The sequence below is a fragment of the Nocardioides sp. Soil796 genome (genome assembly GCF_001429525.1).
Taxonomy (GTDB): Bacteria; Actinomycetota; Actinomycetes; order Propionibacteriales; family Nocardioidaceae; genus Nocardioides.
This window is the reverse complement of sequence record NZ_LMSQ01000016.1, coordinates 87183-142256: the sequence shown is the minus strand read 5'-3', so window position 1 is coordinate 142256 and position 55074 is coordinate 87183. Positions and strand designations below refer to the sequence as shown.

Annotated in this window: 56 protein-coding genes (1 of these 56 cut by a window edge); 18 read left to right on the top strand and 38 right to left on the bottom strand. The window is 70.3% G+C overall.

Features of this window, described 5'->3' with window-relative positions; translation table 11 throughout:
• From ASH02_RS06865 to ASH02_RS06825, 9 genes are all read right to left on the bottom strand, one after another.
• Nucleotides 1-138, bottom strand: partial view of a hypothetical protein gene (locus ASH02_RS06865; RefSeq protein ID WP_200950037.1) — the 5' portion only. It extends 321 nt beyond the left edge of the window; the window shows 138 of its 459 coding nt (coding positions 1-138); its start codon is at nt 136-138; its stop codon lies beyond the left edge, outside the window.
• Nucleotides 138-1571, bottom strand: a complete 1434-nt coding sequence (locus ASH02_RS06860; protein WP_057294504.1) for an MFS transporter — start codon at nt 1569-1571, stop codon at nt 138-140. Before ASH02_RS06860 ends, ASH02_RS06865 begins: the two co-directional genes overlap by 1 nt.
• 96 nt (nt 1572-1667) lie before the next feature.
• Nucleotides 1668-2810, bottom strand: a complete 1143-nt coding sequence (locus ASH02_RS06855) for a sensor histidine kinase (protein ID WP_057294503.1) — start codon at nt 2808-2810, stop codon at nt 1668-1670.
• On the bottom strand, nt 2807-3499 hold the full coding sequence (locus tag ASH02_RS06850) for a response regulator transcription factor (protein WP_056680318.1): 693 nt from the start codon (nt 3497-3499) through the stop codon (nt 2807-2809). Before ASH02_RS06850 ends, ASH02_RS06855 begins: the two co-directional genes overlap by 4 nt.
• Entirely contained in the window at nt 3474-3971 is a 498-nt protein-coding gene (locus ASH02_RS06845; protein WP_156409723.1) for a hypothetical protein, read from the bottom strand. The genes ASH02_RS06850 and ASH02_RS06845 overlap by 26 nt, the downstream gene beginning before the upstream one ends.
• On the bottom strand, nt 3968-5119 hold the full coding sequence (locus tag ASH02_RS06840) for a molybdopterin-dependent oxidoreductase (protein ID WP_057294501.1): 1152 nt from the start codon (nt 5117-5119) through the stop codon (nt 3968-3970). Before ASH02_RS06840 ends, ASH02_RS06845 begins: the two co-directional genes overlap by 4 nt.
• The gene (locus tag ASH02_RS26610) at nt 5116-5769 is read right to left on the bottom strand and encodes a class I SAM-dependent methyltransferase (RefSeq protein ID WP_056891211.1); all 654 of its coding nucleotides are present in this window, start codon (nt 5767-5769) and stop codon (nt 5116-5118) included. Before ASH02_RS26610 ends, ASH02_RS06840 begins: the two co-directional genes overlap by 4 nt.
• Nucleotides 5766-6422, bottom strand: coding sequence for a TIGR04282 family arsenosugar biosynthesis glycosyltransferase (locus tag ASH02_RS06830; protein WP_057294500.1), 657 nt, complete (start codon nt 6420-6422; stop codon nt 5766-5768). Before ASH02_RS06830 ends, ASH02_RS26610 begins: the two co-directional genes overlap by 4 nt.
• Nucleotides 6419-7165 (bottom strand): glycosyltransferase family 2 protein, encoded by a 747-nt coding sequence (locus tag ASH02_RS06825; protein WP_082620829.1) that lies wholly within the window; start codon nt 7163-7165, stop codon nt 6419-6421. Before ASH02_RS06825 ends, ASH02_RS06830 begins: the two co-directional genes overlap by 4 nt.
• A 180-nt stretch (nt 7166-7345) precedes the next feature.
• Here ASH02_RS06825 and ASH02_RS06820 point away from each other — a divergent pair, with 180 nt between their 5' ends.
• Entirely contained in the window at nt 7346-8644 is a 1299-nt protein-coding gene (locus tag ASH02_RS06820; protein WP_057294499.1) for a hypothetical protein, read from the top strand.
• A 38-nt stretch (nt 8645-8682) separates the two neighbouring features.
• Here the strand turns inward: ASH02_RS06820 and ASH02_RS06815 are convergent, their stop codons facing one another.
• The 4 genes from ASH02_RS06815 to ASH02_RS06800 form a co-directional block, all read right to left on the bottom strand.
• Nucleotides 8683-9717, bottom strand: a complete 1035-nt coding sequence (locus tag ASH02_RS06815; protein ID WP_057294498.1) for an NAD-dependent epimerase/dehydratase family protein — start codon at nt 9715-9717, stop codon at nt 8683-8685.
• A complete protein-coding gene (locus tag ASH02_RS06810; protein ID WP_057294497.1) occupies nt 9714-10523 on the bottom strand; it encodes an S-methyl-5'-thioadenosine phosphorylase in 810 nt (269 codons plus the stop codon). The genes ASH02_RS06815 and ASH02_RS06810 overlap by 4 nt, the downstream gene beginning before the upstream one ends.
• 78 nt (nt 10524-10601) lie before the next feature.
• Nucleotides 10602-11072: an anthrone oxygenase family protein gene (locus ASH02_RS06805; RefSeq protein WP_057294496.1), complete on the bottom strand. Its 471-nt coding sequence runs from the start codon at nt 11070-11072 to the stop codon at nt 10602-10604.
• Nucleotides 11069-11905: a hypothetical protein gene (locus ASH02_RS06800; protein WP_056891217.1), complete on the bottom strand. Its 837-nt coding sequence runs from the start codon at nt 11903-11905 to the stop codon at nt 11069-11071. Before ASH02_RS06800 ends, ASH02_RS06805 begins: the two co-directional genes overlap by 4 nt.
• 83 nt (nt 11906-11988) lie before the next feature.
• On the opposite strand from ASH02_RS06800, the gene ASH02_RS06795 reads away from it, so the two are divergent.
• From ASH02_RS06795 to ASH02_RS06785, 3 genes are all read left to right on the top strand, one after another.
• The gene (locus ASH02_RS06795; RefSeq protein ID WP_057294495.1) at nt 11989-12954 is read left to right on the top strand and encodes an AraC family transcriptional regulator; all 966 of its coding nucleotides are present in this window, start codon (nt 11989-11991) and stop codon (nt 12952-12954) included.
• Nucleotides 12955-13056: 102 nt separating this feature from the next.
• Nucleotides 13057-14181, top strand: a complete 1125-nt coding sequence (gene ald, locus ASH02_RS06790) for an alanine dehydrogenase (RefSeq protein ID WP_056891218.1) — start codon at nt 13057-13059, stop codon at nt 14179-14181.
• Nucleotides 14182-14261: 80 nt separating this feature from the next.
• Nucleotides 14262-14708 carry a DUF1801 domain-containing protein gene (locus ASH02_RS06785; RefSeq protein ID WP_056680285.1) on the top strand — a complete coding sequence of 149 codons (447 nt, stop codon included), beginning with the start codon at nt 14262-14264 and terminating at the stop codon, nt 14706-14708.
• Between the two features lie 57 nt (nt 14709-14765).
• Here the strand turns inward: ASH02_RS06785 and fdhD are convergent, their stop codons facing one another.
• From fdhD to ASH02_RS06720, 13 genes are all read right to left on the bottom strand, one after another.
• A complete protein-coding gene (fdhD, locus tag ASH02_RS06780; protein ID WP_057294494.1) occupies nt 14766-15590 on the bottom strand; it encodes a formate dehydrogenase accessory sulfurtransferase FdhD in 825 nt (274 codons plus the stop codon).
• A gap of 2 nt (nt 15591-15592) precedes the next feature.
• Nucleotides 15593-17869 carry an FdhF/YdeP family oxidoreductase gene (locus tag ASH02_RS06775; RefSeq protein WP_057294493.1) on the bottom strand — a complete coding sequence of 759 codons (2277 nt, stop codon included), beginning with the start codon at nt 17867-17869 and terminating at the stop codon, nt 15593-15595.
• A gap of 14 nt (nt 17870-17883) precedes the next feature.
• Nucleotides 17884-18225: a DUF1801 domain-containing protein gene (locus tag ASH02_RS06770; protein ID WP_056680275.1), complete on the bottom strand. Its 342-nt coding sequence runs from the start codon at nt 18223-18225 to the stop codon at nt 17884-17886.
• 70 nt (nt 18226-18295) lie between these two features.
• A complete protein-coding gene (locus tag ASH02_RS06765) occupies nt 18296-19297 on the bottom strand; it encodes a glycine betaine ABC transporter substrate-binding protein (RefSeq protein WP_057294492.1) in 1002 nt (333 codons plus the stop codon).
• Between the two features lies 1 nt (nt 19298).
• A complete protein-coding gene (locus tag ASH02_RS06760; protein ID WP_235530088.1) occupies nt 19299-20213 on the bottom strand; it encodes an ABC transporter permease in 915 nt (304 codons plus the stop codon).
• A complete protein-coding gene (locus ASH02_RS06755; protein WP_057294491.1) occupies nt 20206-21438 on the bottom strand; it encodes an ABC transporter ATP-binding protein in 1233 nt (410 codons plus the stop codon). The genes ASH02_RS06760 and ASH02_RS06755 overlap by 8 nt, the downstream gene beginning before the upstream one ends.
• Complete coding sequence (locus ASH02_RS06750; protein ID WP_056891221.1) at nt 21435-22076, bottom strand: ABC transporter permease; 642 nt, start codon at nt 22074-22076, stop codon at nt 21435-21437. Before ASH02_RS06750 ends, ASH02_RS06755 begins: the two co-directional genes overlap by 4 nt.
• A 157-nt stretch (nt 22077-22233) precedes the next feature.
• Nucleotides 22234-22614: a hypothetical protein gene (locus tag ASH02_RS06745; protein WP_056891222.1), complete on the bottom strand. Its 381-nt coding sequence runs from the start codon at nt 22612-22614 to the stop codon at nt 22234-22236.
• Between the two features lie 109 nt (nt 22615-22723).
• The gene (locus ASH02_RS06740) at nt 22724-26206 is read right to left on the bottom strand and encodes an ATP-binding protein (protein ID WP_235539003.1); all 3483 of its coding nucleotides are present in this window, start codon (nt 26204-26206) and stop codon (nt 22724-22726) included.
• On the bottom strand, nt 26203-26991 hold the full coding sequence (locus ASH02_RS06735) for a DUF4194 domain-containing protein (protein ID WP_057294490.1): 789 nt from the start codon (nt 26989-26991) through the stop codon (nt 26203-26205). The genes ASH02_RS06740 and ASH02_RS06735 overlap by 4 nt, the downstream gene beginning before the upstream one ends.
• The gene (locus ASH02_RS06730) at nt 26988-28511 is read right to left on the bottom strand and encodes a DUF3375 domain-containing protein (protein WP_057294489.1); all 1524 of its coding nucleotides are present in this window, start codon (nt 28509-28511) and stop codon (nt 26988-26990) included. The genes ASH02_RS06735 and ASH02_RS06730 overlap by 4 nt, the downstream gene beginning before the upstream one ends.
• 115 nt (nt 28512-28626) lie before the next feature.
• Nucleotides 28627-28917: a DUF1330 domain-containing protein gene (locus ASH02_RS06725; RefSeq protein ID WP_056680505.1), complete on the bottom strand. Its 291-nt coding sequence runs from the start codon at nt 28915-28917 to the stop codon at nt 28627-28629.
• Nucleotides 28918-28967: 50 nt separating this feature from the next.
• The gene (locus ASH02_RS06720) at nt 28968-29858 is read right to left on the bottom strand and encodes a LysR family transcriptional regulator (protein WP_057294514.1); all 891 of its coding nucleotides are present in this window, start codon (nt 29856-29858) and stop codon (nt 28968-28970) included.
• An 84-nt stretch (nt 29859-29942) separates the two neighbouring features.
• On the opposite strand from ASH02_RS06720, the gene ASH02_RS06715 reads away from it, so the two are divergent.
• On the top strand, nt 29943-31247 hold the full coding sequence (locus tag ASH02_RS06715) for an MFS transporter (RefSeq protein WP_235539002.1): 1305 nt from the start codon (nt 29943-29945) through the stop codon (nt 31245-31247).
• 167 nt (nt 31248-31414) lie between these two features.
• Here the strand turns inward: ASH02_RS06715 and ASH02_RS06710 are convergent, their stop codons facing one another.
• Nucleotides 31415-32791 carry a dicarboxylate/amino acid:cation symporter gene (locus tag ASH02_RS06710; RefSeq protein ID WP_057294488.1) on the bottom strand — a complete coding sequence of 459 codons (1377 nt, stop codon included), beginning with the start codon at nt 32789-32791 and terminating at the stop codon, nt 31415-31417.
• 360 nt (nt 32792-33151) lie between these two features.
• Between ASH02_RS06710 and ASH02_RS06705 the strand changes: the two genes are divergently transcribed.
• The 4 genes from ASH02_RS06705 to ASH02_RS06690 all read left to right on the top strand — a co-directional run bounded on the left by ASH02_RS06705 (nt 33152) and on the right by ASH02_RS06690 (nt 35354).
• Nucleotides 33152-33526, top strand: a complete 375-nt coding sequence (locus ASH02_RS06705) for an ArsR/SmtB family transcription factor (RefSeq protein ID WP_057294487.1) — start codon at nt 33152-33154, stop codon at nt 33524-33526.
• Nucleotides 33523-33999, top strand: a complete 477-nt coding sequence (locus ASH02_RS06700; protein WP_056891227.1) for an SRPBCC family protein — start codon at nt 33523-33525, stop codon at nt 33997-33999. Before ASH02_RS06705 ends, ASH02_RS06700 begins: the two co-directional genes overlap by 4 nt.
• 84 nt (nt 34000-34083) lie before the next feature.
• Entirely contained in the window at nt 34084-34512 is a 429-nt protein-coding gene (gene dtd, locus ASH02_RS06695; RefSeq protein WP_056891228.1) for a D-aminoacyl-tRNA deacylase, read from the top strand.
• 14 nt (nt 34513-34526) lie between these two features.
• Nucleotides 34527-35354 carry an ankyrin repeat domain-containing protein gene (locus ASH02_RS06690; RefSeq protein WP_200950039.1) on the top strand — a complete coding sequence of 276 codons (828 nt, stop codon included), beginning with the start codon at nt 34527-34529 and terminating at the stop codon, nt 35352-35354.
• Between the two features lie 37 nt (nt 35355-35391).
• Here the strand turns inward: ASH02_RS06690 and ASH02_RS06685 are convergent, their stop codons facing one another.
• Entirely contained in the window at nt 35392-38829 is a 3438-nt protein-coding gene (locus tag ASH02_RS06685; RefSeq protein WP_056891229.1) for a TM0106 family RecB-like putative nuclease, read from the bottom strand.
• Between the two features lie 143 nt (nt 38830-38972).
• Between ASH02_RS06685 and ASH02_RS06680 the strand changes: the two genes are divergently transcribed.
• From ASH02_RS06680 to ASH02_RS06670, 3 genes are all read left to right on the top strand, one after another.
• Nucleotides 38973-39290 carry a WHG domain-containing protein gene (locus ASH02_RS06680; RefSeq protein WP_056891230.1) on the top strand — a complete coding sequence of 106 codons (318 nt, stop codon included), beginning with the start codon at nt 38973-38975 and terminating at the stop codon, nt 39288-39290.
• Nucleotides 39291-39314: 24 nt separating this feature from the next.
• The gene (locus ASH02_RS06675) at nt 39315-39944 is read left to right on the top strand and encodes a class I SAM-dependent methyltransferase (protein ID WP_082620828.1); all 630 of its coding nucleotides are present in this window, start codon (nt 39315-39317) and stop codon (nt 39942-39944) included.
• 70 nt (nt 39945-40014) lie between these two features.
• Nucleotides 40015-40569: a DUF2231 domain-containing protein gene (locus tag ASH02_RS06670; RefSeq protein ID WP_056680496.1), complete on the top strand. Its 555-nt coding sequence runs from the start codon at nt 40015-40017 to the stop codon at nt 40567-40569.
• Nucleotides 40570-40607: 38 nt separating this feature from the next.
• Here the strand turns inward: ASH02_RS06670 and ASH02_RS06665 are convergent, their stop codons facing one another.
• The 4 genes from ASH02_RS06665 to ASH02_RS06650 form a co-directional block, all read right to left on the bottom strand.
• Entirely contained in the window at nt 40608-41132 is a 525-nt protein-coding gene (locus ASH02_RS06665; RefSeq protein WP_156409722.1) for a hypothetical protein, read from the bottom strand.
• Between the two features lie 61 nt (nt 41133-41193).
• Nucleotides 41194-41877, bottom strand: a complete 684-nt coding sequence (locus ASH02_RS06660) for a response regulator (RefSeq protein WP_056680226.1) — start codon at nt 41875-41877, stop codon at nt 41194-41196.
• Nucleotides 41874-42986, bottom strand: a complete 1113-nt coding sequence (locus ASH02_RS06655; RefSeq protein WP_057294484.1) for a sensor histidine kinase — start codon at nt 42984-42986, stop codon at nt 41874-41876. Before ASH02_RS06655 ends, ASH02_RS06660 begins: the two co-directional genes overlap by 4 nt.
• A gap of 59 nt (nt 42987-43045) precedes the next feature.
• Nucleotides 43046-43369, bottom strand: coding sequence for a hypothetical protein (locus ASH02_RS06650; protein WP_056680220.1), 324 nt, complete (start codon nt 43367-43369; stop codon nt 43046-43048).
• 210 nt (nt 43370-43579) lie between these two features.
• Between ASH02_RS06650 and ASH02_RS06645 the strand changes: the two genes are divergently transcribed.
• Nucleotides 43580-45535: an amino acid transporter gene (locus ASH02_RS06645; RefSeq protein ID WP_082620826.1), complete on the top strand. Its 1956-nt coding sequence runs from the start codon at nt 43580-43582 to the stop codon at nt 45533-45535.
• A 90-nt stretch (nt 45536-45625) separates the two neighbouring features.
• On the opposite strand, the gene ASH02_RS06640 is transcribed toward ASH02_RS06645, so the two are convergent.
• Entirely contained in the window at nt 45626-46648 is a 1023-nt protein-coding gene (locus tag ASH02_RS06640) for an LLM class flavin-dependent oxidoreductase (protein ID WP_057294483.1), read from the bottom strand.
• Nucleotides 46649-46798: 150 nt separating this feature from the next.
• Between ASH02_RS06640 and ASH02_RS06635 the strand changes: the two genes are divergently transcribed.
• Entirely contained in the window at nt 46799-47197 is a 399-nt protein-coding gene (locus tag ASH02_RS06635; protein WP_057294482.1) for a hypothetical protein, read from the top strand.
• A gap of 100 nt (nt 47198-47297) precedes the next feature.
• Here ASH02_RS06635 and ASH02_RS06630 read toward each other — a convergent pair whose 3' ends face one another.
• From ASH02_RS06630 to ASH02_RS06615, 4 genes are all read right to left on the bottom strand, one after another.
• Nucleotides 47298-47873 carry a dihydrofolate reductase family protein gene (locus ASH02_RS06630; protein ID WP_056680210.1) on the bottom strand — a complete coding sequence of 192 codons (576 nt, stop codon included), beginning with the start codon at nt 47871-47873 and terminating at the stop codon, nt 47298-47300.
• A 167-nt stretch (nt 47874-48040) separates the two neighbouring features.
• Nucleotides 48041-48619: a dihydrofolate reductase family protein gene (locus tag ASH02_RS06625; protein WP_057294481.1), complete on the bottom strand. Its 579-nt coding sequence runs from the start codon at nt 48617-48619 to the stop codon at nt 48041-48043.
• Between the two features lie 61 nt (nt 48620-48680).
• Nucleotides 48681-49664 carry a phosphatase PAP2 family protein gene (locus ASH02_RS06620; RefSeq protein WP_156409721.1) on the bottom strand — a complete coding sequence of 328 codons (984 nt, stop codon included), beginning with the start codon at nt 49662-49664 and terminating at the stop codon, nt 48681-48683.
• On the bottom strand, nt 49661-51184 hold the full coding sequence (locus tag ASH02_RS06615) for a hypothetical protein (RefSeq protein ID WP_156409720.1): 1524 nt from the start codon (nt 51182-51184) through the stop codon (nt 49661-49663). Before ASH02_RS06615 ends, ASH02_RS06620 begins: the two co-directional genes overlap by 4 nt.
• Nucleotides 51185-51250: 66 nt before the next feature.
• Here ASH02_RS06615 and ASH02_RS06610 point away from each other — a divergent pair, with 66 nt between their 5' ends.
• Nucleotides 51251-52018 (top strand): hypothetical protein, encoded by a 768-nt coding sequence (locus ASH02_RS06610; RefSeq protein WP_057294478.1) that lies wholly within the window; start codon nt 51251-51253, stop codon nt 52016-52018.
• 118 nt (nt 52019-52136) lie between these two features.
• Nucleotides 52137-52607: a pyridoxamine 5'-phosphate oxidase family protein gene (locus tag ASH02_RS06605; protein ID WP_056680195.1), complete on the top strand. Its 471-nt coding sequence runs from the start codon at nt 52137-52139 to the stop codon at nt 52605-52607.
• A gap of 23 nt (nt 52608-52630) precedes the next feature.
• On the opposite strand, the gene ASH02_RS06600 is transcribed toward ASH02_RS06605, so the two are convergent.
• On the bottom strand, nt 52631-52990 hold the full coding sequence (locus ASH02_RS06600) for a hypothetical protein (RefSeq protein WP_156409719.1): 360 nt from the start codon (nt 52988-52990) through the stop codon (nt 52631-52633).
• A gap of 296 nt (nt 52991-53286) precedes the next feature.
• Here ASH02_RS06600 and ASH02_RS06595 point away from each other — a divergent pair, with 296 nt between their 5' ends.
• The gene (locus ASH02_RS06595) at nt 53287-54627 is read left to right on the top strand and encodes an FAD-binding oxidoreductase (RefSeq protein ID WP_057294477.1); all 1341 of its coding nucleotides are present in this window, start codon (nt 53287-53289) and stop codon (nt 54625-54627) included.
• Between the two features lie 57 nt (nt 54628-54684).
• Nucleotides 54685-55038, top strand: coding sequence for a cupin domain-containing protein (locus ASH02_RS06590; protein WP_057294476.1), 354 nt, complete (start codon nt 54685-54687; stop codon nt 55036-55038).
• The last annotated feature ends 36 nt before the right edge of the window (nt 55039-55074 follow it).

Genomic DNA, 55074 nt, shown 5'->3' with positions numbered 1-55074 from the left:
CGAACGGAGCACGCCCTGTGGGTCGGTGCCGGACACTGCGAGCGTCCACAACGGGTGGAGCGCCATCATCCCGATCACCATGGCCAGCACCATCTCGCCGTAGTGCAGGGCGAACCTGCGCACCTCGCGCGACGTCATCACCACTCACCTCCGTCGGCGACGGTGGCAGCCTGGGCTGGCCGGCCCGGAACCAGGAACATTGCGACGAGGCCGGCCGCCACGGCGACGGCGGCTCCGAGGGTGAAGCCGTCGACGAACCCGTCAGTGCCACTGCCGGCGATGCTCGCCGCGGCGACGCTCGAGACCACCGCGGCCCCCAGGGAGGCACCGAACTCGTGGAAGGTGCTCACGATGCCGGACGCGATGCCTGACTCGTGGGGAGCGACCTGGCCGAGGGCCGTGGCCGCGGCCACGACGAAGAGGACCCCGAGCCCGACGGCGCCGATGGTCAGACCGACCACGACAGCCGTCGTGCCGAGGCCGACGGCGGCCACCGTGAACCCGAGCGCCGCGATGCCGAACCCGAGTGCGGTGAGCAGTCGGCCACCGACGGCGGCGAGCTGCTGCCCGGCGACCGTGGCACCGGCCATGGTGGCCAGCGCGATCGGCAGGAACAGCACTCCGGTCAGCAGGGCTCCGAGGTCGGCGTGGTGCTGGAGGTAGAACGTGCCCAGGAAGAAGGCGGCCACCATCAGGGAGGTCGCACTGACCACCAGGAACGTGCCGGCTGCCACCGGTCGACGGGCCAGCAGCGCAAGGTCCATGAGGGGCACGGCCGCCGTACGCTGCCGCAACCCGAACAGCACGTAGAGCAGCACCGCACCCAGCAGGAGCAGCAGGGTCGTGCGGTCGGTCCAACCCCGGTCACCGGCGCCGATCAACGCGTAGATCGCGGTGCCGGTGGCGGCGGTGACCAACCCGGCGCCGATGACGTCCAGGCTCCCCCGTCGCATCCCGGTGGCTCCAGCACCCGGAGCCACAGGCAGCACGCGCAACAGGACAACGGTCACGACGACGCCGATCGGCACGTTGACGTAGAACACCCAGGGCCAGCCGGGCCCTGCGGTGAGCACGCCGCCCAGCAGTACGCCGACCGCGGCCCCCGCCCCGCCGAGTCCGGACCAGATGCCGAGCGCCTTGTTGCGCTCCTCTCCGTCGAAGAGCTGGACCACGGCCGAGAGTGCGGCCGGCGAGAGCAGCGCCGCACCGACTCCCTGCGCGACCCGGCCACCAAGCAGCGCCGTCGAGCTGTCCGCCACACCGGAGACCAGCGAAGCGACGGTGAACACGGCCAGTCCCGCGATCACGACGTTGCGTGATCCCAGCAGGTCGGCGATGCGACCGCCCAACAGCATGAGTCCCCCGAAGGCGAGGGTGTAGGCGCTGACCACCCAGGTGGTCGCCTCGCGGTCGAGCCCGAGGTCGGCGCCCATGTGTGGCAACGCGATCGCGACCACCGTGACGTCGATGATCAGCATGAACTGGGCGACTCCGAGGAAGCCCAGGATGGCCCAGCGGCGAGGGTCGGCCACCGGACCGTCCGCCACCCTCGTGCGTGGTTCGTGTGCCATGGCCGAAACCCCTTCCGATGCAAGATGAACACTGATGTTCGAGATATTAACTCGAACATCAGTGTTCAACAAGAGAGTTTCGTCAATGGCCCGGCGTCAGACCGCGGCGACCTCCGGTGACGAGGGCAGCCGGATCAGGAACCGGCACCCGTCGGCGGACTCGAGGTTCTCGACGCCGACCACCCCGTCGTGGGCCTCGACGATGCCGCGCACGATGGCCAGCCCCAGCCCGGCCCGGCCGCCCAGGTCACGGTCCGGCGTACGGGCCGACGAGCCCTGCCAACCGACCTCGAAGACCTGGGTCATGTCGTGCTCGGCGATGCCGCCGCACTGGTCCGCGACACTGAGCACGACGCCGTCCTCGACCTGCTCGGCACGCACCTGCACCTCGCCCGAGGGCGGCGTGTGCCGGATCGCGTTCATGATCAGGTTCGAGAGGGCCCTCGAGAGGGCCGCCGGGTCGGCCGAGACACAGATGCCGTCCTGGACGGCGCCACCCACCCTGACGTCGCGCGTGCGGGCGACCGGGTCGAGGCTGGCGATGGCCTCGCTGACCAGGTCGTGCAGCAGCACGGTCTCGCGCTGCGGCACCAGCACGCCGGCGTGGATCCTCGACAGCTCGAAGAGGTCGTCGACCATCGTCGCCATCCGGTCGACGTCCTGCCGGATCTGGGTCAGGTAGCGCTGCGGGTCGGCGGCCATGCCGTCCTCGAGGGCCTCCGACATCGCCCGCAGCCCGGCCAGCGGGGTGCGCAGGTCGTGGGAGACCCACGAGACCAGGTCGCGCCGCGACTGGTCGAGCAGCTGCTCGCGTTCGCGCGACGTGGCCAGCTCCCGGCGGGTCTCGTGCAGTGCGGTGCTGAGGTCACGGAACTCCTTCGCACCGCTGGGCGGTGCGAGCTCGCCGTCCCCACCGAGTTGCCGGACGTTGCGCTGCACGGCGCCCGACCACTGTCCGATGGCCAGGCCCAGCCCGATCGCAACTCCGAGGGTCACGACGGCCGCGACGATGCCGACGTACGTCGCCACGGCAAGGTCGTGGCCCGAGAAGAACATCATCCGGGTCACCGCGATCAGGCCCACCAACGGAGCCAGCACCGCCACCAGGGCAAGGATCGCGAGGTGCCAGACCAGCGACCGCTGCCTGACCAGCCAGCTGGCCGCGAAACCGAGCATGCCGACCACCGCAGCCGAGAGCGAGGCGACCAGCACGATGGTCCAGAACGCGTCGCCGGTCATCGGTCGCCTCCAGACGCGGACCACAGGTAGCCGACGCCCCACACCGTGCACAGGCGCACCGGGTGGGTCGGATCGGCCTCGACCTTCTCCCTGACCCGGCGCACGTGCACGGTCACGGTCGAGCGGTCGCCGAAGCTCCAGCCCCAGACCAGCTCGAGGAGCTCTTCACGCGAATAGGTCACCTCGGGGTGCGCCACCAGGAACCGCAACAGGTCGTACTCGCGACCGGTCAGCGTCAACGGCGCACCGGCCCGGGTGACCTGACGGCGCGGGTGGTCGATCACCAGGTCACCGTCGGTGAGTACGTCGGGCAGGGTCGGCGTACGACCCGAGGTGCGGCGCAGCACCGACTCGACCCGCAGCGCCAGCTCGCGGGGGCTGAACGGCTTGCTCACGTAGTCGTCGGCGCCGAGCTCGAGGCCGACCACCCGGTCGGTCTCGCTGCTCCGGGCGGTCAGCATCACGATCGGCACCTCACTGGTCAGGCGGAGCTGCCGGGCGACCTCGAACCCGTCGATGCCGGGCAGCATGAGGTCGAGGACGACGAGGTCCGGCGTACGCCGCATCGCGGCCTCGACGGCGGACTCACCGTCGGCGGCCTCGACCACGTCGTGCTTGTTGGCGCGCAGGTAGCTCACCACCACCTCACGAACCGTCGCGTCGTCATCGACGACCAGGACGTTCGCCATCATCACCATCCTCTGCCGGTGCCCGTTCCGGGGCACCGATCTCTGTCATTCGCGATCGTACGACGGCAGCGGCCACGAGCACGCCGACCAGGATGCCGCCGGCCACCACGAACCAGCCGGCGGTGTAGTCCCGGTCGAGCAGCGTCGGGTTGTCGGGTCGGCGCCCCCACCCGCCGAGTACCGGCACGGCCACCAGGGTCAGCGCACCGAGCAACACGGCGCCGACGACGACCGGCCCCCTGAACCAGGGCACGACGCACGCCGCGGACCAGCCGAGCACGAGGACCACCGGCGCCAGCACGGCGTCGTGCAGGAGCACGCCACCGGCCAGCCAGACCAGCAGGTTCGGCCAGCGGTCCCACGGCGTCGCGTCGTACAGCAGCCAGGCGCCCCACGCACCTGCTGCCACCCCGGCCGCCACCAACATCCCCCGGCCGATCATGAGGGGCCGAGCCGCGGGAGGTGCGGTCATGGGAGCACCTCCAGCTCGTTGACCCATTTCGTCTGCAGCACCCCGGGCCGGTTCGGCGCGATGAGGCGCGCCGGGTAGCCGTGATCGGAGTCCAGCGTCTCGCCGTTCAGCTCGAGCGCCAGCAACGTGTCGTCGTGGTCGGCGTACGACCCCGGGAGCACCGACTGTGCGTAGCCGCCGCGACGTTGCAGCGACCGCACCAGCACCTCGGTGTCGGACGGTGCCTCCACGAGGTCTAGGAGGTCACGGACCCTCACCCCGGTCCAGGTGGCACCGGCACTCCATCCCTCGACGCAGGCGATCGGCAGGTCTTCAGTGCGCTGCGGGAGAGCCTTGAGGTCGGCGAGGCTGAGCTCACGTGAGCGGTCTCCGTGGCGCACCACCAGGCGGTAGGCCTCGCCCGTTGCGGCCGGATCGATCGCCGCGGCCCGCGCCGAGCGGTTGACCGGCACGCCCTGCGGCCCCTCCCCGGTGCGCACGGCGAAGAGCGAGACCCGGCGCAGCCACGGCACCGTGGCTCCTGCGGTCAACAACACCGCGGCGCCGGCACTGACCCACGTCGTGCGCAGGACCGTACGACGACTCACCGCGCCGGGCACCGAGGCTTCGGGCCGGTCGAGCTCCGTCGACTCCAGGGGCGCGCCCAGGGCCCCCCGGATGACCGGCAGCTTGACGGCGATGTGCACGGCCAGCGCCCCGATCGCGATCCAGGCCAGCGCGTAGTGCGAGCTGCGGAACGGGAACTGCCACGGGTACCACTGAGCGGAGTTCGCAAGGCCGGTCGCCAGCTGGAAGATCGACGCCGACACCAGGACGGCGATCGAGCCCCGTTCGAGGGCGGTGAGAAGGCCCGTGCGCAACGACCTGGGCAGTGCGGCGAAGAGCTTCGGGTAGACGCACCACAGCTTGACCAGCAGCAGCGGGATCGCTGCCGTGCCCGAGGCGACGTGCAGGCCCTGGGTCAGCCGGTAGCCCCATGACGGCGACGTCGGCAACGGCACGATCGGGTGCGGCAGTTGGGCGTAGTGGCTGATCACCCCGGTCACGAACGCCATGGCGAAGCACACGCCGAGCCAGACACCGATGCGGGCGGCGACCGCAGGCGACCTCAGCCGTGAGGTGAAGTCGGTCTCGGCCGGGGCCCTCATGAGCGGCGCTCCCCGCGCACCAGGACGGCCACCCACCGGCCGCCGATCTCGTGCACCTCGCTGACGACCAGGTCACTCGCTGCGGCCGCGTCGGCCAGCCCGTCCACGCCGAGCACGGCCCAACGGAACGGGCGCGATCGGTGCTTGCCGCCCTGGGACTCGAGGACCGCCCAGACGGTGCGCGACTCGACCCCAGGCTCGGCCACCTCGACCACGGCACGCCCTCCGGGCGCGAGCAGGTCCCCCGCCCGACGGAACAGCGCCACCGGGTCGCCGCCGATGCCGATGTTGCCGTCGGCCAGGAGCACGGTCCCCCATCTGCCTTCGGCCGGCACCTCGGCGAACACGTCGCGTTGCAGCGCCGAGGCACCACGGCGCCGGGTCTGGGCGACAGCCTCGGCCACGACGTCGATACCGAGCGCGATACGACCCGTCTCCGCAAGGGCCATCGCCATCCGGCCGGGGCCGCACCCGATGTCGAGCGTGGGACCGTGGCACAGCGTCAGGATGCGCTTGTCGTCCTCGTCGGCCGGTGCCGACCAGCGCTCGACCGGGATCGGTGTCGGAGAGCTGTCCACCCCGACCACGACCGTGGGGTGACCGGACAGCAATGCCGAGAACGCCGAGGTGAACGACACGTCGGTGCTCATCGGACCGGGCTCCTGACAGGCAGTTCGTGCCAGCGACGGCCGAACCTCGTGCCCGGTGCCAGCCGCGCCACGATCTCCGCATCCTCCGCGGTGTCGACGTCGCGCAGTCGGCGTACGACCTCGATGTGAAGGCCGGTACCCAGCAGGGCCCGGGCCGTGCGCGTGCCGGTGTCGGCTTGCGACATCGGGACGTCGGTGAGGACGCCGGCCCGCGAGGGGTCCTGCAACCCGAGCAGCCACCACCCGCCGTCGTCCGCGTGGCCCAGGACGGCCGGGCTGTCCTCCAGTGCCGCGTCGGCGGCGGCGAGGTCGTCGGCAGTGACCTGCGGGGTGTCCATGCCGACCTGCACCACCGGTCCGGCGATCGTCGCGTGGGCGTGCGCGATGCGCTCCGCCAGACCGTCCCCCTGCTGCGCGAAGATCCTCCACCCGATCAGGGACCGGCGGAGCTCGTCCTCGAGCACCACCCCTGCGAGGTCCCCGGCCAGGGCCAGGTGGCACCGCTCGGACGCCGCGCGGCAGGCCGCGATCGTGTCGAGCAGGCACAACGCGGCGAGCTCCGCAGCAGCGTCGTCGCCGACGGTGGCGGCCAGTCGGGTCTTCACCAGCCCGGGACGCGGCGCCTTGGCCAGCACCAACGGTTGCGCCCTCATGCCCGACTCCCGTCGAGAGAGGTCCCGCCCGTACGGCGGCCGTCGGCTCGACCGGCGCCGGGGCCGTCGTGGTGGCCGTCGGCGAGCACCCGGCGGAAGTCCCGCGCCGTCCGCACGGTGCCGAGGAACGAACCGGAGACCTTCGAGCGGGTGCCGGCCGCGCGCGGCCCGTAGGAGACGTCGTGCTCGGAGAACCGCCAGTCGGCATGCACCGCGGACTGCAGGAGCTCGACGGGGTAGCCGAACCGTCGATCCTGGATGCGGAGTTCGAGCAGTGCCTCACGGCGCACGACGCGCATCGCGGCGAGGTCGCTCAGCGGCAGCCCGATCCGTCGGCGCAGCCACCACGCGATCAGCGCGTTCCCGAGCCGGGCGTGCCACGGCCACACACCCCTCGCTGCCGGACGTCGACGTCCCGCGGCCAGGTCGACGCGTCCAGCGACCACGTCGGCGACGAGCTCGGTGAGGTCCGCCGGGTCGAAGGAACCGTCGCCGTCCATGAAGGCCACGATGTCGGCGGTGGCCGCGTCGAGTCCGGCCGCAACGGCAGCGCCGTAGCCGGCCTCGGGCTCGGTCACGACCGTGGCCCCGAGGTCTCGGGCCACGTCGGCGGTGGTGTCGGTGGAGCCGTTGTCGACCACGATCACCCGCATTCCGTCAGGGATGCGGGGCAACAGTGCCGTCAGCGCCGGTGCCTCGTCACGGCAGGGCAGCACCACGTCGATGGAGGGTGTTGAAGTCATGTCATTGACGCTAGGCCGCGGAGCGGTCGCTGAACCGTCCCTGCTGCTTACGAAGTGATGACGTCACCTGCCCGACCCGGGGCGAGGCCGTTTCGCGAACCTAGACTCGCGATTGTGACCCGAACCGCCCCAGGACCGCGCCCTTCAGGGGCGCACGCGTCACGCCCGGCATCACCCCGCGTGGGCTCGTCGGGTGGGGTCGCTCCGTGGCTGGGACTCGCCGCCGGACTCCTGCTCGTCGCCGCGGCGATCCTGGCGCCGTTGCTGACCGGGTGGGAGGTGCACTCGCGGTTCAGTGCGCCCGAGGGCTTCCCGCCCTGGCAGGGCTGGCTCGATCCTCGCGTCGGGCCGGGAACACTGCCTTCCCTGCTGGTCGCGGCACTCGTCGTGACCCGAGGCGCTTCCCTGGCGCAACGCCTGCCCTTCGCCCGCCTGGCGATCGCCACCTTCCTCGCCTCCCTGGCGTGGCTGGTGTCCCTGGCCACGATCGACGGCACGTCCGGCATCTCCGGCGTGCTCGGCGAACCGAACGAATACCTGGAGACCGCGCGTTCGGTGCACGACGTCCCCGTCTTCCTCGGCGAGTTCGTCGACAGGGTGCCACTCGACGCCGCGGACAACTGGCCGGTGCATGTCTCGGGCCATCCGCCCGGGATGACCCTGTTCTTCGTGTTCCTGGCCCGGATCGGGCTGGGCGGAGACCTCGCCGCCGGGCTCGTGGTGACCGCGCTGGCGGCGACGATCGTGCCCGCCGTGCTGGTCGCGCTGCGCGCCCTCGACGCCGATGAGGTCGGTCGCCGGGCGGCGCCGTACCTGGTCCTGACGCCGGCTGCCCTGCTGCTGGCCGTCAGTGCGGACGCCGTGATGGCGACGGTGGCGGCCTGGGGCCTGGCCGCGCTTGCCGCCGCCGCCTCCCGGTCACTGTGGTGGAGCGTCCCCTCCGGCCTCCTGTTGGGCAGCCTGGTCCTGCTCTCCTACGGGCTGGGACTCCTCGGGTGCCTCGCACTCACCGTGTTGTTCGCGGCTCGATCGTGGAGGCCCCTGTTGCCGACGGCGCTGGTGGCTCTGGCGGTGCCCTTGTCCCTGGCGCCGTTCGGCTACTGGTGGCCGGAGGGCTTCACGGTGCTGCGTGAGCGCTACTGGGACGGCGTCGCGTCGCTGCGCCCCGCGAGCTACTGGTTGTGGGCCGACCTCGCGCTGGTGGTGGCCACTGTGGGGCCGTGGGCGACCGCCGGACTCGCCCGGCTGCGCGATCTCCCCCGGGCTCCCCTGGCCCTGGTCGTCGGGGCGTTGGCCGCGATGGTCGTGGCCGACCTGTCGTTGATGAGCAAGGCCGAGGTGGAGCGGATCTGGCTGCCGTTCATGCCCTGGCTGACGCTGGCCGTGGTCGCCCTCCCGAAGCGGTGGCTCGGGCCGGCACTCGTCGGGCAGGCCTGCTGGACGCTGTTGTTGGCGCACCTGGTCGACACCGGCTGGTGACCAGGCGCGAGTGGTTCGGCCGCCGGGCGCTCCGGAGTTCAGTCGCGCAGTGGCGCGGTGGCGAAGTCGGCGATGCCCTCGCCGGGGTGGACCAGCGCGGTGAAGCCCAGTTCCCGGGCGGCCTTCTCGGGTGAGGCGACCACGTGGCGCACGTCGCCGAGGCGGTACTGCCCGGTGACGACGGGACAGGGCCCGTCGGGACCGGCGAGCCGGTCGGCCACCTCGGCAATGGAGATCGGTCGGCCGGAGCACACGTTGTACGCCGCGAAGGGCGCCGGCTCGGCGACCACCGCGTCGAGGGCGGCCAGGTTGGCGCGGGCGACGTCGTCGACGTGCACGAAGTCGCGCATCTGCGCGCCGTCCTCGAAGACCCGGGGTGCCGCTCCACGTTCGAGACTCGAGCGGAAGATCGCCGCCACTCCGGCATAGGGAGTGTCACGGGGCATGCCAGGTCCATAGACGTTGTGGTAGCGAAGGGCGATCGCGTGCGCATCCGCGTGGCGTGCCCACGCCGAGGCGTAGTGCTCCTGCGCCACCTTGCTGGCGGCGTACGAGCTGCGCGGATCGACGGGCGCCGCCTCGTCGACCAGGGTCCACCGCAACGGCTGGCCGCAGACCGGGCAGGCGTGGTCGAACCGACCTGCGTCGAGGTCCTCGGTGCTGCGGGGTCCGGGAGCCTGGGGCCCGTGCTCGGGGCATTCGTAGGCGCCCTCGCCGTAGGCCACCATCGAGGAAGCCAGCACCAGTCGGCGTACGCCCGCCTCGTGCATGGTGGCCAGCAGCACAGCGGTGCCGAGGTCGTTGTGCGACGCATAGACCGGCAGGTCGGCGACGCGTACGCCGGCTCCGACGACGGCGGCCTGGTGGCACACCGCGTCGACACCGCTGAGCAGATCGGCCCACGCATCGGCGTCGCGTACGTCGAGCCGGTGCGTGCCAACGGGTGGAGTCGTGGCGCCGTGGGCCAGGTCGAGCATCACGTCGACCGCGACCACCTCGTCACCACGTTCCTCGAGCCGGCGCTTCACCGCGGAGCCGATGAAGCCCGCGGAGCCGGTCAGCAGGACCTTCACGACGGTGCGCCGGTGGGCGAGGGATAGGTCAGCTCGATCTCGTCGGCCCAGGTGGCACACGCGCATCCGGTCGGATCGGGCAGCTCGGTGATCGCGGTCCGGAGCAGCGTGCCGAGTCGGTCGAGGTTCGACCGGAACAGCGCGAAGACCTCCGCCTGGCCGACCCCGCTGCCGGTGTCGTCCCCCGCGTCCATGTCGGTGACCAGGGCCAGCGGGGCGTAGCAGAGCCGCAGCTCGCGAGCCAGCACGGCTTCCGGATGGCCGGTCATGTTCACCAGCGACCACCCGGACTCCGCGTAGCTGCGCGACTCCGCGCGCGTGGAGAACCTCGGGCCCTCGATGACGACCATGGCGCCGCCGACCATCACGTCGGGCGATCCGGCGGCCAGGGCCTTCGTCACGCCGTCGCAGTAGGGATCCGCGAAGGGCACGTGCACGGCGCCGGTCTCGACGAAGGTCTGGATGCGGCCCTGGGTCCGGTCCACCAGCTGGTCGGGCACCACGATGTCTCCCGGACGCACATTCGTCCCCAGGCCGCCGACTGCGCACGGCGCCAGCACCTGGCGTACGCCGAGTGAGGCCAGCGCCCACAGGTTGGCCCGGTAGTTGATCCGGTGCGGCGGGTACTCGTGGTGCAACCCGTGCCTGGGCAGGAAGGCCACGTTGCGCCCTTCCACGGAGCCGATCGTGATGGGTGCCGACGGGGCGCCGTACGGCGTGGTGACCGTGGCGGTCGAGGCGTCGTCGAACAGGGCGTAGAAGCCCGTGCCACCGATCACGGCGACATCTGCGCGGAGCTCACTCATGTCGCCCACGCTGCCAGCGCAGCCGCCTGCGGAGAAGGGTGTGCGCCGGGTCGTAAGCGCCTCGTAAGAAGCCCTCCCTCACGCGCGGACGGCCGCGCCGATGCAGCAGGCGAAGGACGCGACCACGCCGATGGTGCGGATCAGGTGCAGCCGGTTCCACGGGTCCTCGAACGCCTCGCGGGCGGCCCGGAGCTTCGACGCGTCGTCGCTGAGCCCGGCCGCCATCAGCGCGTCGTTGAGCGGGATGTTGCCGGCCATCGTGATGCCGAACGCGACCACGTAGAGCACCAGTGCGCCGATCATCCACGACCGCGAGGGGCCGGTGAAGACCGCGACCCCGAGCGCGGGCAGCGGTGCCATGAAGAGCAGCAGGAAGACCGGGTTGAGGATCGCGACGTTCAGCTGCTGCATCGCGTCGACGAACGTGCGGTCGTCGGTGTGCGCCAGGCCCGGCATGACCGAGGTCGAGAAGGCGAGGAACACGCCGGCGATGAGCCCGGTGCTGACCGTGCCCGCGATCAGGGCCGACTGTCCCAGCACCCCGGTCATGACGCCGTCGCCTCGCGGCTCCAGGCACCCGCGGTCACTGCCCGTCGGGCGTAGTCCGCGAAGTCGCGCGCCGGGCGGCCCAGCGCCTCCCGGACCCCGTCGGCGAGGTGGGCGTTGTGACCGTCGAGAATCTCGCCGAACAGCTCCGCCAGTCCCCCGGCCTCGTCGCGCGGCAGCCCGGCGCCGACCAGGTCCGCGACCAGCTGCTCCGCGGTGACCTGCTCGTAGGTGATCGGTTGTCCGAGGGCTGCCGCGATGTCGGCGGTCGCCTCGGGGAACGTCAGCAGGCGCGGCCCGGTCAGCTCGTAGGCCCGGTCGGCCGGTGCCTCGCCGAGCATCAGGGCGACGGCCACCTCGGCGACGTCGTCCAGGTCGACGAAGGGCTCACTCACCTCTCCCGCGGTGAAGGCCAGGTGCCCGGCTGCCAGCGGCTCGGCGAACAGGCTCTCGTCGAAGTTCTGCATGAAGAAGGCACAGCGCACGACGCCCCAGCCGGCACCGTACCTCTGCGCGGCCGCGGCGACGAGGTCCTCCGCCCGCTGGGCCTGGGCCTCGCCGCGTCCGGAGAGCAGCACGATGCGCCGTACGCCGGCCCGGGCCATCCGGTCGGCCACCTCGGCGACGGCCTCGGGTGCGCCGGGGAAGGTCAGGTCGGGAGCGAAGGTGAGGTACGCCGAGTCGGCCGGCCGCTCGACCGAGGACCAGGTGGCCGGGTCGTTCCAGTCGAACGTGGGTCGCGAGAGCGACGTGACCGGGAGACCGCGGTCGTGGAGGAGGGACGCGACGCGACGGCCGGTCTTGCCGGTGCCGCCGATGATCAGGTGAGTTGTCATGTCTCCACTTCACCGCGACTTGGTGAGACTTTCCATGGTCTGAAGTCTTGATTGCATGCGTGATCGTCCAGCATGCTGGCTCCATGGATGGTCTCGAACACCTGCTCTCCGGTCCACGCGCGCGCCAGGCCTTCCTGCTGCGCATGGTGATGGAGCCGCCGTGGGCGGTGCGGATCGAGGACGACCCGGCGCTGACGCTCTTCGCCGTGGCCAGCGGGTCGACCTGGATCACCGGGGAGCTCGGCGAGCCGCTCGAGCTCCGGGCCGGTGACGTGGCAGTGATCCGGGGCGGCCCGGCCTACACGGTCGGCGATGCCCCGGGCACCGAGCCGAAGGTGACCATCCTGAAGGACAATGTCTGCGTCGACCCCGAAGGGCAGCTGCTGACCCAGCGGATGGCGCTCGGCGTACGCACCTGGGGCAACAGTCACGACGGCTCGGCGGTGATGCTGGTCGGCACGTGGGAGGCCGAGACCGAGGCCGGCCGCCCGCTGCTCGCCGCCCTGCCCGACCTGCTGGTACGACGCCGCGGCGAGGCCGACTCTGCACTGGTCGACCTGCTGGCCGCGGAGATGGTGCGCGAGGAGCCCGGCCAGGAGGTCGTCCTCGACCGACTCCTCGACCTCGTGCTGGTGACCGTGCTCCGCTCCTGGCTGGCAGGCGAGGAGCAGGTGACCCGCGGCCTGGCCCCGGCCGACCCGACCGTCGGCGAGGCACTGCGGCTCATGCACCACCACCCCGAGCATGCCTGGACCATCGCGTCACTGGCCCGCGAGGTCGGGGTCTCGCGGGCCGCACTGGCCCGCCGCTTCGGCGTGCTGGTCGGCGAGCCCCCGATGACCTACCTCACCCACTGGCGGCTCGCCCTCGCAGCCGACCTGCTGGTGGCCACCGACGACGCGATCGACCGGGTCGCCAGGCAGGTCGGCTACGGCAGCGGCTTCGCGTTGAGCGCCGCCTTCAAACGGGTCCGTGGGGTCAGCCCGCACCAGCACCGCACCGCGGCGCGTACGCCGACCGCCCCAGCAGCCACGACGAAGTTCGCGTAGTCGACGCCCGTCGGACAGCACGCAGGTAAACGCGTGCCAAGCCGAACGCAGTGGTGGCACAGTGGCCGGCAGGGCCCTGGTAGCAGACGAAGGAGCGCAGCGATGAAGGTCGGCGTACCCAAGGAAGTCAAGAACCACGAGTACCGCGTCGCGATCACACCGATCGGTGTGCACGAGCTGACCGCGCACGGGCACGAGGTGGTCATCCAGCAGGGTGCCGGGGTCGGCTCCTCGATCAGCGACGAGGAGTACGTCGCGGCCGGCGCCACGATCGCCGCAACGGCCGAGGAGGCGTGGGGCACCGACGGCGGCGTCGACCTGGTGCTCAAGGTCAAGGAGCCCGTCGCCGAGGAGTACCACCGCATGCGGGAGGGCCAGCTGCTCTTCACCTACCTGCACCTCGCCGCCGACAAGCCCCTCACCGACGAGCTGCTCGCCCGCAAGGTCACCGGCATCGCCTACGAGACCGTCCAACTACCCAGCGGCGGGCTGCCCCTGCTCTACCCGATGTCCGAGGTCGCCGGCTGCCTCGCACCCCAGGTCGGCGCACACTCACTGCTCAAGGCCCAGGGCGGGCGCGGCGTCCTCATGGGCGGCGTCGGCGGCGTCGCCAACGCCAAGGTCGTCATCATCGGCGCCGGCGTCTCCGGACAGAACGCCGCCAACATCGCCCTCGGCATGGGCGCCGACGTCACCCTCCTCGACACCGACCTCGACAAGCTGCGGATGTCGTTCTGGCGCTACAACAACCGCGTCCACGGCCTCGCCTCCTCCAAGCTCGCCATCGAGCAGCAGGTGATGGAGGCCGACATGGTCATCGGGGCCGTGCTGATCCCCGGAGCCGCCGCACCCAAGCTGGTCAGCAACGACCTGGTCTCCCGGATGAAGCCCGGCTCGGTGCTCGTCGACATCGCCGTCGACCAGGGCGGCTGCTTCGAGGACACCCACGCCACCACCCACGCGGACCCCACCTACCAGGTCCACCAGTCAACCTTCTACTGCGTGGCCAACATGCCCGGTGCCGTGCCGAACACCTCCACCTACGCCCTGACCAACGCCACCCTCCCCTACGCCGTCGCCCTGGCCGACAAGGGCTGGCACCAGGCCTGCCGCGACGACCACTCACTTGCCCTCGGCCTCAACACCCACGACGGCCGGCTCACCAACAAGCCGGTCGGCGAGGCCACCGGCATCGCCGCCGTCAGCCCCGACGAGGTCCTCGGCTGAAGCGATCAGGAATCGAGAAGCACCACGGCCGGGGCCTTCCTAGGATCGAGGACACACCGACCACGAGGGAAGGACCAGCGATGAGCAGCGACACGTCGTACGACGGATTCACCAAGGAAGAGCGCGCCGCGATGAAGGAGCGCGCGGCAGAGCTGAAGTCGGCCAAGAAGCGCAGCACCAGCCCCAAGAAGGCGGAGGCCGACCGCGCGGACCTGGCGGAGAAGATCGCCGCGATGACCGCCGACGAGCAGGCCATCGCCACGAAGCTCGACGAGATCGTCACGGCCAACGCGCCCGACCTGCTGGCGAAGACCTGGTACGGCATGCCCGCCTGGCACCGCGACGGCAAGATCATCCTGTTCTTCAAGAACGCCTCGAAGTTCGACGTGCGCTACTCCGAGGTCGGGTTCAACGAGCACGCCGCCCTCGACGACGGCGACATGTGGCCGACCTGCTTCGCGGTCACCACGACGAACGCCACCATTGAGAAGGCGCTCACCGAGCTGGTGAAGAAGGCCGCGGGCTAGGAGGATGCTGAACAATTCGGGCGGCGCGCAGCCGGCCATGATTTGTTCAGCAGTCTCCTAGACGTCGATGCGGCCGGCGCCGGCGTACACGTTCATCGATGCGCCGCGCAGAAACCCGACCAGGGTCAGGCCGCTCTCCTCGGCGAGCTCGACAGCGAGCGACGAGGGCGCGGACACCGCGGCCAGCATGGGGATTCCGGCCATCACCGCCTTCTGGACCAGCTCGAACGACGCACGGCTGCTGACCATCAGGATGCTCTCGCGCAACGGGAGCGTGTCGGAGCGCAGGGCATCGCCGACCACCTTGTCAACGGCGTTGTGGCGGCCGACGTCCTCGCGCACGCACCGGAGCTCACCAGCCGCGGAGAAGAGCCCGGCGGCGTGCAGCCCGCCGGTGCGCTCGAAGACCCGTTGGGCCTCGCGCAGGGCCTCGGGCAGCGTCGCCAGAAGCTCGGGTCCGACGCGCAGCGGGTCGTCGGAGACCGACCAGGTGGCCGTCGTACGCACCGACTCGAGGCTGGCCTTGCCGCACAGCCCGCAGGACGAGGTGGTGTGGAAGGTGCGCTCCAGCGACGGGTCGGGGGCTGGTACGCCGGACGCGAGCTGCACGTCGACCACGTTGTAGGTGTTGGTGCCGTCGGCCGTGGCACCGGCGCAGTAGCGCACGGACATCACGTCGGACGACGCGTGGACCACGCCCTCGCTGACCAGGAACCCCACGGCCAGGTCGAAGTCGTCACCGGGCGTGCGCATCGTGACGGTGAGCGTGCGGCCGTTGACCCGGAGCTCCATCGGCTCCTCCGCGGCGATGGTGTCGACGCGGTGGTCGGCCACGCCGTCACGGACGCGCAGCACCTTGCGGCGGGCGGTGACGCGGCCCATCGTCAACCCACCAGTTCGAGGCGGACGATGACTTCCTTCGACGTCGGTGTGTTGCTGACGTCGGCCACGCTGTCCAGCGGGACCAGCACGTTCGTCTCCGGGTAGTACGACGCCGCCGAGCCGCGCGCGGCCGGGTAGGCGACCACCGTGAACCCGCTGGCGCGTCGCTCGGTGCCGTCGTGCCAGACACTGACGATGTCGACCACGTCGCCGTCGGAGAGGCCACGCTCGGCGAGGTCGTCGGGGTTGACCAGCACCACGTGGCGGGCGTTGTGGATGCCGCGGTAGCGGTCGTTGCCCGAGTACGGAATGGTGTTCCACTGGTCGTGCGAACGCAGCGACTGCAGCACCAGGTGGCCCTCGGGGGGACGCGGCATGGTGAGCTCGTTGCTGGTGAAGACCGCCTTGCCGCTCGGGGTCGGGAAGACGCCCTCGTTGACCGGGTTGGGCAACCGGAACCCACCGGGTCGGCGTACCCGCGCGTTGAAGTCCTCGAAGCCCGGAACGACGCGGGCGATGCGCTCGCGGACCAGGTCGTAGTCGCCCTCGAAGGACTCCCACGGGATCGCGCTGTCGGGCAGGAGACGACGGGCCAGGCGGCTCAGGATCGCGACCTCACTGAGCAGGTCGGGCGAGGCCGGGTCGAGCTTCCCGCGGGACTGGTGCACCTCGCTCATCGAGTCCTCGACTGTGACGAACTGCTCCCCTGTCGCCTGGACGTCGCGGTCACTGCGGCCCAGGGTCGGCAGGATCACCGCGGTCTCGCCGACCACGGTGTGCGAGCGGTTGAGCTTGGTCGAGATCTGCACGGTGAGCGAGCAGTTGCGCAGCGCCTGCTCGGTGACGTCACTGTCGGACATGGCGCGCACGAAGTTGCCGGCCACCCCCACGAAGACCGAGGCCTTGCCGTCGCGCATCGCCCGCACTCCGTTGACGGAGTCGAAGCCGTGGCTGGTCGGCGGCGTGAAGTCGAACTCCGCACCGAGGGCGTCGAGGAACGGCTGCGGCATCTGCTCCCAGATGCCCATCGTGCGGTCGCCCTGCACGTTGCTGTGCCCGCGCACCGGGCACACTCCGGCGCCCGGCCGGCCGAGGTTGCCGCGCAACATCAGGAAGTTGACGATCTCGCGGATCGTGGGCACACCGTGCTTCTGCTGGGTGAGTCCCATCGCCCAGCACACGATGACCGACTTGCTCTGCAACACCCGGCGGTGCAGCTCCTCGACCTCGTCACGGGTCAGCCCGGTCGCGGTGTGTACGTCGTCCCAGGTGATCGCCTCGACGTTCTTCGAGAACTCCTCGAAGCCGATCGTGTTGCGCTCGATGAAGTCGTGGTCCAGCACGGTGCCGGGCGCGGCGGCCTCGGCCTCCAACAGGAGCTTGTTGAGCATCTGGAAGAGCGCCAGGTCCCCGCCGGGGCGGATCAGGAGGAACTGGTCGGCGATCGTCGTGCCCCGACCGATCACGCCGCTGGGCTTCTGCGGGTTCTTGAACCGCTTCAGGCCGGCTTCGGGGAGCGGGTTGATCGCCACCACCTGCCCGCCGTTGTGCTTGGTCTCCTCGAGGGCGCTGAGCATGCGCGGGTGGTTGGTGCCCGGGTTCTGCCCGGCCACCAGGATCAGGTCGGACTCGTGGATGTCGTCGAGCGAGACGCTGCCCTTGCCGATGCCGAGGCTCTCCCCCAGCCCGGAGCCGCTCGACTCGTGGCACATGTTCGAGCAGTCGGGCAGGTTGTTCGTGCCGAACGACCGGGCGAGCAGCTGCAGCAGGAAGGCCGCCTCGTTGTTCAGCCTCCCGGAGGTGTAGAACATCGCCTCGTCCGGCGACCCCAGGCCGTTCAGCCCGTCGGCGACGAGGTCGAAGGCGTCGTCCCAGCTGATCGGCTCGTAGTGGGTGGCACCGGGCCGCTTCACCATCGGCTCGGTGAGGCGCCCCTGCTGGTTGAGCCAGTAGTCGGACTTCCCGTCGAGCTCCGCGACCGGGTGCTGGGCGAAGAACTCACGGGTCACCCGCTTGGTGGTGGCCTCGTCGTTGACGTGCTTGGCGCCGTTCTCGCAGTACTCGTTCTTGTGCCGGTGGCCGGACGGGTCCGGCCACGCGCACCCGGGGCAGTCGATGCCCTCGGTCTGGTTCAGCGCGAACAGGGTCAGCGCGGTGCGCTTCGCCGACGTCTGCGAGAGGGAGTACTCGATCGCGTGCGCCACAGCAGGTACGCCGGCCGCCCACTCCTTGGGCTTGGTGACCTTCAGGTCGTCCTTGGGATCCTCGTTCGAACGCATGTCGTCTCCGCCCTTCAGGACCTGTTCAGTGCAACGGCTTCGCGGACCAGCTCGGCGAACGCGTCCTCGTCGAGCTGGTCACCCTCGCGGAGGTCGATCGCACGCCGGGTGCCGGCGTCGAGGCTGGCGTTGAACAGCCCGGTCGGGTCGTCGAGAGCGGCGCCCTTGGCGAAGGTCAGCTTCACCTTGTCCTTGTAGGTCTCGACCGTGCAGATCAGTCCGGACGACGAGAACGTGGGGACGCCGTCGGGGTTGGAGGCCTTGCGCCACTTGGCCTCCTCCTCGACGTCGGGCTCCGCCGTCACGATGAGTGACCGCACCTTCTCGACCGTGTCGGATCGCCAGTCTGTGCTCATGCTCGCGAGTCTAGCCACGCTCGGGCGGCCCAGGCCCCCGGGGCGTTCACCAGTTGGCGGGCCGGGCTGGTCACTTGATGAAGCCCTCGTCCTTGAGCCAGTCGTAGGCCACGTCGACCGGCTCCTGTCCGTCGACGTCGACCTTCGCGTTGAGCTTGAGCAGGACCTCGTTGGTGAGCTTCTCGGTGATCGGGGCGAACAGCTTCTCGATCTGCGGGTACTCCTTGAGCAGGTCGTCGTCGACCACCAGGGAGACGTTGTACTTCGGGAAGTACTCCTTGTCGTCCTTGAGCACCGTCAGGTCGAGCGCCACGATGCGGCCGTCGGTGGTGAACACCTCACCGAAGTTGCACTCGCCCTTCGCGGTCGCGCTGTAGACCGCGCCGGTCTGGTAGGTCTTGAGGTTCTTCTCGGGAACCCCGTTGGCCTGGCCCTGCGGGATGCCGTACGTCTTGAGCATTCCCGGCAGCCCGTCGGGCCGGTTGGTGAACTCCGACTCCACGCAGAACGTGCGGTCCTTGACCGGGACGTCCTTGATCTCGGAGAGCTTGGTGATGCCGAACCGCTTGCTGACCGCCTGGGTGATCGCGAAGCCATAGGTGTTGTTCATCGGCGCCGGGGGCAGCCAGACCAGGTCGTTCGTCTTCAGGTCCTCGTCGCGGACCGCGACGTACTGCTTCTGCTCGTCGGGGATCGGCTTGGTGTGACCGAGGTAGGTGATCCAGCCGGTGCCGGTGTACTCCCACATCGCGTCGATCTGGCCCTCGAGCTGCGCCTGCCGGGCGGCGGCGCTGCCGGGGATGTTGGTCAGGTCGGTCACGTCGGCGCCGGCCGAGGCCAGCAGGGTGACTGCCATCTTGCCGAGGATGATGTTCTCGCTGAAGTTCTTGGACCCGATCGAGATGTCCAGCCCGTCGAGGGGCTTCACGTCGGCCACCGGGCCGGCCAGCTCGCCCTTGCGGATCGGGCCGGCCGCCGTGCCCAGGAAGCAGCTGCTCAGCAGCAGGGACATCGCCGAGATGGTGCTGACCAGGGCGAGCAGGGAACGGCGACGGCGCAGCGCGTCGTACATGTCAGATCCCCTTCGGTCGGGTGAGCAGCTCCAGGACGCGGCCCAGCCACTCGATCAGCAGGGCCAGCAGCGCGATCAGGACGGCGCCGGTCACCATCAGTGAGAACTTGAACAGGGAGATGCCCGTCTGCAGGATCTCGCCCAGGCCGCCCGCGTCGATGAAGCAGGCCAGCGACGCGGTGCCGGCGATCAGCACCAGCGACGTGCGTACGCCGGCCATGATCACCGGGACCGACAGTGGCAGCTCGATCTTGAACAGCGTCATCACGCCGGTCATGCCGATGCCGCGACCGGCCTCGACAAGCGTGGGGTCGACCCCCTGGATGCCGACGATGGTGTTGCGCAGCACCGGCAGGATCCCGTAGAGGCTGAGCGCGAAGATCGCCGTCCAGAAGCCACCGTCGAGCCAGAGGAAGAGCAGCACGATCAGTCCCACGGAGGGTGCCGCCTGGCCGGCGTTGGCGATGCCGACGACGACCGGCGCCAGGACCCGGAGGCCACCGCGGGTCAGCATGATGCCCAGCGGTACGGCGATCGCCACGACGATGATCGCGGAGACGACGGTGAGCAGGACGTGCTCCCAGATCAACCCCTGCAGCAACGGGCCGTCGTACCAGCTGGCCGGGTTCCAGCTCGGGAAGGGGGCGTGCCAGTCGGCCGGGTTCCAGCTCGGGAACACCTCGTGGAAGTGGCTGTCGAACAGCAGGCTCCAGCGCAGCTGGTTCGCCTCGACCACGTCGAGCTCGGCGGTCTGGCGCCACCACACGAAGCCACCGAAGACCGCGGCCACCAGGATCGGCGGAAAGGTCAGCATGATGACCATCTCGCGGGTGATCACCCGCGCGCCACGCTTGCCGGTCGGCTCGTGGCCCTCGGGGACCGGCTCGTCGAGAACGGCAGGGCTGGGCTCAGCCATGGCTGCCTTCCTGCTGCTCCGTCACTGTTTGTGCCTGATCCTGCTGGGCCAGCTCGACATGCTCCGCCGCCTCCCGTTCGGCCTGGCGCATGTGGTCGGTGACCGTCTCGAAGTCGAGGACGCCGAGGTAGCGGTCACGGTCGCCGGTGACGATCACCTTCGAGTGCGTCGAGGTGAGCATCGTGTCGAGCGCGTCGTTGAGGGTGGCCGCATGGTCGATGGTCAGCAGGTTCTCGCGGGGTTCGCCGCGCACCGTCGGGTTGTGGCGCATCTGCCTCAGCCAGGGCCACGCGACCGGGCGCTCCCGGTCGTCGAGCACGACCACGGTCTCGTCCCCCGCCGCCTCGGCCTTCTGCACCACGGGTCGGGTGTCCTCGCCCACCCGCGCGGTGGTCGGCTGGTTCAGGTCGAGGGCCCTGACCCGGGTCAGCGAGAGCTGCTTGAGGGTCGAGCCGGCTCCGACGAAGTCGGCCACGAAGTCGTTGGCGGGAGCGGCGAGGATGTTCTCGGGGGTGTCGTACTGCGCGATGTGCGCGCCCTCCTGGAGGATCAGGATGCGGTCGCCCAGCTTGATCGCCTCGTCGATGTCGTGGGTGACACAGACGATGGTCTTGCCGAGCTCGCGCTGGATGCTGATCAGCTCGTCCTGGAGCCGCTGCCGGGTGATCGGGTCGACCGCACCGAACGGCTCGTCCATCAGGATCACCGGCGGGTCCGCGGCCAGGCCCCGGGCGACGCCCACGCGCTGCTGCTGGCCACCCGAGAGCTCGCGGGGATAGCGGTCGCGGTAGCGATCGGGGTCGAGGCCGACCAGGTCGAGCAGCTCGTCGACCCGGGCACTGATCCTGGCGGAGTCCCAGCCGAGCATCTTCGGGACGACGCCGACGTTGGTGGCCACCGTCATGTGCGGGAAGAGACTGCCGCCCTGGATGACGTAGCCGATCTTGCGGCGCAGGCTGGTCGCGCTGTCCGCCTTGATGTCCTGGCCGTCGATGAGGATCGTGCCGGCGGTCGGCTCGATCAGCCGGTTGATCATCTTCAGGGACGTGGTCTTGCCACAGCCCGAGGGCCCGACGAACGTGACGATCTCTCCGGCCGGAACGGTCAGCGAGAGCGACTCGACGGCCGGAACCTTCTGGCCGGGGTAGCGCTTCATCACGCCCTCGAGGCGGAGTTCCGCTCCACTGATCGCCCGCTCGTTGTCGGCGGCGCCGGTCTGGGTCATGCGCGGATTCCCTTCGAGATGGTGATGCGTCCGAGCAGGAGCATCAGCAGGTCGGCGATGAGGGCGACGATCACGATGCCGACCGTGCCGACCAAGGCGTAGCGGACGGCGTTCTCGTTCCCGGCCTGCGAGAGGCCGGTGAAGATGTAGCCCCCGAGCCCGGGGCCGAGCACATAGGCCGCGATGGCGGCGATCCCCATGGACATCTGCACCGAGGTGCGGACACCGGCGTGGATCACCGGCCAGGCCAGCGGAAGTCGCACCCGCATCAGGATGCCGACCTCGGTCATTCCCATGCCCTTGGCCGACTCCAGCAGGGTGGCGTCGACCTGGCTGAACCCGACCACCGCGTTGCGCAGGATCGGAAGCATCGCGTAGAAGGCGACGCAGATGAAGGCCGTCGTCGCGCCGATCTTCGTCACCGGGAGGAGCAGGCCCACCAACGCGAAGGACGGGATGGTCAATCCGATCGCGGACAGCGTGTTGGCCACCGACTCGAGCATCCGGAACTTGTTGACGACCACGGCCAGCAGGATGGCCACGACGGTCGCGACCAGCACGGCCTGGAAGACGAGGTTCGCGTGCTGCAACGCGTTGTAGAGGATGAGGTCCCAGCGGTCCTTCACGAAGTCCCACATGCCTGCGAATCACCCCGGTTGCGTCGAATTTGACCTTCTCAACACAAGCACAGATGCTGCTCGATCGCGTTCTGTCGGCGTGTCGCGGCGCGCTCGTGAAGGTCCGGCGGTACCCGACAGTTGCCGGTTCAGTCGCCTCCGCCCCAGTCCGTGGCCCTCACGAACCCGGCATGCCGGTCAGTGGCGCGGCCGCCTCCGTGACCGCGCCGATCACCTGCGACGCGCGACCGATCCAGACCGTGCCGTGGTCGGTGCGCAGGGCCGCGCGGCCAAGATGCAGGTCGAAGATGCCGATCCGCAGGCTGCTCCCGTCGCTGGCGAGGACGACCTGGCCGCGGCGCGGCGTACGGCACGGGGACAGCAGGAGCTCTGTGCCGGCCGGCCAGCCCAGGGAGGCAAGCGCGTCGTCGACCATGAGGTGCCGGATGGCTCCGTCGTCCCGGCCCTTGGCCGAGGTCGTCGAGGCGGACGCCGGTGCCGTCGGTGGCGGGTCGAACGGCAGGAACGCCTGTTCGTCGCACCTCGACTCCGAACGCATGTTCGAAGCGTACTGGACGGTCGTCCTCGCCGACGGCACCGCACCTCGGGGTCGGGTGGTTCGAAGCGGCGCTGGCTCGCCTCCTCGACCAACGAGGGTGTGGCGCGCCTCAACCAGCGGGAGTCTGCTCCGCGTCGGTGATCGGAGTGATCCACGACTGGTAGGTCGTGGTGCTCTTGGTGATCGCCAGCAGCTCGTCCATGTGCGGTTCGAGACCGGTGACCTTGTCGAGGGGCACACCGATGATCAGCTGGAAGCCGAGACCCTTCCACGCCTGGACGGCGCGGCCGGCGAACTCGGAGTCGGCCTTCACGAAGCCCTCGTCGAGGAAGACCGGCGCGAACCGGGGCCGCGAGCGCATCTCGTCGCCGAGCCGGAACCGCAGCGCCGAGCCGACGATGAACGCGACCAGCTCCTGGCTCTCGCCGCCGCTCTTCTCCCCCAGCGTGCGGTACGTCGCCCGCAGCTCGCCGGTGTGGTGGTCATAGCGCTCGGCGCTGATCTCCACGTGCCGGCGTACGTCGAGGAGGCGGTCGCGGTCGGTGACCGGATCGCCACCCGGGACCGGCCTGCGCAGCTGGCGCATGAACCGGCTCAGGTCGAGGAACCGCTTCTCGAGGTCGGCCTCGTCCGGCTCGGCCGTCACACCGGAGGAGAGCATGCGGAGGTCCTTCATGAAGACCTGCACGTGGGCGGGTGAGAGCCGCCGCAGTCGGATGCGCAGTCTGTCGCCGGACGCCCCGAACTCCAGCCGCCGCAGGATCGCGTTGATCGGCTCGAGCCGGTCCTCGATCTCCTCGATGGAGGCGGCCATCGCGCCCACGAGCGGCACGAGGTCCTGGCCACTCCACTCGGTGAGGCGGCGGCGCCACTCGGTGCGCCGTTGGGCCAGGCCGGTGCCGCGGATGTCGTCGAGGATGCGGGCGTAGTCGGCGTACGAGTCGGGGGTCGCGGCGAGGTTCGGCGACTCCCACTTGAGCTTGTACATCCGGAAGATCGCACCGAGCTCGTCGTCGACCCGGTTGATCTCGGTCTCGGTCTCCCCCACCGCGTCGCGCAGTCGCTCGGCCAACCGCTGCGACGTGACCGGGAAGCGGTCGAGGTCGTCGGGGTCGTCGGGCGTCGCGGCCGCGGCGAAGTCGGCGGCCAACGCCGCGTCCTGCTCCTCGGTGAGCGTCACCGTGCCGTTGCGGTCCATCACCTCGAGGCGGTCGTTGACCAGGTCTTCGGAGTCGACCAGCTCGGCATGCTCCGCGGCCAGGCGCTTGTGGCGCTCCTCGAGCACGAACCGCTTCTTGCGGGCCTGCTCCAGTCGGTCGGACAGGTCGTCGATCTGGCCCTGGAGCACGTGCAGCTTGTCGTCGGCGCGCAGGATCTCGGCTCGCCGATGACCGAGCTCGGCAATGCGCTCGTCGCTGCCCGCGACGTCGATGTCGTCGAAGCGCGCCGCACGGATCGTGTCGTAGGCCGTGCGGACCTGCTCCAGCACGCGGCCCTGGCGGTCGAGCTCGGCCACGTCGGCGTCGAAGGCCTGCAGCTTCTCCTCGAGGGCGGCGAGCTCGGAGTCGATCTCGGAGAGCGCGTCCTCGTTGGAGAAACCGATGATGTTGCGGGTGTCGGCGCGTCCGTGGGCACCGCGACGACCGTTGCGGGTCTGGCCGGCGAGAGTCACCCGGAAGCCGCCACCGGCGAGGCCGTCGGCGGTCTCGACGCACAGGGCGTTGCGCGACGGCTCACCGAGGTGGGCCTGCACCCAGCCGGAGAACGGCGAGTCCTTGAAGAGCAGCTTGCCGGCGATGCGCTCGGGGTCGGCCGGACCGGTGTCGGGCAGGTCGAGCTCGACGCCCTCGAAGGTCAGCCGGCCACGCAGCCGGAGCCCGTCGATGGCCGAGGAGAAGTCCTTGAGCCGGTCGATCGGCACCAGCATGAGGCGGGCGGTGCCGCCGAGGACGGTCTCGACCGCGGTGCGCCACCGCGACTCGTCGGGGGCGACGTCGACCAGCTCGGCCACGAACGGGAGCTCGTCGATGCCGAGCCCGCTGGCCAGGGCCACCTCTTCACGCATCTCATGCATGCGGGACGGCATGCGGCCGGCCCGACTCTGCAGCGAGGCACGCTCCTCGCGCAGCTCGGCCTGCCGCTGCTTGACCGGGAAGAGTCCGTCGCGGGCGATGTCACGCTCACGCTTGAGGCTGGCCGCCTGGTCCTGCCAGCCGGCCAGCCACTCACGGGCCTGCTGCTGCAGGGCGCCGAAGCCGGCATCGGACTCGAGCGCGGTCTCGACGCTGACTGCGTGCGGGTCGGCCACGTCGACCAGCGGCAGCAGGCGCTCCTGCAACACGGCGCGCCGGCCGGCGCGGTCGTCGCGGACCACCTGCTCCTGCTCGATCGACAGGGCGAGGTTCTGGAGCGTGGTTCCACCGGCGGCGCGGTGGGAGTCCTTGGCGTTCTCGAGGTCGGCGACCAGGGCGGCCTCGGACGACGACGTCTGGGACAGGTCGTCCGCGTTCGTCGTACGCGCGTCGCGGTTGGCGGCGACCGCCGCCTCGAGCAGGCGATGGTGAGTGCGCAGGAGCCACAGTCGCAGCGGGGTGTCGCCGCCGAGGGTGACGCCGTAGGAGTCGAGCTGGGACTGGCGCCGGGTGGCCGCGACCTTGCGCCCGTGCAGTTCGGTGATCGGGCCGAGGAGGTCGAGCTTCTCCTCCTCGGTGCGCATCGCGGAGTACGCCGCGTCGAGGTCGTCGAAGTGCTCGATGGCGCGGTCGGCGGCGGCGTACGTCGCGGGGCGCTCGAGCACCATCTCCTTGTAGAGCTCGTCGACGCTGCGCACCTGGTTGCCGGCCTGGATGCGTGAGAGCAGGCGCAGCGCCTTGGCACCATCGCCGTTCGCACCGATGCCGAGGCGGGCGTGCAGGACGGCGGAGAACTCGGCGTAGGTGCGGTGCACGCGAATGCCGGGGAGGAGCTTCTTCAAGGTGTTGGCGTGGAAGCGCTCGGGGACGGCGACCTCGAGGGTGTCGAGGGTGAGCGCCCCCTCGTGGGTGGCCAGCTGCATCTGCACGTCGCTCGACCTAGTGGCGCGACGCGGCACGTAGTAGGTGCGCAGCGCGGTGAACCGGCCGCCCTGGTCGTTGACGAACGTCATCGCGACCGCACCCCAGGTGTCGGCGCCCTTGCCGCGCAGCAGCTTCTCGACCGGTCGGCCGGTCCTGGGGTCGTCGATCACGTCGACGGCGCCACGAAGGTAGGAGAGCAGGTTGCGCTGGCCGACACCGCGGGCGCGCCCGCTGACCGCGTCGTTGGAGGCGCCGTTGAACTTGGTGTCGGAGGGCATCATCAACGCGGTGTAGGCGTCGAGGATCGTGCTCTTCCCGACGCCGGAGGCCCCGGAGATCATCGTGGTGTCACCGCGCAGCGGCACCGTCGTCAGGCCGCCGAAGCCTCCCCAGTTGACCAGCTGGAGAAGGGCCGCCCGCCACTGGACGGTGTCGTCGGCCGGGGTGTCGACCACCTGTCGGGCGAAGAGCCCGTCGGAGGCCTCGTCGACCTCGTCGCCGCCGAGCTCGTGCTCGTTCATCTGGTCGGTGCTCATGCGTCGCGCTCCTCGTCGGCCCCGTCCTTGTCGGCACGGTCCTTGCCGGCACCGTCTGTGTCAGCACCGTCCTCGTCGAAGAGGTCGGCGGGCTCCTCGGGTTCTGGGGTGGTGTCGTTGGCGGAGCGGAGCGCGGACAGGAGCTCCTGGAGCAGCTCAAGCGGGAGCAGCGGCTCCACCGCCTCGCTGATCTCGAACCGTTCGTCACCGGTGGCACCGATCAGGAGACCGGACTTCACGACGCTCTGGACGGCGTTCTGGGCGCGCTTGGTGTCGCCCGACTCGTCCGTGGCGTGCGCGGGTCGGAAGCTGGCCACGTAGTCGAGGATGTCGTCGCGGTCGACGAAGACCCGGGTGTCGCCACTGGCCAGCCCGGCGCGCAGCCGGTCGCGCACGTGCACCAGCACCAGCGTCTCCTCGCGCGACCAGCCGGTGTCGTGGAGCAGGGTCGGGAACCGGCCGCCGGTCTCGGGGACGGCCTGGCGCTTCCAGGCGACCTCGCGCTCGCGGTCGACCATCAGGTCGAGGAACACGTCGTTGAGGCGTGAGCGGAGCACCCGCTCGTGCTCGACCAGCACCTGCCAGTCACGTGGGTGGGTGCGAGCGCTGATGAACCGCTGCTTGAGCAGCACGACGAGGGCCTGGCGTTGGGAGTGCTCGAGACCGCCTTCGTCGCCCTCGAAGAGCGAGACCGAGTCGTCGTACGCCGGGTCGTGCTCGAGGGCGTCGTCCGGTTCGAGCGCGTCTTCCGGCTCCGGCCGGTTAAGGTCGACGTCGGTGGTCATGCGGGGGTCTCACTGTTCTGCTGGGTGCGGCTCTGCTGGGTGCGGTGTGCGTCGAGGTCGGGGTCGGGCAGCGGCATCCGCGGCACGGCGAAGGTTCGTCGCGACCCGTCGTGGCGGACCGTGGCCCAGGTCTCGACGACGTCGTCGGTGGTCCAGCCGCGGTCGGCGGCCAGGTGGAGCAGTCCGTAGATCTCCACCGGTCGGCGCAACGAGGGCTCGAGCCGGTCGAAGACCTCGCCGAGAGTGGCTGCGGGCAGCAGGTCGGAGAGTGCGTCGTCGAGGCGCTGCCGCAGCGACGGCAGCTGCGGCCCGCCCTGGGCCATCAGCTCGGCCAGCGACGGCGACCTCGCGTCGTCGGGGTCGACCGGCTCGATCGGGTCGGGCAGCCGGTCGTCGGCCGGGTCGTGGAAGCGCTCGCGCAGGTGGTCGATGCCGGCGCGCAACGGCAGCAGTGGCACGTCGTGGGTGGCCCGCGGGCCGGTGGTGGCCATCCAGGTCATCAGCTCGGACTCCACCTGGCGCAGCGTCTGCTCGAGCTCGCGGTCACGGGCGGCGTCGTGGGAGACGATGTATTCCTTGAGCGTCGCGGTCACCCTCGACCGCTGGGTGAGCACCCGGTCGAGCCCGTCGCGAACCAGCTTGACGGTGCCGCGCAGCTCGGCCCGGTCGGACTCGGCGAGGATCCGGTCGGAGATCGGGTGCTCGAGCAGCGCGGTGAGGTCTTCGCGGAGCTGGGCGACCAGGGCGTCGTCGCGGAGCAGCCCGAAGGCGCCCTCGAAGGCCCGGCCCTCGTGGGTTGCAGTCATCAGTGCGTCGGCGCGGGCCAGGTAGTCGTCGATCACGTCGCCGGGTGGACGGTCCTCGGCGCGGAAGGCGGCCAGGATCTCGGCACGGATGCCGGCGAACCGCTCCTCGACCCGGGCGAAGTCGCTCGGCAGCGCGGAGATCAACGACTGGAGCTCGGTGAACCCCTCGAGCATGTAGTCCTCGGTGGCGCTGACCATCTCCGCGCCGTCGACGAGCCGGTCGCGCTCGGCGCTGAGCCTGGCGATCTCCTCGTTGAGCAGGGAGACCCGCGCGGTGCGATCGGGGTTGGCCTCGGCGTTGAACCGCCGGACCGTGCCGAGGATGGTGGCGATGCGGTGCTCGCTCAGCGTGGCCCGGTCGCGGGCCAGGCCCTTGACCAGCTCGAGTGCCTGCTGCGCGTGGGAGGTGAGCGTGTAGACCTCGTGACCGCGTTCGTCGAGCGCGCGCACCAGCCACTGACCGCGCATCCACTTCTGGCAGAGGTCGCGTCCGCTCCCCTCGGGCACCAGGGACTCGCCGGTCAGGCGGATCTGGGCGAGGTGCTCCTCGACCTGGGCATGCAGGCGGGCGGTGGGGATCGGCTTGTTGTTGCGTCCGAACGCGGCCCGGAAGATCGTGATCACCACGGGCGCCTGGCGCTGGTGGAGCAGGGTCAGGGTGGGCTGGCTGAACGCCCCCTTGACCCGCGCCAGCTCACCGGCGATCTCGCTCATCCCCACACCTCCAGACTGCGTTCGTCGTACCGACCGGAGCGCAAGCATTCCAGAGGGGTCCGACGGTCCGGCCTCCAGGGAGCGTGGGCCCGTCTCGTGGATGCGTGGAACGGGGTCACTCGACCCCGGGGACGATCCGCACCTCGCGCCGCACGCCACCGTCGAGCGCTGCCAACGCTGCCTGGTACGCCGGACTGTCGTGCGCCTCCACCGCCTGCTCGACCGAGTCGAAGCGGATGATCACCACGCGGCCCTCTCGTGCGTCCTCCCAGGTGTGCGCGGACTGGTCCCGGGCCAGGTACGTGCCGCCGGCCTCGGTCAGGACGGGCCCGGCGATCTCGGCATACGCGGCCATCTTCGCGGGGTCGAGGATCTCGTTGTAGGTGCTGATCCAGTAGGCAGTCATGGATCCATCCTCCTGCACCGCGACACCACCGTCGACGCGGCCCACCCCATTCAGGGCACGACCGAACCATCCAGCTTCCAGGTGTCCCTGAGGAACGAGAGCATCCGCTCTGCGGGCGGAGCCAGCGCGTGGTCGGTGCGCCAGGTCAGGCCGACCGTGCGCCGGGCGAGCGGCGAGCGCAGCGCCAGGCTGATCGTTCCGTTCACGCCGGCGAGCTGCTCGGGCAGGATCGCGACGCCCAGGCCGGCCGCCACCAGCCCCTCGATGGTGGCCAGATCGGCACTCTCGAAGGAGATCCGCAGCGCCACCCCGTCCTCGGCCATCAGCTGCTGGACCACCGCCCGGTAGCCGAAGCCGACCGGAGTGGTGATGAGCTCGTCGCCGGCCAGGTCCCGGAGCGTGATCCGCTTGCGGTCCCGGAGCCGATGCGTGGGTGGCACGACGGCCACCAACCGCTCGTGCTGCAGCGTCAGCCAGCCGAACGGTCCCGCGGGCTGGATGGTGGTGACCCCCAGCTCGGCCTCGCCCGTGGTCAGGTCGCGCATGATGTCGTGGTGCGGCTCCTGGGCCAGCAGCACCTTGGTCCGCGGCGCGTGGGCGTGGAAGGCGCGCAGCATCTGGGGCACCAACGAGGTGGCCATCGAGTCGAGGAAGGCCAGCCGCACGACACCCGCCTCGGGATCGAGTCGGGTGTCGAGGTCGCTGCGCAGCTGGGCGTGACGGTCGACGATGTCGCGGGCCGCCGCCACCACGAGGTCCCCCGTCGGGTTGAGTTGTACGCCAGCGGGAACGCGTTCGAACAGGCGCGCACCGAGCTCGTCCTCGAGCCGGGTCAGTGACCGGGAGAGCGTCGGCTGGCTGACGCCCAGGATCGCAGCGGTGTCCGTGACGTGACCGTGCTCGGCCAGGGTGAGCAGCCATTCGAGGTCTCGGATCAGCACGCCCGACATCATACGTGTTGCGTATGGAGTGCTTCCAATTTCGGCATTGTACGTATCATCATTGGAGGCGGATCCTTGTGAAACGTGAGCACCACCCTGACCACTCGTCCCACCTCCGACTCCGGACACGCACCGGGCAGCCCGGGCTACCGCCGAATCATGATCTCGATGTTCGCGGCCGGCAACGCCACCTTCGTCCTGCTCTATGCCACACAGTCACTCCTGCCGGCCTTCGTCGACGAGTTCGGCGTCTCCCCCACGCGCAGCACGCTCACCGTCTCACTGACCACCGCCTCGCTGGCCGTGGCACTGCTGATCGCCGGCCCACTCTCCGAGGTGGTCGGACGAACCCGACTGATCCACATCTCGATGTGGGCCTCCGTCGTCGTCGGGCTCGCCTGCGCCCTGGCCCCCACCTGGGAGACCCTGCTCGCCCTGCGCATGCTGGCCGGCTTCGCCCTCGCCGGGCTGCCTGCGGTCGCGACGGCGTACCTGCGCGAGGAGCTGCACCGCTCCGCCCAGGCCGGCGCCGTCGGGTTGTACGTCGGAGGCACCGCCCTGGGTGGGATGGCAGGTCGACTCGTCACCGCACCGGTCGCGGACGTGGCCGGCTGGCGGTGGGCACTGGCCAGCGCCGCCTTGTTCGCACTCGTCTGCGCCGTGCTGGTCGCCGTCCTGCTGCCGTCGTCACGCCAGTTCACGCCCGCCACCCGGGGCCGCGGCAACCTGGCCCGGGCCACGCGCGGAGTCCTCGACGACCGTGCACTCCTGGCGCTCTACGCCCTCGCTGCCTGCCTGATCGGCAGCTACGTCTCGGTGTTCAACGCGATCGGCTTCAGGTTCACTGCGGCTCCCTACGGCCTGTCGCTGGGTGCGATCAGCCTGATCTACCTGGTCAATCCGCTCGGCTCGGTCAGCTCGATCGTCTCCGGGCGCTTCGCCAACCGGATCGACCGCCGGCGCATCATCCCCCTCGGCTGCGCCGTGGCGCTGGCCGGTGTCCTGCTCACCCTGAGCGGATCGTTGCCGGTGATCGTCCTCGGCATCGCCCTGCTGTCGATCGGCTTCTTCAGCATGCACGGCCTGGCCAGTGGCTGGGTGACCGTGCGCGCGCACGCGCTGGGGGCCAGCACCGGCCAGGCCGCGTCGTTCTACCTGTTCTCCTACTACGTGGGGTCCTCCGTGTTCGGCAACCTCGGCAGCACTGCCTGGACGCACGCGGGCTGGACCGGCGTCGTGGCGCTGAGCGGCGGCCTCCTGACCCTGACCGCACTGTTGATCGTGGTGCTGCGCGGCACTCGAGCGCCCGCGGCGCCCTCGGCGCCCGCCTCGCCCGGCTCACCCCGGGCCAACGCCTCGAGCGACGAGCCGACCGCGCTCGTGGCCTAGCTCGGACCGGGAAGCCGATCCCCCGACCTGCGCTCGCGGCCCCACCTGCCGCGGTTGAATGAACGTTTGTTCAAGCTGGACCTTGAACAAACGTTCATTCAACGCGAAACGTTGTGGCGTGTGGGGGCGGGGCTGCTGACGCACCGACGCAGCAGACCTGCGGTTCGTCAGGCGGCGACCAGCTCGTCGTCCTCGCGCCACACCTCACCACGACGCGATGCGGCGTACGCCGACTCGTCGAGGATGCCCTCACGCTTGGCCACCAGCGTCGGCACGAGTGCCTGACCGGCAACGTTGGTCGCCGTACGACCCATGTCGAGGATCGGGTCGATGGCCAGCAGCAGGCCGACCCCCTCGAGCGGGAGGCCGAGCGTCGACAGGGTGAGCGTCAGCATGACGGTCGCTCCGGTGACACCGGCGGTGGCGGCCGAGCCGATCACGGAGACGAACACGATCAGCAGGTAGTCGGTGAGGGCCAGGTCGACGCCGAAGAACTGCGCGACGAAGATCGCCGAGATCGCCGGGTAGATCGAGGCGCAGCCGTCCATCTTGGTGGTCGCGCCGAGCGGCACGGCGAACGAGGCGTACGCCGAGGGCACCCCCAGGTTGCGCTCGGTCACGGACTGGGTGACCGGCATGGTGCCCACCGACGAACGCGACACGAAGGCCAGCTGGATCGCCGGCCAGGCGCCGGAGAAGAACTGCCTGATCGAGAGGCCGTTGGCCCGCAGCAGCACCGGGTAGACCACGAACATCACCAGCGCGAGGCCGAGGTAGATCGCACCAGCAAACGTGCCCAGGGAGCCGAGGGCGTCCCAGCCGTACGACGCGACCGCGTTCCCGAGCAGGCCGACCGTGGCGATCGGGGCCAGCAGGATGATCCACCACAGCACCTTCTGCACGATGGACAGGGCTGAGCGCACCACCGTCAGGAACGGGTCGGCGGCCTCGCCCACCTTGAGCGTGGCGATGCCGACCGCGATCGCGACGACGAGGATCTGCAGCACGTTGAAGGACAGTCCGATCGAGCCGTCGCCGTTCGCGCTGGCCTCGAGGCCGAGCACGTTGGCCGGGACCAGGCCGGTGAGGAAGTCCAGCCACGAGCCGGTGCTGCCCGGAGCCTCGGCGGCCGCCTTGGTGACGCTGGTGTGGTTGCCGGGCTCGAGCACCAGCCCGAGCACGATGCCGATCGTCACCGCGATCAGCGCGGTGATCGCGAACCAGACCAGCGTCTTCCACGCCAGCCGGGCCGCGCCGGTGACCTCGCGCAGGTTGGCGATCGAGGCGACGATGGCCAGGAAGACCAGCGGCGGGACCACTGCCCGGAGCAGCGTCACGAACGTGGTGCCGACGGTGGTCAGGGTCTCGGTCAGCCAGTTCGGGTCGACCTCGCCGGTCGCCGAGTCGACGCCGTCGGCGCCCATCGAACGGGCCACCAGGCCCAGGACGACGCCGAGCGCCAGGCCGATCAGGACCTGGACACCGAAGGAGGGAAGCCAGCTGCGCCGCTTCGTGGGGGTTGTGGTTGCTGCGGAGGAACTCATGCGGGAGGGGCCTTTCACTGCAGCCGTACGACGCGCCACCGGGCGCGTCGACAGCAGAGGAGAGTCGGGTGGGAGGGCAGACGGATGCGGGGCCGGACCACGGGCCCAATCACGGGGCCAATCACGGGGGCCGGCTCGGCCGGATCGGTCAGCGACAGCTGCAGAGCTGCAGGCGCACGAGGTCGACGACGAGGCGACGGGTCAACAGGTCGCCTTCGCCGGTCGGTTCACTTCGCACAGTCGGGCAACCCCGCACCACGGCCCGGCATTCCCGGCGCGTGGTGTGGTGCGGGCCTCACCGGCCACCCACGCCAACACTTAGCCATTGCGATAAGTGTTGGCACGGCGTAACTTAGCCCCATGGCTCAGCATGCGATTGCTCTCGATTCGGTGTTCCACGCGCTCTCGGACCCCACCCGACGCGCGGTCCTCAGCCGCCTGGGGGCGGGCCCGGCCAGCATCAGCGACCTGGCCGCTCCGTTCGACATGGCCCTCCCCTCGTTCATGAAGCACATCCGCCACCTCGAGCAGACCGGGTGGATCAGCACCCGCAAGGCGGGGCGGGTGCGCACCTGCACCCTCGAGACCGGGCAGTTCGACCTGGTCGAGGGCTGGCTCGAGGAGCAGCGCCAGGTGTGGGAGGGCCGCACCGATCGTCTCGAGCAGTTCGTCACCGGCCGCACAAGCAATGCCCACAAGAACACCGCGCACATCAACAGGAAGGCCGACTCATGACGCACGACCGCCCCGACCTCGACCTCACCGTCACTCGCATCATCGCCGCACCCCGCGACGCCGTCTGGAACGCGTGGACCGATCCGGCGCTCCTCGCACAGTGGTGGGTTCCGGCGCCCAGCTCGTGTCGCGTCGCCGAGCTCGACCTGCGACCCGGTGGCGCCTTCCGCACCGAGATCAGCGAGGACGGTACGACCTACGGCCCGCACGTCACGGGTTGCTTCCTCGAGGTGCAGGACCTCGCGCGCCTCGTCTGGACCGACGCACTGGTCGCCGGCTGGCGTCCCGCCCCGGCGTCGTTCGTCACCGCCGTCATCACGATGGCGGACCACCCCGACGGCGGCACGGCGTACGCCGCCACGGCGCGACACCGCGACGCCGCCGACCGCGACAGGCACGAGCAGCTCGGCTTCCACGACGGCTGGGGCGCCGTCACCCAGCAGCTGGCCGCGCTCGTCGAGTCCCGCACCTGATCTCCTGCACGGAACCGGACCATGAAGGACCGGTCCTGGTGCTCGCGTCCGGGCTGATGAGGCCTCCTCTGCTTGGATTGGCGCATGAGAGCGGTGCTGCAACGCGTGTCGTCGGCCTCGGTCAGCGTGGCCGGCGAGGTCGTCGGCGGGCTCGACCGACCCGGGCTCGTCGTGCTGCTCGGGGTGACCCACGACGACGGGCTGGCCGACGTCGAGTGGCTGGCCCGCAAGGTGCGTGACGTCCGGCTCCTGCGCGACGAGCAGTCGGTGGCCGACGCCGGAGCGCCGCTGCTGGTGGTCAGCCAGTTCACGTTGTACGGCGACGCACGCAAGGGCCGCCGTCCCACCTGGTCGGCGGCGGCACCGGGTGCGGTCAGCGAGCCGCTGTATGAGGCGTTCTGCGACGAGCTGCAGCGTCTCGGGTCACCCGTGGCGCGCGGCGTGTTCGGTGCCGACATGGCCGTGTCGCTGGTCAACGACGGGCCGGTCACCCTGATCCTCGACTCACCCTGACGGAGGGAGCACCCATGCAGGAAGACCCCCACGGCCGCCTCGACTGGAGGGCCCTCGACTGGAAGGCACTGACCCTCGCCCCGGCGATGGTCTTCGTGCTGTCCGCGTGCTCGCCGGGTGGTACGTCGGACGACGCCGCGCCCGAGACAACGACCGCGCCATCCGGGTCGCCGACCTCCGCGGCCGATGGCTCCGCTGACACTGCCCAGTCCACCGAGCCCTCCACCCCGAAGGAACCCACGATGACCCGACGTCAGGCCACCGCGCTGCTGGCCCGCGCCACGGCCGACGGAGACCTCGCCACGGTGAAAGAGGCCCTCGCCAACCGCCCGGACCTCGAGTCCCGCAACGACCTCGGCCGCACACCACTCGTGGTCGCGACCAAGTCGAACCGGGTGGCCATCGCCCGGGCACTCCTCCAGGCCGGGGCCGACCCGAACGCCAAGGACGACCTCGAGGACTCCGCGTTCCTCTACGCCGGGGCCGAGGGCCTCGACGAGATCCTCGAGCTCACCCTCGCCCACGGTGCCGACGTGTCGAGCATCAACCGCTACGGCGGCACCGCGCTGATCCCCGCCAGCGAGCACGCGCACGTCGAGACGGTGCGGATCCTGATCGCCGCCGGAGTCCCGGTCAACCACGTGAACAACCTGTCGTGGACGGCACTGCACGAGGCGATCGTGCTCGGCGACGGATCACCGCGACACGTGAAGGTGGTCGAGATGCTCCTGGAGGCCGGCGCCGACCCGGCCATCCCGGACGGCGACGGGGTGCTCCCCCGCCGACTCGCCTCCGACCGGGGTTACCAGGCCATCGTCGACGCCATCGACCGCGCCCGCTGACCCGGCTCCCCCTCGGTCACCGGAGCAACGCGGAACATCAGTCCTGGCAGAGGCCGATGAACCCGCCGAGCTCGAGGACCCCGCGCACGCTGGTGGGCATGAACGACGTGAGTGCCTCGGAGCGGACCAGGATGGCCCGCCACTGCGCCCGGGAGAGGGCGACGTTGAGACGGTTGCGACTGAGCAGGAAGCCCATGCCGCGCGGCACGTCGCCGTGGGACGACGCGGTCATCGACAGGATCGCCACCGGCGCCTCCTGGCCCTGGAACTTGTCGACCGTGCCGACCCGCACCGTGGCCAGCCCTGCCTTGTCGAGTGCCTTGCGGATCGTCACCACCTGGGCGTTGTACGGCGCGACGACGAGGAAGTCGCCACCTGCGAGGGGACGAGGAGCCGCGTCGGGTGCGGAGGTCCACGCGGTGCCGAGCAACGCCTCCACCTGCTCCACGACCGCCAGGGCCTCCTCGGGAGACTCCGTGCGGTTGCCGGTGTGGGCGACGGTCACCACCGAGAGACCCGGCTGCACGTCGTCGAGGTGGCGCTGCGACGGGGCAGCTGCGGAGGCGAGTCGGCCGTCGTACGACAGCTCGGAGACCTTCGCGCACAACGCCGGGTGCATGCGCCAGGACTCCTCCAGGAAGTAGCCGTGGGTGGAGGGAATCGTGTCGTGCCCGTCCATCAACCAGCCCAACGCCGACTCGTCGACGGGCTCGGCGTGGGTGCCCTGGCTGACCTGCGGCAGCTGCTGCGGGTCACCGAGCAGCAGGAGCCGCTTGGCGGAGATCGCCGAGGCGAGGGTCGGTGCGAGCGAGAACTGTCCGGCCTCGTCGACGACCAGAAGGTCGAGGCCCTCACGCTCGACGAGGTTGGCGTTCGCGAAGGTCCAGGCCGTGCCGCCGAGCACGCACCCGCTCTCGGCGTGGTCGGCGAGGAACTTTGCCCGCGGGGGCGCACCACCCTTGAGGTCGGTCCAGGTGGGCGACTCCGCGTCGTTGGAGTTCTTGCCGACCAGGGCAGGGTCGAGTCCCGCGGCCACCACGTTGGCCAGCATGTTCTCCGCGACGGCGTGCGACTGCCCCACCACCCCGATCCGCCAGTGGTGGCGCTCCACGAGCTCCTTGATGACTCGCGACCCGTTCCAGGTCTTGCCCGTGCCCGGCGGCCCCTGGATCGCCACGTAGGAGTCCTGCATGCCGAGCAGCGCCTCGACGACGCGCTCCACGACCGAGCCCTCCTGGGGCAGTCCTCCGGCGAGACGCGGCGTACGCCTGGCCAGCAGGTCGAGCGCGGCGCCGCGCGGCAGGGACCCCGCGCCCGCGGCGTCGGTGGCCACGGACTTGATCGCCGCCTCCAGCGCCTGGGTGCCCGGCGGCGGCCCGGGCGTCAACGCCAGCGGCAGCTCGGCGTACGTCTCGTCGGGCTTGCACGACTCGGTGAGCAGGACGACGCGTGGGTCCGTGTCGACGTACGCCAACGTCTCGGTGCGGGCGAAGCCGTAGCGGGCACCCTCGGGCCGGTTGACGCCCACGGGCGTCGGTGCGGCGTAGATGACGTGGGCCTCCTTCGCCTGCTTGCTGCCCGCAGCCCAGTCGCCGATCAGGCGGACGGTGCGGCGGGGCCGGCTCGAGCGTCCCTCGGGCACGGCCCAGTCGCCGACGACCTCGGCGCTCTCGACGACGAAGACGTCGCGGGTGTGCGACCAGTCGTCGACCGGGTGCTGGAGCCGCTCGAAGTGCCCCCACCAGAACTGCTTGCGCTCGCGCCGGTGGTAGTCGATGGCCGTGGCGAGCATGGCGTGGGCCTGCTGCTCCGGCGTGCGTGCGGCCCGGCTGACCGGCCCGGACTTCGCCATCAACGCGAGGAAAACCGGGTCGTCGTCGGAGGTCTCCTCACCCTCGACGTCGAGTGCCCGCGACACGATCTGGTCGCGAACCCCTGCGTCAACGGCACGAGCGAGCAGCCAGTCGCGCAGCCGCAGCGTCGAGAGGCAGTCGTAGGTGTTGTAGTCCTGTAAGTCGTCGAGCACCGCCTCCGCGCGCAGCGGCTGGGTCGCCCGGAGGTCGCGGAACTCGTGGTAGGCAAGGATCGACGCGTCACCAGCTTGCACGCCGTCGGCACTGCGCAGCTCGTCGCCCATGTAGAGCGGCTCGAGCTTCTTGATGCTGTAGGAGGGCGCCGAGACGCGCACGGACCCGCGGACCGTCGCGTAGAGGTCGACGAAGACCTCCGAGCGCAACAGGTCGTCGAGCTCCTTCTCCCTCGTCTGGTAGCGCATCGCGAGCCGCTTGAGCGCCGAGGTCTCGTAGGGCGCGTAGTGGTAGATGTGCATGTCAGGGTGCTCGGCACGACGCTTCGCGACGAGGTCCATGAACTCGAGGAACGCCTGCTTCTCCTCGGCGGAGCTGTGCGCCCACAACGGGACGTACGCCTCCTGGTCGTCCATGAGGCCCCAGAGGTATTCGAGCCCGGTGCGCGACAGGTCGCCCTCGTCGTAGAGCGGGTCGCCCTCGAAGTCGAAGAACAGGTCGCCGGTCGACGGGGCCGGCAGCAGCGCCAGCGTCTCCGCGGCATCGTCGGTGAGCACCGACTCGACGGGTGCTCCCTCACCGCCGGAGAGCTGCTTCCACTGGAGTGCGGCCTGGGCGTGCAGCTTGTCGAAGGTGCGCTGCGAGAGTGCCGCGGGTTTCGTGGTCGCGCGGGCGAGATCGGCGATCGAGGTGAGTCCTTCGGTCCGCAGCCTGCGGCGCTGCTCCATGCGCAGGCCGGCCACGAGGATCAGGTCGGAGGTCTCTTCGGCGGCATGGATGCACTCCTGGCACCGGCCGCACGCGACGTAGCGGGGGTCGCCCCAGACGACCGACTCTCCCCCGGCCCGGTGCTCACCGAGAAGCGTGCGCAAGCGCTCTCGTCGTTCCTCGAAGACCGGCAGGACGTCGGCCACCGGGAAGTCGACGCGCTCGCCGTTGCCCAGCAACAGGGAGACCGTCGACGACACGGGAAGGTCGAGACGGCGCAGCTGGTCGGCGTACGCCCCGAGCTGGAGAAGCGCACGCGGCTTGGCCTGGCGCGCCAGCTTGGCGTCGCAGACCAGCCAGCCGTCCTCTGCCCGTTCCACGAAGTCGGCGTACCCGAAGAACTCGCCGTCGTGGAAGGCCGCCTGGTGGACCACGGTCGGAGCCGCGCGGAACGCCGCGAGCGTTGCGTCGGCCGCAGCTCCGAGCGCCCTGGCGGTGTAGGGAGCCGCCACGTGCGGCAGCTCGACGAGGCCCCCCGCACTGCGGCGCTGCTCGAGCAACGCCGACTCATGGCGCTCGCCGAGTCGCGCGATGTGCTCCATCAGCGGGTCCTCGGACTGCTCGATGCACTCGGCCCGGCCGAGGGTGTGGTCCAGCGTGCGGAGCACCCCGAACTCGCAGGCCGCGGCGGCGGTCAGGTCTGAGGCACTCCAGTGCAGCTGCCCGTCGATCAGGAACATGGTTCCTCCAGTCCTCGCTCACCCCCAGCCTGACAGGGAGCACCGACAGTGCCGAAACGGCCCGCGCGACTCCGCCAGGCCCCAGGGTTCTCGCAGTCCGCTCGAGAGGAACCGACGCCCAGCAGGAACGGGGCGCCCGCTGGGTGAGCTGCTCGGTCGGCTCGTTCGACACGGCGTCGCGGCTTCTCTCGACGACCCGTGGTCGCCCAGGCAGTCTGAAGCCCGAGGTCCGCAAGAACTATCAGCGGTGCCTCACCTATCGCGGTTATGCGCTGAGCTGCCGGCACGCGCATGTCTATCGCGCCACGTTCAGTTGGGTGCCACCCGAGCGCTACACCGCGGCGACCGCCCGTCGGCTGGCCGAGCGCGTCTGCCCACACCATGTCAGGCGCGGCCAGTACCGCTGGTCCGTGCGTGGGGTGAACCCGATGATCATCACCTGCTACAGCAAGCAGCAGTAGGGCGCCCGGCGTACGGTCGCTCCCATGACGAGCGAGATGCACGACCGGGACGCGTGGGAGCACCGCTGGGAACAGGTTCTGCGTGACCACCCGGACAAGCTGGCGAGCCGCGCACCCAACCAGCACCTGCTCGACCAGACGGTCGGCCTTCCTCCCGGCCGTGCACTCGACGCCGGGTGCGGCCACGGCGCGGAGACGCTCTGGCTGGCCACCTCCGGATGGCAGGTCACCGCCGTCGACTTCTCACCGTCCGCGCTCGAGCACGGCCGTTCCACGGCAGAGGCGCTCGGCACCGAGGTGGCCGAGCGCATCGAGTGGGTCGAGGGCGACCTCGGCACCTGGGCACCTGCCGCGGGGGCGTTCGACCTGGTCAACTGCCTCTACGTCCACGTTGCCGGGTCGGTGGCCGAGTTCGTGACCCGGCTGGCCGCGGGCGTCGCCCCCGGAGGAACGCTGCTCCTGGTCGGGCACCGGCCCGTCGACCCCGCCACCGGCCAGCCCACACCGGCCGCCGGTCAGGTGCAGGTGTCGGTCAAGGACGCGACCGACGTGCTCCCGGCGGACGAGTGGGACCTGGTGGTCGCAAGGGAGCAGCCGCGTTCGATCGCGGGCTCCGGTGTCGACGCGGTGGTCCGGGCGGTACGACGCAGCTGAGCTGCTGTTGATCTTCGTCGTACGGCGGGGCAGGGTGAAGGCGAGACCGGTCGTCACCGAGGAGGAACGCATGTCTCCCTTCGAACCACCGCCCGCAGCCGTGCGCTGGCTCAAGAAGCTCGAGGACTCAGCCGCCCTCGACGGCCCCGTGCAGGCCCTGGAGCCGCACGTCAGGACGATCTTCGGGTCCGGAACCCGTGGCGCCGTGCTGCGTGGTGACTGGCTGGGGCATGCGGTCCATCCGGCGCTCACCGACGTGGTGCTCGGGTCCTGGACCTCGGCGACCGTGCTCGACCTGCTGGGTCGCGGCCGGTGGGCCGAGCCGGCACAGGCCCTCGTCGGCACCGGCCTCGTGGTCGTCGGGCCCACCGCGTGGACCGGGTGGGCGGAGTGGTCCGAGGCCGGCCCGCGCGAGAAACGGGTGGGCGTCGTGCACGCGGTCGGCAACGGCGTGGCGATCGGCCTCTATGCCGCGTCCTGGCTGGCCCGTCGCCGGGGCGCGCACGGCACCGGCGCCCGGCTGGCCCTGCTGGGTGCGACTGTCGCCGGCGGTGCCGGGTTCCTCGGCGGCCACCTCGCCGTCGCGCGCAAGGTGGGCACCCGCGACCCGGCGTACGACGCCTGACCGGAGGCCCTCGCCCTTCGCCTGCCCCGGCGATCGACTCAGTGGCGCGCCAGGTCGTCCGCCGGGACCGGCTCGGCGGCCTCGAGGGCGGTGAACGCGCGTTCCTCGATGCCGGGGTCGCTCTCGATCACCAGGTTGCTGAGCGTGAGCAGGGTGCCGTCGCGACGCAGCGAGAAGCTGCCCATCTCTTCGAACGTGGAGGACATCCGGTCGTCCTCCGACGTGCACGTGCTGCCGTCGTCCTGCTCGCCAGTCCCCTGCGCACCGCAGAGGTCGCCGGACGGAGCCTTGGACAGCACGAGCGTGTAGGCGTGGCGGTCCTCGTGGGTGTGGTCATAGTCGACCAGCACACTGCCGGCCTCCACCCGCACCTCGTCGATGTCGGCCTTGCCGAGGCGTACGTCGTACGGCGTGACACCGGTGGCCGTGATGCGCGAGGCGAGGTCTTCGTCCACGGGCGCGTCGTCGTCACCAGATCGCGACTGCCAGAGGAGGACGCCGGCCGCCACCAGCACCACGACCGCGCCAATCATCAACCAGGGTGTCGCTCTCGTCGTCCTCATCCGTCATCCCCTCGTGCACAGCAGTCTGAGACCTTCGTCGGGAACCGTAGCGGGGGCACGGTCACTCGTCGTGCGGCTCGAAGCGGTAGCCCATGCCGGGCTCGGTGCGGAAGTACGTCGGCCGGGCCGGATCGGGCTCCAGCTTGCGGCGCAGCTGGCCGATGTAGAGCCGCAGGTTGCCCTGAGCCGTCTCGTAGCCGGGACCCCAGACCTCGTCGAGCAGCTGCCGTTGGCTCTGCAGCTTGCCCGGGTGGCGCACCAGCGCCGCGAGGAGGTGCCACTCCGTGGGGGTCAGCCGCACCTCCTCGCCTGCGCGGGTCACGCGGGTGGAGGTGAGGTCGACGACAACGTCCCCGAACGTGACCGCCGGGGCCTCCTCGGTCGGGGCGTTTCGGCGCAGCAGGGCACGCAGGCGGGCCATCAGCTCGTCCATCCCGAACGGCTTGGTGACGTAGTCGTCGGCGCCGGCGTCGAGCGCGTCCACCTTGTCCACGCTGTCACTGCGGCCCGAGAGCACCAGGATTGGCACGGCGGTCCAGCCTCGGAGGCCGGTGATCACGTCGACCCCGTCGAGGTCGGGAAGTCCCAGGTCCAGGATCACCGCGTCCGGCGGATGGGCGGCGGCGCTCTGCAACGCCTCTTCGCCGTCACCTGCAGTACGCACCGCGTAGCCGCGGGCGCGCAGGTTGATCGTCAGCGCCCGCAGGATCTGCGGCTCGTCGTCGACGACGAGGATCCGGCTCATGGCGATGCCTGCTCGGGTGAGGTCGGCACGGCCGGGGGCCCCGGGTCCGGCGTACCGGTCGGCGGGGTCGGCTCGGCGGGCAGCGAGATCACCACGGTGAGACCGCCCCCGGGTGTCTCGGCGAGCTCCAGCGAACCGGCCATTGCCTCCACCAGTCCGCGGGACAGCGCCAGCCCGAGGCCGAGTCCTTCGGTGCTCGTGTCGCCGAGCCGCTGGAACGGGACGAAGACCCGTTCACGGTCGGCCACCGGGATCCCGGGTCCGGTGTCGATCACCCGCAGCTCGACCCTTTCACCGACCACACCGGCAGTCAGCAGCGGCGGACGCTTCGCGTGGCGCTGCGCATTGGCGACCACGTTGACGATCGCCCGTTCGAGCAGGCCGGAGTCGATCACGGCGTCGGGAAGGTCGTCGGGCAACTCCAGGACGACGGCCCGGGGCTCCACACCGAGGTCGTCGAGCACCGTCGCGACGACGTCGTGGACCGACGCGGGCCGGGTGCGCACCGGCAGTGCTCCGGCCTGCAGCCGACTCAGGTCCAGCAGGTTGTCGACGAGGCCGGCGAGCCGGTCGAGCGCGTCGTCGGCCGCCTCGAGCAACTCATCCCGGTCGTCGTCGGTCAACGTCACCTCGCGACTCCGGAGCCCCGAGACCACTGCCTTCGCGGTCGCCAGCGGCGTGCGCAGGTCGTGGCCGACAGCGGCCAGGAGGGCCGTACGCAACTTGTTGCCCGCCTCGAGCTCGGCGGCCTCGCGCACGGCGGACGCACGGCGGGCGGCCAGGTCGACGACCCAGCTGACCATCAGGGCCACCGCCGCGAAGACGATTACGGCGACGACGTCGGTGGACTCCGAGATGCGGAACGTGTGGAACGGCTCGGTGAAGAAGAAGTTCAGCAGGACAGCGCCGAGCAGGCCCGCGGTCAGGGCCGGCCCCAGGCCGCCCAGGATGGCCGCACTCACCACGAGGAGCAGGAGCAACAGCGCGTCACTGGCCAGGTCGAGGTGTTCCCGCGCGGGCACCAGCACGCCGACCAGCGCTGCCGTGCCGAGGACCGCGAGGAGATAGCCGTAGCCCCGGCGCCGGGCACTGAGGCTGCTGCGCACCATCGCTTCTCCAGACTTGTCGGGTCGGCCCATTGTGCTCCCCGGGTCGCCGGCCCGCGCACTCACGCCGTACCCCCGAGCCGACAGGTGAGTGCCGCCGCCGCGACGAAGACGCCCAGACGGGCAAGGTCGTACGGCGCGAAGGTGAGCACGCCGAGAGTGTTGACGGCGAAGCCCGTCGCGAACGCCCACCCCGCGACGCCGAGCCCGAGGGCATGTGGCTCGTCCAGCCAGACCGAGAGCAGCGCGGTGACCAGCAACAGCAGGGCCACGCCCCACTCCCCCGGCAGTTGGGTCGCGACGACGAGTCCGGTGAGGAGGAACTGCGCACCCGCGCCCATGCCGAAGCGCACTCCCACCTCGTCCGTCATCAGTTGCTGGCCCATGCCACAAGTCAAGGCCGTCGAGGGCTCGGGTGGTGGCCTCCTGACAGAACCCTGACACGTCCTGACAGAACGCTGACGACATCGGCACGAGCCCATGCGTCGCACCGACACAGGGCGGAGCGCCCGTTCGTCGCGCGCATCGGTCAGCACCTTGTTAGGGAGTCGTTAGGCCGCCCCCGGTCGGGGGTTCCCGCGGGTTGGATCGGAGGTGTGAGTACCGATCTCCAGTCACCCGAGGCCGCCCAGGGGCGCTTCCGGGAGTGGCTGTTCCACCGTCCCGAGGTGACCGCCCGACACGCCGGCCCGCACGCCGCCGCGCCTCCGGGCGAGAAGACGCATTCCTGGCGCAAGGTGATGTGCCTGACCGGCGTCGACTACTTCTCCACGCTGGGCTACCAGCCGGGCATCGCCTTCCTCGCCGCCGGCGCGCTCAGCCCCATCGCCACGATCATCCTGGTGCTGCTCACCCTGTTCGGCGCACTGCCGGTCTACCGACGGGTGGCCGCGGAGAGCCCGCACGGCCAGGGTTCGATCGCCATGCTGGAACGGCTCCTGCCCTTCTGGCGCGGGAAGATCTTCGTGCTCGTCCTCCTCGGCTTCGCACTCACCGACTTCATCATCACCATCACGCTCTCGGCCGCGGACGCCAGCGCCCACGTGGTGGAGAACCCGCACGTCCCGGGATTCCTGCACGGCCAGGAGCTGTGGATCACCCTCGGCCTGGTGGCCCTGCTCGGCGCGGTCTTCCTCAAGGGTTTCACCGAGGCGATCGGAGTCGCGGTCGCCCTCGTGTCGACGTACCTCCTGCTCAACGCGGTCGTGATCGGCGTCGCCGCCGTGCACGTCTTCGAGGACGCGCACCGGGTGACCGACTGGACCACCACCCTGACCGCCGAGCACGGCAACATCGGGCTGATGATCGCGGTCTCCCTGACCCTGTTCCCCAAGCTGGCCTTGGGAATGTCCGGCTTCGAGACCGGCGTGGCCGTGATGAGCCACGTGCGCGGTGAGCCCGGCGACGACCCGGTGCGCCCGGCCGGCCGCATCCGCAACACCAAGAAGCTGCTCACCGTCGCCGCCTGCATCATGAGCGTCTACCTGATCGCCTCCAGCCTGGTCACCACGCTGCTGATCCCGGCGCACGAGTTCGAGGACGGCGGCTCGGCGAACGGCCGTGCCCTGGCCTACCTCGCGCACCTCTACCTGGGCGACGGCTTCGGCACGGTGTACGACGCCTCCACCATCCTGATCCTGTGGTTCGCCGGTGCCTCCGCGATGGCCGGCATGCTCAACCTGATCCCGCGCTACCTGCCGCGCTACGGCATGTCGCCGGAGTGGGCCGGCGCCGTACGACCCTTGGTGCTCGTGCTCACCTGCACGGCGTTCCTGATCACCTGGATCTTCGACGCCGACGTCAACGCCCAGGGCGGCGCCTACGCCACCGGCGTGCTGGTGCTGATGACCTCCGCCGCGGTCGCCGTCACCCTGGCCGCGCGCAAGGCAGGGCAACGGAAGCTGACGGTCGCGTTCTCCGCGATCACGCTGGTGCTCGCCTACACGACGCTCGACAACGTGCACGAGCGTCCGGACGGCGTCAAGATCGGCGCCTGCTTCATCGCCGCGATCGTGATCGTCTCGCTGCTGTCCCGGGTGGCGCGTGCCCTCGAGCTGCGCACCACCGAGATCGTGTACGACGACCGCGCCGACGCGTTCCTGCGTGACTGCGCCCGCCGCTCGATCCGGCTCGTCGCCAACGAGCCGGACGCGCGGGACGTGGAGGAGTACCGCGAGAAGATCCGCCAGGTGGTCGACGACCACGACCTGCTCGACCCGGGCGACATCATCTTCGTCGAGGTGACCGTCGGCGACTACTCCGACTTCGAGAGCCGGATCGAGGTCCACGGGGAGGCGCTGCACGGCGAGTTCCGGGTGCTCACGGTCACCGGCGCGACCGTGCCGAACACCTTGGCCTCACTGCTGCTCGACATCCGCGACCGCACCGGCGTACGCCCGCACATCTACTTCGAGTGGACCGAGGGCAAACCGTTCATTCACCTGCTCCGCTTCCTGCTGTTCGGTGTCGGCGAGGTCGCCCCGATCACCCGGGAGGTGCTGCGTCGTGCCGAGCCCGAGCGGACGCGCCGCCCGCACATCCACGCCGGCTGACAGCACCACCCGCGAACAGTGGGTTCTTGCGCCTCGAACCGTGAATTCTTGATGCCTCGTGGGCCTCGAACGTCCTCGGCTCGTACGACGTCAGCGCCAACCCAGGCCGGGAGCCACGTCCTCGAGGATCGTGCGCAGCAGGTGCGCGTTGTAGTCGACGCCCAGCTGGTTGGGCACGGTGAGCAGCAACGTGTCGGCCGCGGCGATCGCCTCGTCCTGCGCCAGCTGCTCGACCAGGCGATCGGGCTCTGCGGCGTACGACCGTCCGAAGACAGCACGCAGCTGCGGCTCGATCTGCCCGATCTGGTCGCGACTCTCACCCTCCTGGCCGAAGTAGGCGCGGTCCGTGTCAGTGACGATCGGCATGATCGAGCGGCTGACCGAGACCCTCGGCTCGTGCGCGTGACCGGCCTCGGCCCATGCCTCACGGAACGCCTCGATCTGCTTGCGCTGCTGCACGTGGAACGGCTCGCCCGTCTCGTCGGCCTTCAGCGTCGAGCTCATCAGGTGCATGCCCTGCTCGGCGGCCCAGCGTGCGGTGGCATCCGAGGCAGCGCCCCACCAGATGCGCTCGCGCAGGCCCTCGGAGTGCGGCTCGACCCGCAACAGGCCGGGCGGGTTGGGGAACATCGGCCGCGGGTTCGGCTGGGCGAAGCCCTCGCCCTCGAGCACCTGGAGGAAGACATCGGTGTGCCGGCGCGCCATCTCGGAGGCGTCGGAGTCCTCACCGGGCTGGTAGCCGAAGTAGCTCCACCCGTCGATGACCTGCTCCGGTGATCCCCGGCTGATCCCGAGCTGCAGTCGGCCACCTGCGATGAGGTCCGCGGCGCCGGCGTCCTCGGCCATGTAGAGGGGATTCTCGTAGCGCATGTCGATCACGCCGGTCCCGATCTCGATCCGCTGCGTCTTCGCACCGATCGCGGCCAGCAGCGGGAACGGCGAGGCCAGCTGGTTGGCGAAGTGGTGCACCCGGAAGTAGGCACCGTCGGCGCCCAGCTCCTCGGTCGCCACAGCCAGGTCGATCGACTGCAGCAGCGCGTCCGAGGCGTTGCGCACCTGCGAGTGCGGCGAGGCGTTCCAGTGCCCGAAGTTCAGGAATCCGATCTTCTTCATGCAACCTTCAACCACACGCGGAGCCGCTTCCATTCCCAGGTCGTCTCCAGCTCCGGGTGCGGCCAGGGATGAAAGCGGGACCACAGCGATGCGAAAGGGATGACGGCCAACCTCGTGGAGTCAACGCAGGAACCCACGAGAGGAAGCATCATGACCGCACGACTGCTCAGCAGGAAGACCGCAGGCATCACCCTGGCCACCACCCTGGGCGCGGTGCCGTTGGGACTCGGCGTCCTGACCACCGCCCAGGCCGCGCCACCGTCGGGTGACGACGACATGACGACCCAGAGCTGTTCGCACTCGAACTCCGACAAGGACAAGTCCGGCTACGGGTACGTCGACGCGGACTGGCTGCGCTACCGCGTAGGGCCGCACCCCAGCTGCACGTCGCTGGGCCAGGCCGCGCGCCGCACCAAGATCTACTACCACTGCTTCACCTTCACCGACAATGACGGCACGTGGACCCACGGTCGGATCGCCGGCACCAACAAGCAGGGGTGGTTCAAGGACTCCTACCTCAGCGACAACGGCTCCATGGTGAAGTGCTGAGCGCGCCCGACGCAGAGTGAGTGCGTCCGGACCGGGGCCCCGGTCCGGACGCCTTCAGCAGCGCACGTGCATGCCGACGACCAGGAACCGCGCGTCCGGCTCAGTGCAGGGTCGGCCGGTAGACCATCTGCTGGGTGCGCCCGTCCAACGTGCGGTTCTCGACCAGCTCGAGGTCGAAGTCGGCCGCTCCACCGAAGATCGGCGCAGTCCCGGTCTGTCCCGTGATGACCGGGAAGACCGTCACCTGGACGAAGTCGACCAGGCCCGCCGCCATCAGCGCGCGGTTCATCGACAGGCTGCCGTGCGAGCGCAGCGGCACGTCCGAGGTCTCCTTCATCCGGGCCACGACGTCGACGGCGTCACCACGCTCGACGGTGCCGTCGGGCCAGTCGAGCGGGCCCTCGAGGGAGGCGGACACCACCGTCGCCGGCAGGTTCACCATCCGTGTGACCCACGGGTCGTGCACCTCGGAGTCGGCCGGGCCCGAGCCCAGCATCTGCACGAACTCCCGGTAGGTCCTCGCGCCGAACACCATCCGCTGCGGTGCGTCGTACAACGCCAGGCGGTGGTCGAGCAGCTCCGGGCCCTGCTTGCCCCAGTATCCGGTCCAGTCGCCAGTGGCAGAACCGAAGCCGTCGAGGCTGGAGAAGACGTCCCAGGTGTAGGTGGCAGTCATGGTGAGCTCCTTGTGTTCATGGCGACCCCGTGTGGGTGCCTCTCACCACCGCTACGAACGCCGACCCCCCGATCCGACAGCCCGGCGTGAGAATGTTCGCCGCCTCGGCGGATTCCCGTGCCGGGGCAGAGTCAGGTCGTGGGATCGGGCACTCGTCTGCAGCCGACTCAGTGCAGGGTGGGTCGGTAGGTCAGCTCCAGGGTGCCGCCGTCGAGGGTCCGGCTCTCGAGGAGCTCGAGGTCGAAGTCGGCCGCGCCACGGAAGAGCGGTGCGGCGCCGGTCTCACCGGTGAGCACCGGGAAGACGGTCAGCTGCACGCGATCGACGAGACCGGCAGCCATCAGCGCCCGGTTCAACGAGAGGCTGCCGTGCGAGCGCAGCGGTACGTCGGACTCCTGCTTGAGCCGGCGTACGACGTCGGCGGCGTCGCCGCCCTCGACGGTCGCATCGGGCCAGTCGAGTGGCCCCTCCAGCTTGTTCGACACCACGGTGGTGGGCAGGTTCCTCATGCGGGTGTTCACCGGGTCGTCCACGGGCTCGGGGGCACTCGGGCTCAGCAGCCGCACGAACAGCCGGAAGGCGTTGCCGCCGAGGACCATCCGCTGCTCCTCGGCGAGGACCTCGACGCGGCGGTCGAGGAACTCGGGCCCGTGCTTGCCCCAGTAGCCACCCCAGTCACCGTTCTCGTCGTACGAGCCGAAGCCGTCAAGACTGCTGAAGACGTCCCAGGTGTAGGTCGCGGTCATGTAGTTCTCCTCGAGGTGTGGTGACGAGTGTCGGAGGACTGACCCTGGGTCGGCGCGAGACTCATCGCTGTCCGGCCACGCCCCGGGGCTCGTGGTGCACGAGCGGTTCAGGTTTCCTGCGCTCGCCGCGCCTCTCGAAGGCCGCGCAACCGACCACGACCAGGAGTGCGAGAACGGCTCCGGCCACGGCGTCGATGACGTAGTGCTCCCCGAAGTAGACCAGCGCCGTCGACATCGCCACCGGATACAACAGGAGCAGCCAACGGAACTGCGAGCGGAGCCGGGTGATCGCGTAGAACACGATCAGGAACGCGATGCCGGCGTGCAGCGACGGCATCGCGGCCACCTTGTTGGGCATGCCCATCAACACCATGCTCTGGCGGTGCAGGCCCAGCTCGGACCAGCCGCGGCCGGTCATCCGGTGCACCTCCTCGATGACCCCGAGCTTCGAGGCCATCCACGGCGGCGCCATCGGGTACAGGAAGTAGATCACCAGGCCGGCGTAGAGGATCGTCACGTAGCGACGCATCCACAGCAGCCACTCCTGCCGGTTGCGCATCCACAGCACGGCCCCGATCGTCAGCGCGGTCAGGAAGTGCGACGCGTAGACGGTGGTGAGCAGGACGTCGTACCACCGCGGCGCGCTGTCGGGGTCGCACGGGTTGCCGCACAGGTTGTGCTGGAGCAGGACGGTCGGTGTGGTGCCGCCGCCGAACCACTCGTCGATGCGCACCGGTGCCGTGACGTGGATCGGCATCCCGGTCTGGTCGGCCAGTCCACGCAGGAGCCAGTAGCCGGTGAACAGGAGCATCGGCCGCCACCAGTCGCGCCCGAAGTCGAGGTGCCGCTCGCGTGGGGCGTCGGCGTTCCAGGCGATGGTGAACAGCCACAGCCAGAGGGTCACGCCGATCGGATCGTTGGGGATGCCGATGAAGTGGATCCAGACCGCGAGCACCACGACGTACCCGACCAACGCCCTCGCTCGCGCGACCGGACGGGTCGTCGGCATCGGTGGCCGCTCGCGTGGCTTCAGCTCGAGGATCACCACCAGCGCCTGGCCTCCGACTCGCGGAAGATCCGGTAGCCGGCCACGTCGGCGACCCGGTCGTAGTGCCGGGCGATCAGGGGCTGCGCCGCTGTGGTGTCCAGGCCCCAGCTGCCGAGGCCGATGCCCGAGATGACCAGCCAGGTGGGTCTGTCGGGGCTGGCCAGGACGGCTGCGAGCTCGTGCAGCTGCGGGTCACGCACCCGCACCGGAAGGCTCCACAGATGCGGGTAGGGACTCTCGAGGCCGGACGACTCGAGGATCGAGGAGACCCCGAAGGCGACCATCGCGGTGTCGCCCGGCTGCGCACGATCCGACAGGTAGGTCGCCACCTCCTGCTCCGGCCGGTCGATCGGGTGTACGGCGACCCAGCCGATCGAGCACAGCGTCGACACGACCAGAAGCCCGTAGGTGAGGGCCAGGGAGGCGCGGACGCGATCGGGCAGGCCGGTCACGGCGGCCAGCAGCACCAGCCCGGGGACGAGTCCCATCAGGTAGTGCAGCCAGTAGCTGCCACCCGCGACGACGGCCGCTGACTCCCAGGCGAGCACGGCGAGGACCGGCAGCCGGAAGTCGGGGTGCGCGGGGGCACCGACCGCCCGGCGACGCAGCCGCGGGAGGAGCACGCCGACCAGGAGCGGCGCCCCACTGCCGAGCAGGGCCAGCAGCATCAACCGAAAGCGCTCGCCCGAGGACGGCGACTCGAGGACCACGCTGGCCGCCTCCCACCGGAACGTGACGGCTGCCGACCACAGGTCGACGGGGTCGGTGCCCAAGGCGGCGGCACCCGAGACGACGACCACGAGGACCGTGGCACCGCCGAGCGCTGCGCCCAGGGCCGTGGCGAGCGCCGTACGTGCGTGCGCACGTCCCTGTCGGGTGAGGCCGCCGGTGATCAGGAGCGCCAGCAGGAAGACGAGGACGTCGAGGAGGTTCTGCTTGGTCAGCACCGCACCCGCACCCGCTGCGCCGGCGGCAGTCCCCCACCACAGCGCCTCGCGGAACCCGGCCGACCGGCTCGCCGTGACGGCGGCGATCATGCCGGCCAGCAGCAGGGGCAGTCCCAGCAGCTCGGCGTTCACGACTGTGCCACCGAAGAGCGGCGTACCGACCAGGATGGCGGCAGTGGCCGCGGGCAGCAGCGCTGCCGTCGGCACGTGCGGCGCCACCACACGACCCAACCGACCCGCGAGCAGGACCGAGGTGAAGACCGCGACGATGCCGAGGATGCGAAGACCCCACGCACCGCCGAACAGGTTGCCCAGGGCGACCAGCGCGATGAGGACGGGCGGCCGGTCGACCCAGTAGTCGCCGTACAGCGAGTCCCCCGGCGCCCATTGCCGGGCCACCATCAACAGGCCGCTCTCGTCGGGGCTCAACGGCCGCCCCATGAAGGGCAGCCATCCGAGCAGGCAGGTCAGCACGGCCATCGCCACGACGACATGCCCCGGACGCTGACGAAGAAGGGCAGCGACACGTCCCCCGACGACAGCTTGAGGCGGGGTCTCCACCAGCAGCATGAGGACATCATGCTCGTGCGCTGCAAACATCCGCAGGTGATTATTGTTTTCTGACAAGGTTGGCCCGTGACCGCCCACACCGTCGTCGCCACCGCGAACGTCCATCGTGGCCTCGGCACCCGCGACGCCCGCGAGGCGCTGCGCGACGTGCTCGAGCACGAGCCCGACCTCGTCGGGTTGCAGGAGTGGCATCCCTGGCGGGTCCGACTGCTCGCGGAGACCGGCAGCGTGGGGCTGTTGCGCGGACCTCGGCGGTCCCGCCGGGACTCCGGCTACCTCTGGACGATGCCGGTGCTGGGCGACTGCGTGGTGGGTGCGCGCAGCGAGCGGTTCTCCTTGCTGCACGTGGGATCCGTCTGGCTCAGCAGCCCCGGCCGCGCCGATGCCGCCCTGGCCCGTCGACGTCGCATCGAGCCGCCCCACCTGGCCTCCGTGGCGACGTACGACGACCGCACGGGTGGCCGCACCGTGAGCCTGATCAGCTACCACCTCGTGCCCGGCGTCCAGTCCGGCGGCGTCTACCGCGCCGACCGCCCGCTGCTCGCGGCGCGGCACCGCGAGGAGGCCGCACGCGTGCAGGCCATGGTCGACGAATGCCGGGCCCTGGGGCACACGGTGTACGCCGTCGGCGACTCGAACTTCGACGGATTCCGGCTGACCGGCCTCACCTCGGCGTGGGAGGGCCGCGAGGCCGAACCGGGCACCCTGGGGCCGAGCCGCAAGATCGACGACGTGCACGGGCCGGGTCTCCCGACCTCGGTGCGGCTGCTGGCGAATGCCTCGGACCACAAGGCCGTGCTGGTCGACCGCGCCGACGTCCTCACCACTGGTTGAGGTCGCGCTGCCACGGCACCCGGTGCGAGGCACGGCGATCAGTGGCATGCTCGAGGCGACGTACTTTCTCCGCTCGGAAGAAGGTGGGCTCGTGACCCCGGATGAGATTCGCACTGCCATGGCAGATCCCGTGGCGCAGCGGCTGTTGCAGTCGGCGAACCCGGCTCGGTTGGCCTATGTCGCCCCGGACGGGACGCCGCGGGTGATCCCGATCGGCTTCGAGTGGGACGGCACCTCGATCGTGCTGGGCACCATCCCGACGTCCGCGAAGGTCGCGGCCCTGAAGGCCAACCCGGCGGTGGCGATCACCATCGACACCAGCCCGCCGACGTGGCCACCGAACGCGCTCCTGATCCGCGGGACGGCCACGCTCACCGACGTCGACGGTGTCTTCCCGGAGTACGTCGAGGGTGCCAGGAAGGTGACGCCGGCCGACGCGTTCCCGGAGTGGGAAGCGGGCGTGAACGCGCTCTACGACACGATGACGCGCATAGACATCACGCCGACCTGGGTGAAGATCCACGACTTCGAGACCCGAATTCCCCAAGCGGTCGAAGACCTCGCCAAGGCCAAGTTCGGAGCCAGCTGAACCTCGGAACCGGCTGGCGCCCGTCAGCCGAAACAGGTCCCGAACGCGGCACCGACGCTCTCGGAGAACCACGTCGGCAGGTAGTCGATGGCCTGGCCATCGGTCGCCTGCCTTCCTCCACCCATCAGCGCGTTCGAGTTCACCAGGATCCCGTCGGTGTCGAACCCGTTCGCTGCCACTGCCCCTTCGACGATCGCAGCGCCGGCCGGGCACAACTCGGCGAGCAGCTCGCCGTACGAGACCATCGCCTGGCCATTGACCGCGTTCGCGTTGCCGGTGTCGCTGCGACTGGCGTTGTAGCACTCGTGCGCCGAGGCCCCGGTCACACCCAGGATCAACAGCGCCGTGGTCGTCCCCACCAATGTGATGCCGCGTCTCATCATGATCGAGCCCTTCGTTTGTGTGTTCAGAGCCCCTTTGACCGTCGTACGCCTCCGGTCCCGCATCGTCCATAGCCGCACGACAAGATCCCCAATACTCGTCGACATGCCCGCATCCGGATCGCGACGGCCGTCACGGATGTCGCAGGCTCGGGATCGCCTCACGCGTTGACCACCTGCCGCTGATCCGCGGTCGTCCCCCATTTTCGGGATTCGGCAGGCCAGTCGTCCCCGATCCGTTGTCACCGTCTCCTGCGCGGAGGATGGTGAGGAGGGCGGGGCCGGCAGAAGGCGCGAGCATGACGAATTGGATCGAAGCAGACGCTTCCGAGTACGACGAGCGGCGCGCGCTGTTCAACGCGATGATCGTGAAGAGGCCGCGGATCATTGCGGCATGCGACGGGCCAGCCGATGTCAAGGAGGCCCTGGAGCGTGCCGCCGATGACCATCTGTCGGTGGCCATACGCTCGGGCGGCCACTCGGTGGCCGGGCAGTCCAGCAACGACGACGGACTGGTCATCGACGTCCGGCCGATGAAGGCCGTCGACATCGACGTCGCGGCCCGACGGGCCAGGGTCGGAGGCGGCTGCACCTGGGGTGACTTCGACGCGGCGGCGCAGGAGTTCGGTCTCGCCACCACCGGCGGGCGAGTGTCCACCACCGGGGTCTCCGGGCTGACACTCGGAGGCGGCTCGGGCTGGCTCGAACGCCAGCACGGACTCAGCTGCGACAATCTGCTGGCCGTCGAGCTGGTGACCGCTGACGGCCGAGAGGTCCGCGCCTACGAGACCCAGCACCAGGATCTGCTCTGGGCCAGCAAGGGAGGAGGCGGGAACTTCGGAGTCGTCACCGCGCTGGAGTTCCAGCTGCACCCGGTCGGTCCGACGATCATCGGCGGGCTGATGGCGTGGCCCGCCGACCGCGGACCCGAGGTCTCTCGCGCCTTCCGGGACTGGGCGGACGACGCTCCGGATGAGCTCGGCCCCGGCTTGGTGATGCTCAGCGGACCGCCCGAGGAGTTCATCCCACCGCACCTGCAGGGCGAGCCCCTGATCGCCGTCGCGGTCTGCTGGAACGGTGACGAGGCAACCGGTCTGGAGGTCGTCCAGGTCCTGCGGGACCTGGCACCGGAGGTCGACCTGGTCGGCCCGATGCCCTACGCGGTCCTGCAGTCGATGATCGACGACCCGCCCGGGTTCCGGCAGTACTGGAGCGCCGACTACCACGACGCCTTCCCCGACGAGGCGCTCGACCTGTTCCTCGACGCAGGCGCACGCCGTGCCTCGCCGATGACCCAACACCTGCTGTTGCCGTGGGGCGGCGCGCTGGCACGCCTCGATGCGGACGCCACACCGTTGAGCCAGCGCTCGGCGCGTTGGGTGAGTCACCCCTTCGCGACTTGGGAGGACCCCGCCGACGACGCGGCCAACATCGCCTGGGTTCGTGACTACCGGAAGGCGAACGCCGCGTTCACGACCGGCGGCGTCTACCTCAACTTCATCGGCGACGAGGGTGACGACCGCATCAAGGCGGCCTTCGGCGCGGAGAAGTACGAGCGACTGGTGCAGATCAAGTCCGAGTACGACCCGGGCAACGTCTTCTCCGGCAACCAGAACATCCGCCCCAAGGTCCCCGCCTGATCGCTGCGTGGGCAGTCCGACGCCGACCGTCAGTCCCTTCGACAAGAGGAGTGCATCATGTCCGCCAAGCAGAACATCGAGGACGCGCACGAACGACGTCCGTTCACCGACCACGGGCACATGGACGTCGTCACCCTCGGCGACTTCACGCTCGGCCGCGGCGTCTTCGAACCGGGCTGGCGCTGGTCCGACGACGTGAAGCCGATCGCCGGCACCGACTCCTGCCAGGTCCACCACACAGGGTTCTGCGTGTCCGGGCAGATGACCATCAAGCCCGACGACGGAGACGAGATCACCATCGGTCCCGGCGACGTCATCGACCTCGACCCCGGTCACGACGCATGGACCGTCGGCGACGAGCCGTGCGTGCTCCTCGACACCGGCGTCGCGGCCTACGCCACTCCCACCTGACCCGCCCCACCGTTGGTCGAGGAGGTCGCGGTCTTC

Coding starts and splice junctions, on each gene's coding strand:
- ASH02_RS06760 (WP_235530088.1), bottom strand. CDS start 20,213: ATGGCTGAGCCCAGCCCTGCCGTTCTCGACGAGCCGGTCCCCGAGGGC.
- ASH02_RS06850 (WP_056680318.1), bottom strand. CDS start 3,499: ATGGCGAACGTCCTGGTCGTCGATGACGACGCGACGGTTCGTGAGGTG.
- ASH02_RS06590 (WP_057294476.1), top strand. CDS start 54,685: ATGTCCGCCAAGCAGAACATCGAGGACGCGCACGAACGACGTCCGTTC.
- ASH02_RS06665 (WP_156409722.1), bottom strand. CDS start 41,132: ATGAGGACGACGAGAGCGACACCCTGGTTGATGATTGGCGCGGTCGTG.
- ASH02_RS06655 (WP_057294484.1), bottom strand. CDS start 42,986: ATGGTGCGCAGCAGCCTCAGTGCCCGGCGCCGGGGCTACGGCTATCTC.
- ASH02_RS06690 (WP_200950039.1), top strand. CDS start 34,527: ATGCAGGAAGACCCCCACGGCCGCCTCGACTGGAGGGCCCTCGACTGG.
- ASH02_RS06825 (WP_082620829.1), bottom strand. CDS start 7,165: ATGACTTCAACACCCTCCATCGACGTGGTGCTGCCCTGCCGTGACGAG.
- ASH02_RS06860 (WP_057294504.1), bottom strand. CDS start 1,571: ATGGCACACGAACCACGCACGAGGGTGGCGGACGGTCCGGTGGCCGAC.
- ASH02_RS06595 (WP_057294477.1), top strand. CDS start 53,287: ATGACGAATTGGATCGAAGCAGACGCTTCCGAGTACGACGAGCGGCGC.
- ASH02_RS06730 (WP_057294489.1), bottom strand. CDS start 28,511: ATGAGCGAGATCGCCGGTGAGCTGGCGCGGGTCAAGGGGGCGTTCAGC.
- ASH02_RS06770 (WP_056680275.1), bottom strand. CDS start 18,225: ATGAGCACAGACTGGCGATCCGACACGGTCGAGAAGGTGCGGTCACTC.
- ASH02_RS06615 (WP_156409720.1), bottom strand. CDS start 51,184: ATGCTGCTGGTGGAGACCCCGCCTCAAGCTGTCGTCGGGGGACGTGTC.
- ASH02_RS06805 (WP_057294496.1), bottom strand. CDS start 11,072: ATGACCGGGGTGCTGGGACAGTCGGCCCTGATCGCGGGCACGGTCAGC.
- ASH02_RS06650 (WP_056680220.1), bottom strand. CDS start 43,369: ATGGGCCAGCAACTGATGACGGACGAGGTGGGAGTGCGCTTCGGCATG.
- ASH02_RS06660 (WP_056680226.1), bottom strand. CDS start 41,877: ATGAGCCGGATCCTCGTCGTCGACGACGAGCCGCAGATCCTGCGGGCG.
- ASH02_RS06750 (WP_056891221.1), bottom strand. CDS start 22,076: ATGTGGGACTTCGTGAAGGACCGCTGGGACCTCATCCTCTACAACGCG.
- ASH02_RS06700 (WP_056891227.1), top strand. CDS start 33,523: ATGACGCACGACCGCCCCGACCTCGACCTCACCGTCACTCGCATCATC.
- ASH02_RS06640 (WP_057294483.1), bottom strand. CDS start 46,648: ATGAAGAAGATCGGATTCCTGAACTTCGGGCACTGGAACGCCTCGCCG.
- ASH02_RS06705 (WP_057294487.1), top strand. CDS start 33,152: ATGGCTCAGCATGCGATTGCTCTCGATTCGGTGTTCCACGCGCTCTCG.
- ASH02_RS26610 (WP_056891211.1), bottom strand. CDS start 5,769: ATGAGCACCGACGTGTCGTTCACCTCGGCGTTCTCGGCATTGCTGTCC.
- ASH02_RS06845 (WP_156409723.1), bottom strand. CDS start 3,971: ATGACCGCACCTCCCGCGGCTCGGCCCCTCATGATCGGCCGGGGGATG.
- fdhD (WP_057294494.1), bottom strand. CDS start 15,590: ATGGGCCGCGTCACCGCCCGCCGCAAGGTGCTGCGCGTCCGTGACGGC.
- ASH02_RS06785 (WP_056680285.1), top strand. CDS start 14,262: ATGAGCAGCGACACGTCGTACGACGGATTCACCAAGGAAGAGCGCGCC.
- ASH02_RS06830 (WP_057294500.1), bottom strand. CDS start 6,422: ATGAGGGCGCAACCGTTGGTGCTGGCCAAGGCGCCGCGTCCCGGGCTG.
- ASH02_RS06765 (WP_057294492.1), bottom strand. CDS start 19,297: ATGTACGACGCGCTGCGCCGTCGCCGTTCCCTGCTCGCCCTGGTCAGC.
- ASH02_RS06735 (WP_057294490.1), bottom strand. CDS start 26,991: ATGACCACCGACGTCGACCTTAACCGGCCGGAGCCGGAAGACGCGCTC.
- ASH02_RS06740 (WP_235539003.1), bottom strand. CDS start 26,206: ATGAGCACCGACCAGATGAACGAGCACGAGCTCGGCGGCGACGAGGTC.
- ASH02_RS06855 (WP_057294503.1), bottom strand. CDS start 2,810: ATGACCGGCGACGCGTTCTGGACCATCGTGCTGGTCGCCTCGCTCTCG.
- ASH02_RS06745 (WP_056891222.1), bottom strand. CDS start 22,614: ATGCGTTCGGAGTCGAGGTGCGACGAACAGGCGTTCCTGCCGTTCGAC.
- ASH02_RS06710 (WP_057294488.1), bottom strand. CDS start 32,791: ATGAGTTCCTCCGCAGCAACCACAACCCCCACGAAGCGGCGCAGCTGG.
- ASH02_RS06755 (WP_057294491.1), bottom strand. CDS start 21,438: ATGACCCAGACCGGCGCCGCCGACAACGAGCGGGCGATCAGTGGAGCG.
- ASH02_RS06840 (WP_057294501.1), bottom strand. CDS start 5,119: ATGAGGGCCCCGGCCGAGACCGACTTCACCTCACGGCTGAGGTCGCCT.
- ASH02_RS06630 (WP_056680210.1), bottom strand. CDS start 47,873: ATGACTGCCACCTACACCTGGGACGTCTTCTCCAGCCTCGACGGCTTC.
- ASH02_RS06635 (WP_057294482.1), top strand. CDS start 46,799: ATGACCGCACGACTGCTCAGCAGGAAGACCGCAGGCATCACCCTGGCC.
- dtd (WP_056891228.1), top strand. CDS start 34,084: ATGAGAGCGGTGCTGCAACGCGTGTCGTCGGCCTCGGTCAGCGTGGCC.
- ASH02_RS06795 (WP_057294495.1), top strand. CDS start 11,989: ATGGATGGTCTCGAACACCTGCTCTCCGGTCCACGCGCGCGCCAGGCC.
- ASH02_RS06800 (WP_056891217.1), bottom strand. CDS start 11,905: ATGACAACTCACCTGATCATCGGCGGCACCGGCAAGACCGGCCGTCGC.
- ASH02_RS06675 (WP_082620828.1), top strand. CDS start 39,315: ATGACGAGCGAGATGCACGACCGGGACGCGTGGGAGCACCGCTGGGAA.
- ASH02_RS06625 (WP_057294481.1), bottom strand. CDS start 48,619: ATGACCGCGACCTACACCTGGGACGTCTTCAGCAGTCTTGACGGCTTC.
- ASH02_RS06775 (WP_057294493.1), bottom strand. CDS start 17,869: ATGCGTTCGAACGAGGATCCCAAGGACGACCTGAAGGTCACCAAGCCC.
- ASH02_RS06685 (WP_056891229.1), bottom strand. CDS start 38,829: ATGTTCCTGATCGACGGGCAGCTGCACTGGAGTGCCTCAGACCTGACC.
- ASH02_RS06670 (WP_056680496.1), top strand. CDS start 40,015: ATGTCTCCCTTCGAACCACCGCCCGCAGCCGTGCGCTGGCTCAAGAAG.
- ald (WP_056891218.1), top strand. CDS start 13,057: ATGAAGGTCGGCGTACCCAAGGAAGTCAAGAACCACGAGTACCGCGTC.
- ASH02_RS06810 (WP_057294497.1), bottom strand. CDS start 10,523: ATGAGTGAGCTCCGCGCAGATGTCGCCGTGATCGGTGGCACGGGCTTC.
- ASH02_RS06605 (WP_056680195.1), top strand. CDS start 52,137: ATGGCAGATCCCGTGGCGCAGCGGCTGTTGCAGTCGGCGAACCCGGCT.
- ASH02_RS06600 (WP_156409719.1), bottom strand. CDS start 52,990: ATGATGAGACGCGGCATCACATTGGTGGGGACGACCACGGCGCTGTTG.
- ASH02_RS06725 (WP_056680505.1), bottom strand. CDS start 28,917: ATGACTGCCTACTGGATCAGCACCTACAACGAGATCCTCGACCCCGCG.